This window comes from uncultured Aquitalea sp., from assembly GCF_945957525.1.
GTDB lineage: Bacteria > Pseudomonadota > Gammaproteobacteria > Burkholderiales > Chromobacteriaceae > Aquitalea.
The window spans coordinates 168,960-222,172 of the sequence record NZ_CAMFLA010000003.1 but is presented as its reverse complement, the minus strand read 5'-3'; the positions used below and the strand labels follow the sequence as shown (position 1 = coordinate 222,172).

General features: G+C 60.1%; 67 protein-coding genes and 1 other RNA gene (2 of these 68 cut by a window edge). 8 read left to right on the top strand and 60 right to left on the bottom strand.

Features of this window, described 5'->3' with window-relative positions; genetic code table 11:
- The 3 genes from Q0P52_RS04445 to Q0P52_RS04435 all read left to right on the top strand — a co-directional run.
- Positions 1-843: the 3' portion of a SpoIIE family protein phosphatase gene (locus Q0P52_RS04445; RefSeq protein ID WP_293765026.1), read on the top strand. 306 nt of this gene lie to the left of the window's left edge; the window shows 843 of its 1,149 coding nt (coding positions 307-1,149); the start codon falls outside the window, past its left edge; it ends in the stop codon at positions 841-843.
- 131 nt (positions 844-974) lie between these two features.
- Positions 975-2,195 carry a DUF3142 domain-containing protein gene (locus tag Q0P52_RS04440; RefSeq protein ID WP_293765028.1) on the top strand — a complete coding sequence of 407 codons (1,221 nt, stop codon included), beginning with the start codon at positions 975-977 and terminating at the stop codon, positions 2,193-2,195.
- Positions 2,182-4,449 carry a hypothetical protein gene (locus tag Q0P52_RS04435; protein ID WP_293765030.1) on the top strand — a complete coding sequence of 756 codons (2,268 nt, stop codon included), beginning with the start codon at positions 2,182-2,184 and terminating at the stop codon, positions 4,447-4,449. Before Q0P52_RS04440 ends, Q0P52_RS04435 begins: the two co-directional genes overlap by 14 nt.
- Before the next feature lie 116 nt (positions 4,450-4,565).
- On the opposite strand, the gene aguB is transcribed toward Q0P52_RS04435, so the two are convergent.
- Entirely contained in the window at positions 4,566-5,468 is a 903-nt protein-coding gene (gene aguB, locus Q0P52_RS04430; RefSeq protein WP_366061818.1) for an N-carbamoylputrescine amidase, read from the bottom strand.
- Positions 5,469-5,533: 65 nt separating this feature from the next.
- Positions 5,534-6,625 carry a polyamine ABC transporter substrate-binding protein gene (locus Q0P52_RS04425; protein WP_293765032.1) on the bottom strand — a complete coding sequence of 364 codons (1,092 nt, stop codon included), beginning with the start codon at positions 6,623-6,625 and terminating at the stop codon, positions 5,534-5,536.
- Positions 6,626-6,773: 148 nt separating this feature from the next.
- Here Q0P52_RS04425 and Q0P52_RS04420 point away from each other — a divergent pair, with 148 nt between their 5' ends.
- Positions 6,774-7,703: a LysR family transcriptional regulator gene (locus Q0P52_RS04420; RefSeq protein WP_293765033.1), complete on the top strand. Its 930-nt coding sequence runs from the start codon at positions 6,774-6,776 to the stop codon at positions 7,701-7,703.
- An 89-nt stretch (positions 7,704-7,792) separates the two neighbouring features.
- Here the strand turns inward: Q0P52_RS04420 and Q0P52_RS04415 are convergent, their stop codons facing one another.
- Positions 7,793-8,488: a DsbA family protein gene (locus Q0P52_RS04415; protein ID WP_293813667.1), complete on the bottom strand. Its 696-nt coding sequence runs from the start codon at positions 8,486-8,488 to the stop codon at positions 7,793-7,795.
- Positions 8,482-9,342: an MBL fold metallo-hydrolase gene (locus Q0P52_RS04410; RefSeq protein ID WP_293766876.1), complete on the bottom strand. Its 861-nt coding sequence runs from the start codon at positions 9,340-9,342 to the stop codon at positions 8,482-8,484. Before Q0P52_RS04410 ends, Q0P52_RS04415 begins: the two co-directional genes overlap by 7 nt.
- Positions 9,343-9,465: 123 nt before the next feature.
- Here Q0P52_RS04410 and Q0P52_RS04405 point away from each other — a divergent pair, with 123 nt between their 5' ends.
- A complete protein-coding gene (locus tag Q0P52_RS04405; RefSeq protein ID WP_293766878.1) occupies positions 9,466-10,368 on the top strand; it encodes a LysR family transcriptional regulator in 903 nt (300 codons plus the stop codon).
- 150 nt (positions 10,369-10,518) lie between these two features.
- On the opposite strand, the gene Q0P52_RS04400 is transcribed toward Q0P52_RS04405, so the two are convergent.
- The 52 genes from Q0P52_RS04400 to Q0P52_RS04145 all read right to left on the bottom strand — a co-directional run bounded on the left by Q0P52_RS04400 (position 10,519) and on the right by Q0P52_RS04145 (position 45,673).
- On the bottom strand, positions 10,519-11,313 hold the full coding sequence (locus Q0P52_RS04400; RefSeq protein ID WP_293766880.1) for a DNA adenine methylase: 795 nt from the start codon (positions 11,311-11,313) through the stop codon (positions 10,519-10,521).
- Positions 11,261-11,476 (bottom strand): Com family DNA-binding transcriptional regulator, encoded by a 216-nt coding sequence (locus tag Q0P52_RS04395; protein ID WP_293766882.1) that lies wholly within the window; start codon positions 11,474-11,476, stop codon positions 11,261-11,263. Before Q0P52_RS04395 ends, Q0P52_RS04400 begins: the two co-directional genes overlap by 53 nt.
- A 152-nt stretch (positions 11,477-11,628) precedes the next feature.
- Complete coding sequence (locus tag Q0P52_RS04390) at positions 11,629-12,165, bottom strand: hypothetical protein (RefSeq protein WP_293766884.1); 537 nt, start codon at positions 12,163-12,165, stop codon at positions 11,629-11,631.
- Between the two features lie 11 nt (positions 12,166-12,176).
- A complete protein-coding gene (locus tag Q0P52_RS04385; RefSeq protein WP_293766886.1) occupies positions 12,177-12,692 on the bottom strand; it encodes a hypothetical protein in 516 nt (171 codons plus the stop codon).
- A 22-nt stretch (positions 12,693-12,714) separates the two neighbouring features.
- Positions 12,715-14,169 (bottom strand): hypothetical protein, encoded by a 1,455-nt coding sequence (locus tag Q0P52_RS04380; RefSeq protein WP_293766888.1) that lies wholly within the window; start codon positions 14,167-14,169, stop codon positions 12,715-12,717.
- Positions 14,170-14,171: 2 nt separating this feature from the next.
- On the bottom strand, positions 14,172-14,738 hold the full coding sequence (locus Q0P52_RS04375) for a putative phage tail protein (RefSeq protein WP_293766892.1): 567 nt from the start codon (positions 14,736-14,738) through the stop codon (positions 14,172-14,174).
- Entirely contained in the window at positions 14,738-15,802 is a 1,065-nt protein-coding gene (locus Q0P52_RS04370) for a baseplate J/gp47 family protein (RefSeq protein ID WP_293813666.1), read from the bottom strand. The genes Q0P52_RS04375 and Q0P52_RS04370 overlap by 1 nt, the downstream gene beginning before the upstream one ends.
- Positions 15,802-16,152 carry a phage GP46 family protein gene (locus tag Q0P52_RS04365; protein WP_293766570.1) on the bottom strand — a complete coding sequence of 117 codons (351 nt, stop codon included), beginning with the start codon at positions 16,150-16,152 and terminating at the stop codon, positions 15,802-15,804. The genes Q0P52_RS04370 and Q0P52_RS04365 overlap by 1 nt, the downstream gene beginning before the upstream one ends.
- 368 nt (positions 16,153-16,520) lie before the next feature.
- Positions 16,521-17,147 carry a phage baseplate assembly protein V gene (locus tag Q0P52_RS04360; RefSeq protein WP_293766572.1) on the bottom strand — a complete coding sequence of 209 codons (627 nt, stop codon included), beginning with the start codon at positions 17,145-17,147 and terminating at the stop codon, positions 16,521-16,523.
- The gene (locus Q0P52_RS04355; protein ID WP_293766574.1) at positions 17,144-18,244 is read right to left on the bottom strand and encodes a phage baseplate assembly protein; all 1,101 of its coding nucleotides are present in this window, start codon (positions 18,242-18,244) and stop codon (positions 17,144-17,146) included. The genes Q0P52_RS04360 and Q0P52_RS04355 overlap by 4 nt, the downstream gene beginning before the upstream one ends.
- Positions 18,228-19,511 (bottom strand): DNA circularization N-terminal domain-containing protein, encoded by a 1,284-nt coding sequence (locus Q0P52_RS04350; protein WP_293766576.1) that lies wholly within the window; start codon positions 19,509-19,511, stop codon positions 18,228-18,230. Before Q0P52_RS04350 ends, Q0P52_RS04355 begins: the two co-directional genes overlap by 17 nt.
- Positions 19,511-21,589 (bottom strand): phage tail tape measure protein, encoded by a 2,079-nt coding sequence (locus Q0P52_RS04345; RefSeq protein ID WP_293766578.1) that lies wholly within the window; start codon positions 21,587-21,589, stop codon positions 19,511-19,513. Before Q0P52_RS04345 ends, Q0P52_RS04350 begins: the two co-directional genes overlap by 1 nt.
- A gap of 124 nt (positions 21,590-21,713) precedes the next feature.
- Positions 21,714-22,100 carry a hypothetical protein gene (locus Q0P52_RS04340; protein WP_293766580.1) on the bottom strand — a complete coding sequence of 129 codons (387 nt, stop codon included), beginning with the start codon at positions 22,098-22,100 and terminating at the stop codon, positions 21,714-21,716.
- A gap of 3 nt (positions 22,101-22,103) precedes the next feature.
- Positions 22,104-22,478 carry a phage tail protein gene (locus tag Q0P52_RS04335; protein ID WP_293766582.1) on the bottom strand — a complete coding sequence of 125 codons (375 nt, stop codon included), beginning with the start codon at positions 22,476-22,478 and terminating at the stop codon, positions 22,104-22,106.
- A 65-nt stretch (positions 22,479-22,543) separates the two neighbouring features.
- On the bottom strand, positions 22,544-23,962 hold the full coding sequence (locus Q0P52_RS04330) for a phage tail sheath subtilisin-like domain-containing protein (RefSeq protein ID WP_293766584.1): 1,419 nt from the start codon (positions 23,960-23,962) through the stop codon (positions 22,544-22,546).
- Positions 23,962-24,162 (bottom strand): DUF2635 domain-containing protein, encoded by a 201-nt coding sequence (locus Q0P52_RS04325; protein ID WP_293766586.1) that lies wholly within the window; start codon positions 24,160-24,162, stop codon positions 23,962-23,964. The genes Q0P52_RS04330 and Q0P52_RS04325 overlap by 1 nt, the downstream gene beginning before the upstream one ends.
- On the bottom strand, positions 24,159-24,824 hold the full coding sequence (locus Q0P52_RS04320; protein ID WP_293766588.1) for a DUF1834 family protein: 666 nt from the start codon (positions 24,822-24,824) through the stop codon (positions 24,159-24,161). Before Q0P52_RS04320 ends, Q0P52_RS04325 begins: the two co-directional genes overlap by 4 nt.
- Entirely contained in the window at positions 24,824-25,249 is a 426-nt protein-coding gene (locus Q0P52_RS04315) for a DUF1320 domain-containing protein (RefSeq protein WP_293766591.1), read from the bottom strand. Before Q0P52_RS04315 ends, Q0P52_RS04320 begins: the two co-directional genes overlap by 1 nt.
- Positions 25,246-25,665 carry a hypothetical protein gene (locus tag Q0P52_RS04310; protein WP_293766593.1) on the bottom strand — a complete coding sequence of 140 codons (420 nt, stop codon included), beginning with the start codon at positions 25,663-25,665 and terminating at the stop codon, positions 25,246-25,248. Before Q0P52_RS04310 ends, Q0P52_RS04315 begins: the two co-directional genes overlap by 4 nt.
- 14 nt (positions 25,666-25,679) lie before the next feature.
- The gene (locus Q0P52_RS04305; RefSeq protein WP_293766595.1) at positions 25,680-26,588 is read right to left on the bottom strand and encodes a Mu-like prophage major head subunit gpT family protein; all 909 of its coding nucleotides are present in this window, start codon (positions 26,586-26,588) and stop codon (positions 25,680-25,682) included.
- 18 nt (positions 26,589-26,606) lie between these two features.
- A complete protein-coding gene (locus Q0P52_RS04300) occupies positions 26,607-27,011 on the bottom strand; it encodes a hypothetical protein (RefSeq protein WP_293766597.1) in 405 nt (134 codons plus the stop codon).
- A 3-nt stretch (positions 27,012-27,014) separates the two neighbouring features.
- Positions 27,015-28,109, bottom strand: a complete 1,095-nt coding sequence (locus tag Q0P52_RS04295) for a phage protease (protein WP_293766599.1) — start codon at positions 28,107-28,109, stop codon at positions 27,015-27,017.
- A gap of 79 nt (positions 28,110-28,188) precedes the next feature.
- The gene (locus Q0P52_RS04290; protein WP_293766601.1) at positions 28,189-29,109 is read right to left on the bottom strand and encodes a hypothetical protein; all 921 of its coding nucleotides are present in this window, start codon (positions 29,107-29,109) and stop codon (positions 28,189-28,191) included.
- Between the two features lie 214 nt (positions 29,110-29,323).
- On the bottom strand, positions 29,324-29,818 hold the full coding sequence (locus Q0P52_RS04285) for a phage virion morphogenesis protein (RefSeq protein ID WP_293766603.1): 495 nt from the start codon (positions 29,816-29,818) through the stop codon (positions 29,324-29,326).
- A complete protein-coding gene (locus tag Q0P52_RS04280; RefSeq protein ID WP_293766605.1) occupies positions 29,815-30,651 on the bottom strand; it encodes a phage minor head protein in 837 nt (278 codons plus the stop codon). The genes Q0P52_RS04285 and Q0P52_RS04280 overlap by 4 nt, the downstream gene beginning before the upstream one ends.
- Positions 30,638-32,239: a DUF935 domain-containing protein gene (locus Q0P52_RS04275; RefSeq protein WP_293766607.1), complete on the bottom strand. Its 1,602-nt coding sequence runs from the start codon at positions 32,237-32,239 to the stop codon at positions 30,638-30,640. The genes Q0P52_RS04280 and Q0P52_RS04275 overlap by 14 nt, the downstream gene beginning before the upstream one ends.
- Before the next feature lie 5 nt (positions 32,240-32,244).
- Positions 32,245-32,460, bottom strand: coding sequence for a hypothetical protein (locus Q0P52_RS04270; RefSeq protein ID WP_293766609.1), 216 nt, complete (start codon positions 32,458-32,460; stop codon positions 32,245-32,247).
- 9 nt (positions 32,461-32,469) lie between these two features.
- Positions 32,470-34,098 carry a phage terminase large subunit gene (gene terL / locus Q0P52_RS04265; protein WP_293766633.1) on the bottom strand — a complete coding sequence of 543 codons (1,629 nt, stop codon included), beginning with the start codon at positions 34,096-34,098 and terminating at the stop codon, positions 32,470-32,472.
- 14 nt (positions 34,099-34,112) lie between these two features.
- Complete coding sequence (locus Q0P52_RS04260; protein WP_293766611.1) at positions 34,113-34,295, bottom strand: hypothetical protein; 183 nt, start codon at positions 34,293-34,295, stop codon at positions 34,113-34,115.
- Positions 34,296-34,301: 6 nt separating this feature from the next.
- A complete protein-coding gene (locus Q0P52_RS04255; RefSeq protein ID WP_293766614.1) occupies positions 34,302-34,802 on the bottom strand; it encodes a DUF1804 family protein in 501 nt (166 codons plus the stop codon).
- On the bottom strand, positions 34,802-35,026 hold the full coding sequence (locus Q0P52_RS04250) for a hypothetical protein (protein WP_293766616.1): 225 nt from the start codon (positions 35,024-35,026) through the stop codon (positions 34,802-34,804). Before Q0P52_RS04250 ends, Q0P52_RS04255 begins: the two co-directional genes overlap by 1 nt.
- Complete coding sequence (locus tag Q0P52_RS04245) at positions 35,023-35,235, bottom strand: TraR/DksA family transcriptional regulator (RefSeq protein WP_293766618.1); 213 nt, start codon at positions 35,233-35,235, stop codon at positions 35,023-35,025. Before Q0P52_RS04245 ends, Q0P52_RS04250 begins: the two co-directional genes overlap by 4 nt.
- Positions 35,232-35,825: a hypothetical protein gene (locus Q0P52_RS04240; protein WP_293766620.1), complete on the bottom strand. Its 594-nt coding sequence runs from the start codon at positions 35,823-35,825 to the stop codon at positions 35,232-35,234. Before Q0P52_RS04240 ends, Q0P52_RS04245 begins: the two co-directional genes overlap by 4 nt.
- Positions 35,826-36,029: 204 nt before the next feature.
- Positions 36,030-36,257, bottom strand: a complete 228-nt coding sequence (locus tag Q0P52_RS04235; RefSeq protein ID WP_293766622.1) for a hypothetical protein — start codon at positions 36,255-36,257, stop codon at positions 36,030-36,032.
- Positions 36,257-36,664, bottom strand: coding sequence for a M15 family metallopeptidase (locus Q0P52_RS04230; protein WP_293766624.1), 408 nt, complete (start codon positions 36,662-36,664; stop codon positions 36,257-36,259). Before Q0P52_RS04230 ends, Q0P52_RS04235 begins: the two co-directional genes overlap by 1 nt.
- Before the next feature lie 80 nt (positions 36,665-36,744).
- Positions 36,745-37,104, bottom strand: a complete 360-nt coding sequence (locus tag Q0P52_RS04225) for a hypothetical protein (RefSeq protein ID WP_293813665.1) — start codon at positions 37,102-37,104, stop codon at positions 36,745-36,747.
- Between the two features lie 33 nt (positions 37,105-37,137).
- Entirely contained in the window at positions 37,138-37,569 is a 432-nt protein-coding gene (locus tag Q0P52_RS04220) for a Mor transcription activator family protein (RefSeq protein WP_293766629.1), read from the bottom strand.
- The gene (locus Q0P52_RS04215) at positions 37,566-37,976 is read right to left on the bottom strand and encodes a regulatory protein GemA (RefSeq protein ID WP_293766631.1); all 411 of its coding nucleotides are present in this window, start codon (positions 37,974-37,976) and stop codon (positions 37,566-37,568) included. Before Q0P52_RS04215 ends, Q0P52_RS04220 begins: the two co-directional genes overlap by 4 nt.
- A 67-nt stretch (positions 37,977-38,043) precedes the next feature.
- Positions 38,044-38,490, bottom strand: coding sequence for a hypothetical protein (locus tag Q0P52_RS04210; RefSeq protein WP_293813664.1), 447 nt, complete (start codon positions 38,488-38,490; stop codon positions 38,044-38,046).
- Positions 38,490-38,738 (bottom strand): hypothetical protein, encoded by a 249-nt coding sequence (locus Q0P52_RS04205; protein WP_293813663.1) that lies wholly within the window; start codon positions 38,736-38,738, stop codon positions 38,490-38,492. The genes Q0P52_RS04210 and Q0P52_RS04205 overlap by 1 nt, the downstream gene beginning before the upstream one ends.
- Before the next feature lie 10 nt (positions 38,739-38,748).
- An RNA gene (locus Q0P52_RS04200) (hammerhead ribozyme type II) lies at positions 38,749-38,811 on the bottom strand.
- Between the two features lie 3 nt (positions 38,812-38,814).
- On the bottom strand, positions 38,815-39,207 hold the full coding sequence (locus tag Q0P52_RS04195) for an HU family DNA-binding protein (protein ID WP_293813662.1): 393 nt from the start codon (positions 39,205-39,207) through the stop codon (positions 38,815-38,817).
- 1 nt (position 39,208) lies between these two features.
- Positions 39,209-39,655, bottom strand: coding sequence for a hypothetical protein (locus Q0P52_RS04190; RefSeq protein ID WP_293813661.1), 447 nt, complete (start codon positions 39,653-39,655; stop codon positions 39,209-39,211).
- Position 39,656: 1 nt separating this feature from the next.
- Positions 39,657-40,268 carry a DUF3164 family protein gene (locus tag Q0P52_RS04185; RefSeq protein ID WP_293766805.1) on the bottom strand — a complete coding sequence of 204 codons (612 nt, stop codon included), beginning with the start codon at positions 40,266-40,268 and terminating at the stop codon, positions 39,657-39,659.
- A 2-nt stretch (positions 40,269-40,270) separates the two neighbouring features.
- A complete protein-coding gene (locus Q0P52_RS04180; RefSeq protein ID WP_293813660.1) occupies positions 40,271-40,633 on the bottom strand; it encodes a hypothetical protein in 363 nt (120 codons plus the stop codon).
- Between the two features lie 6 nt (positions 40,634-40,639).
- Positions 40,640-40,948, bottom strand: coding sequence for a hypothetical protein (locus tag Q0P52_RS04175; RefSeq protein ID WP_293766801.1), 309 nt, complete (start codon positions 40,946-40,948; stop codon positions 40,640-40,642).
- 1 nt (position 40,949) lies between these two features.
- Positions 40,950-41,273: an XRE family transcriptional regulator gene (locus tag Q0P52_RS04170; protein ID WP_293766799.1), complete on the bottom strand. Its 324-nt coding sequence runs from the start codon at positions 41,271-41,273 to the stop codon at positions 40,950-40,952.
- On the bottom strand, positions 41,260-41,880 hold the full coding sequence (locus Q0P52_RS04165) for a hypothetical protein (protein WP_293766797.1): 621 nt from the start codon (positions 41,878-41,880) through the stop codon (positions 41,260-41,262). Before Q0P52_RS04165 ends, Q0P52_RS04170 begins: the two co-directional genes overlap by 14 nt.
- Positions 41,880-42,617 (bottom strand): ATP-binding protein, encoded by a 738-nt coding sequence (locus Q0P52_RS04160; protein WP_293766795.1) that lies wholly within the window; start codon positions 42,615-42,617, stop codon positions 41,880-41,882. The genes Q0P52_RS04165 and Q0P52_RS04160 overlap by 1 nt, the downstream gene beginning before the upstream one ends.
- A gap of 32 nt (positions 42,618-42,649) precedes the next feature.
- On the bottom strand, positions 42,650-44,821 hold the full coding sequence (locus tag Q0P52_RS04155; protein WP_293766793.1) for a DNA-binding protein: 2,172 nt from the start codon (positions 44,819-44,821) through the stop codon (positions 42,650-42,652).
- On the bottom strand, positions 44,818-45,294 hold the full coding sequence (locus tag Q0P52_RS04150; protein WP_293766791.1) for a hypothetical protein: 477 nt from the start codon (positions 45,292-45,294) through the stop codon (positions 44,818-44,820). Before Q0P52_RS04150 ends, Q0P52_RS04155 begins: the two co-directional genes overlap by 4 nt.
- Positions 45,295-45,355: 61 nt before the next feature.
- Entirely contained in the window at positions 45,356-45,673 is a 318-nt protein-coding gene (locus Q0P52_RS04145) for a helix-turn-helix domain-containing protein (protein WP_293766789.1), read from the bottom strand.
- 67 nt (positions 45,674-45,740) lie between these two features.
- Here Q0P52_RS04145 and Q0P52_RS04140 point away from each other — a divergent pair, with 67 nt between their 5' ends.
- Together Q0P52_RS04140 and Q0P52_RS04135 are read left to right on the top strand one after the other, a co-directional pair.
- The gene (locus Q0P52_RS04140) at positions 45,741-46,589 is read left to right on the top strand and encodes a helix-turn-helix transcriptional regulator (protein ID WP_293766787.1); all 849 of its coding nucleotides are present in this window, start codon (positions 45,741-45,743) and stop codon (positions 46,587-46,589) included.
- A gap of 291 nt (positions 46,590-46,880) precedes the next feature.
- Entirely contained in the window at positions 46,881-47,165 is a 285-nt protein-coding gene (locus tag Q0P52_RS04135; RefSeq protein WP_293766785.1) for an HU family DNA-binding protein, read from the top strand.
- Between the two features lie 91 nt (positions 47,166-47,256).
- Here Q0P52_RS04135 and Q0P52_RS04130 read toward each other — a convergent pair whose 3' ends face one another.
- Positions 47,257-48,210 (bottom strand): helix-turn-helix domain-containing protein, encoded by a 954-nt coding sequence (locus Q0P52_RS04130; RefSeq protein WP_293766783.1) that lies wholly within the window; start codon positions 48,208-48,210, stop codon positions 47,257-47,259.
- A gap of 119 nt (positions 48,211-48,329) precedes the next feature.
- Here Q0P52_RS04130 and Q0P52_RS04125 point away from each other — a divergent pair, with 119 nt between their 5' ends.
- Positions 48,330-48,848 (top strand): cysteine hydrolase family protein, encoded by a 519-nt coding sequence (locus Q0P52_RS04125; protein WP_293766781.1) that lies wholly within the window; start codon positions 48,330-48,332, stop codon positions 48,846-48,848.
- Between the two features lie 288 nt (positions 48,849-49,136).
- Here Q0P52_RS04125 and Q0P52_RS04120 read toward each other — a convergent pair whose 3' ends face one another.
- From Q0P52_RS04120 to Q0P52_RS04110, 3 genes are all read right to left on the bottom strand, one after another.
- Positions 49,137-50,663: a fumarate hydratase gene (locus Q0P52_RS04120; RefSeq protein WP_293766779.1), complete on the bottom strand. Its 1,527-nt coding sequence runs from the start codon at positions 50,661-50,663 to the stop codon at positions 49,137-49,139.
- Positions 50,664-50,807: 144 nt separating this feature from the next.
- Entirely contained in the window at positions 50,808-52,748 is a 1,941-nt protein-coding gene (locus Q0P52_RS04115) for a GGDEF domain-containing phosphodiesterase (protein WP_293813659.1), read from the bottom strand.
- A 25-nt stretch (positions 52,749-52,773) separates the two neighbouring features.
- Positions 52,774-53,213 carry the final stretch of a hypothetical protein gene (locus Q0P52_RS04110; protein ID WP_293765165.1) on the bottom strand. Its footprint extends 757 nt past the window's final position, so the window shows 440 of its 1,197 coding nt (coding positions 758-1,197); its start codon lies off the right edge, out of view; its stop codon occupies positions 52,774-52,776.

Here is a 53,213-nt window from a genome sequence, read left to right as displayed (position 1 = left end):
GACTACCTCATCAAGCCGGTGGACATGGAGCTGCTCACCGCCAAGCTCAATGTGCTGTTGCGCATCGCCGACATGCAGCAACGCATCGCAGCCGACGCCGAACGGCTGGAAGCCTATTACCGCGCCAATGAGCAGGAGCAGGCTTTTGCCCGCATGATTCTCGACCGCTTTACCCGCCGCGCCGACCACACGCCGCCCAATATCCAGCAATGGCAGCTGCCGGCCATGAACTTCAGCGGCGACACCATCTGCATTCGCCGCAGCAAGGCCGGATTGGATCGCCTCATGCTGGCCGACAGCACCGGCCACGGCTTGACGGCGGCCATCTGCGGCCTGCCGGCGGTGGACACCTTCTTTGCCATGACCGACCGGCAGCTGCCGATGCAGGATGTCATCCGCACCATCAACCGCAAGCTGCACGGCATTCTGCCGGTTGGCCGTTTTGTGGCGGCCGCGCTGATTGAGGTGGATTACCAGCAACGCCGCATCGCCGTGTGGAACGGCGGCATACCCTGCGCGCTGTATGTGAATCAGCAAGGCGTGCTGGAACGCGAGTTCGTGTCGCGCTGCCCGCCGCTGGGGATTCTGCCCGACGAGGCATTTGACGCCAGCCTCGATCTCTATCAATGGCAGGACGCAGGCTCGGTCATTGTGTGCTCTGACGGCATTACCGAGGCACGCAACCCCGCAGGCCAGGCGTTCGGCAACGACGGCGTGGTGCGAGCGGCCCAAGGCGCACGCACGCGCGACATTCAGGGCGCCATCACCCACGCCGTGTCGGCTCATCTGGGCCGCGTGGAAACCCAGGATGACATTTCGCTGGTGGTGGTGCGCTGCCCCTGAACGGCCATACTGCCCAGCGACCAGTACCGCCGCGCCAGCTACCCCATTGTCATTTCCTGTGCTTTAATCAAGCCCAGCCGACCCGGGCTTGAGCCTGGCCTCTTTCACTTCCGCCCTTCCCGTATCGCACAGTGTCCGCTTCGCATTCCGTTCCTGTCTGGCTGCTGCCGCTTGTCGCGCTGGGGCTGGCCGCTTGCAGCCCACCCGCGCCGCTGCCCAACGACGCTTACATCTGGCAGCGCAAGTGGACGCCTGCGCTGACTGACGCCCTGCGCGATCAGCAGCAGCTGGTGCAACGCTGGCGGGTGCTGGCGGCGGAACTGGAGACCGGCCCCACGACGGGCCAATGGCGGGTGATGCAGCCGGATTGGCAGAGCCTGCGCGCCAGCCAGCCCGGCGTGGTAGCTGTATTCCGCCTGAACGGTCAGACCGCCCGCTGGGATGAGGCGCAAGCCCTGGCGCTGATCCGGAGTACGCTGGATCAATGGCAAGCCCGAGGCCTGCGGCTGGCCGGCGTGGAAGTAGATTACGACTGCGGCACGGCCAGGCTGGACAACTACCGGGCTTTCCTTGGCCGTCTGCGCGCGCAATTGCCGCCCGCTTTGCCCTTGTCCATCACCGCCTTGCCGGCCTGGCTGGACAACCCTGCGGCGCTGACTGCGCTGCTGGCGGTGCCGGATGAAGCCGTACTGCAAGTACATGCGGTACGCAATCCGGCACAAGGGTTGTTTGACGGGCCCATCGCGCTGGACTGGGCTGAAAGGTTTGCCGAACGCACCGGTCGCCCTTGGCGGATCGCCCTGCCCACCTATGGCACCCGCGTCGTGTGGGACCGCGCCGGCAGGTTGGCCGGGGCCGAAAGCGAAACGCCCCTGCTGGCCTCCGCCGGCGGCGCAAGCCGGGAGTTGCTGGTGACACCGGCTGAGATGGCCGATTTCGTGCAGCAGTTGGAAAAACGCCGGCCCGCAGGCCTGGCCGGCCTGGTGTGGTTCCGCCTACCCACCCGCGACGACCGGCGGGCCTGGAGCCTGACCAGCTGGCGCGCCGTACTCAGCCGCCAGCCCTTGCGCAGCACGATCGAACTGACGCAACGCCAGCCCGCGCCCGGCCTGTACGAACTCTGGCTCGCCAACCGGGGCAACGCCGACGCTCTGCTGCCCTCCGCCATTCGCTGGCCATCCCGCTGCATGGCGGCGGACGGCAGCGGTGGCTACGCGCTGGACTACGGCAAGGACGGACCGTTCCTGCACCTGAAACAACCGGCCTTGCTGCGCGCCGGCGAACGGCGGCAAGCCGGCTGGCTGCGCTGTGAACAACTGGACGCCGCAAAGGATATTCATGTCCAAGACTGACACCACCGGGAAAAACTTGCGGCAAGCCCGCGCCACCATGCGTCGCGCCCTGCTCTGGCTGGCTGGCGACAAACGGCGCTGGCTGACGCTGGCCGGCGTTCTTGCCGGCGGCGTGGCGGTATACGCCTGTGGTCCCATGTTTCCCAATCAGTTGCTGGATGACCGGCAAGGCACGCTGCTGGGCACGCCCGCCAACAGTTTCCATTACGAAGCTGCTCGCTTGGCAACGCCGCAGCCGGCGCGATGCCCTGGCCTCGCTCCCGGCCAACGCGCCGAGCCCGCGTTGCTGGCGCACGCCATGGCCGACGCGGAAAGCGCCCGCGACGCAGCCGCAGATTGCAAACCCGGCAAAGCTTGCGATGCCCGCCTTGCCGCCGCTCGCGAGGCCTACCGCCGCGTGCGGGGGCTGGCCGCCTGCGGCGTGCCGGACCCGGATGAACTGTCGCTGCTTAGCCTTGGTGAGCAGGCCCTGCTGGAATTGCGCAACACCAATAGCGGCCAGCAATGCAGCTATGTCAGTTTCCTCAACCGCACGCCCTGCGCCGCCGGCATTGCCCCGGCGGGCCTGAAAGCGGCAATCCGGCTTTATGCGGAGCAAACAGCGCAAGGGGATCAACCCGCACTGACGGGCCAGTTGTCGCAAGCCATCGCCAATAACGGAGAAAACTCCCTCGCCATCATCGCCGACTGGGCTTTGCAGGATACGCAGCGTATCGATGCGCTGGTGGACGATGTCACCAGCCGGCGCTTGCTGGTCAGTTACGGCCTTGCGCGCATTGGCGACACGGCGATAGACAAGTCTCAATCCGACACTTACTACAGCATTGCGCCCTCCCTGACCGGCTTGCCGGATGCGGCTCGCGGCGAGCCGAACCTGGAGCCCAACAAGGTCTTGGCATACCTGCTGGACAACATACAGCGGCGCGGCCTCGCCGACCGCGCCAGCACAAACCGGCTGGCCGCGCTGGCCTACCGCATGGGTCGGTATCCTTTGGCCCGGCAACTTGCCCTGCAAAGCGACAATGCGCTTTCCCACTGGCTGCTAGCCAAACTGGCCCTGCGCGACGGTGACGGCGCCGCCGCTGTGCGTCATTACGCGCTGGCAGCCAAGGCGTTTCCGCTGGCGGATAAAAGTCTGGAGCCTGCCGGCGCGATGATGATCAAAGGCGAGCAAGGCGTACTTGCCTTGTCGCGCGGGCAGTATGTGGAAGCGCTGGATTATCTCTATCAGGGCAGCCGCCAGCGTCAGGAAGGTCCGGCCACAGCCGGCCATCTGGGCGCGCTCACCGATTACAGCAACGACATGGCTTATGTTGCTGAACGCGTACTCACCAGCAGCGAGCTCAAAGCCTATATCGACCACCAGCCCGTCCCGCCCGCACAGGCTGACGGTTCGCCCAACCCCGCCTGGCGGCAGCTGCGCTATCTGCTGGCGCGACGTCTGGTGCGCGAGCATCGCATTGATGAAGCCCTGCCCTATTTCCCCGAGGATGCCAATGCGCCAGCCATTGGAAGCGACGGCATCCCCTCCAACGACAACGAGCGGCTTGCCACCCTGGCCCGGCAGTACCGTGACGCTTTGCGACAGGCTGAAAACGGTTTGGGCTCCGCGCGCAAGGCGCAGGGATGGTTCCGCGCCGCCAGTCTGGCCCATTACGACGGCATGGAGTTGATGGGCTACGAACAAGATCCTGACTACACCGATATGGGCGGCAACTATGCAGAAGGCTCCGGCCGGCGCGAGCTGCCGGACATCTCCCACTCGCCGCTGTCACCGCAGGGAAGGGAGAAGCGGCTGCTGCAAGGGGTGGGCGTTACCGGAGGCGAAAGCGGGCGCTTCGCCGCCAGCGAAAGCCAGCCACTGAAACGCTTCCATTATCGCTATGTGGCCGCCGGGTATCTGAGCAAGGCCGGAGACTTGCTGCCGCCCCGCTCCCAGGCCTTCTCCGCCGTGCTGTGCGCCGGCGCGCAGCGCATGCACAACACCGATAACAGCCTGGCGATGGCGTTTTATCACCGCTATGTCAAACAGGGCGCTTATCTCGCCAGCGATGCGCTCTTCGGCCAACAGTGTCCTGAGCCGCGGTTTGTCGAAGCGGCGCTGTTCCCTTACCCGCAACAGGCCAGAACCGTCTGGCGCAAGGCACAGGGCTGGTGGCACGGCCACCGCGGCTGGGCGGCAGGCGCTGCGGTCTTTTCGGGCTTGGCCGGCCTGCTGTTTTACCGCTGGCGCAGGCTTGCCCGGCTCCGATAACGCCAACCAGCAACATCCCGCCCTGCAAGCGCAGGGTAGGCGTAGCGCGAAGCAGTCGGCAGGAAACGCAAGGCCCGGTCTGTACAGACCGGGCCTTGTCGCCAGCGAGGGATGGCTCAGAAATGCGCGGCGGCATCCACGTTAACGCCGTCCATGGTCAGCAGCGCACGGTACAGCGACGGGCGGCGGTCGCGGAATACGAACCAGCCTTCGCGGTCGGTGGCGATGGCGTCCAGATCAAAGGTGTGCAGCAGGATCTCCTCCTGATCGCGACTAGCCTGCGCCACGATCTGCCCATGGTGATCCGCAATCAGCGAGGAACCGTAGAAGGTCATTTCCAGCCCCGGCTCATAGCGGCTGCGCTCTGTGCCGATGCGGTTGGAGGCAATCACCGGCAGCAGGTTCATGCCGGCATGGCCCTGATGCACCACCGTCCAGTGCGGCTGGCTGTCCTGCTCGGGGAACGCCGGCTCGCTGCCGATGGCGGTGGGAAACAGCAGCATCTCCGCGCCTTGCAGCGCCATGCAGCGGGCGGTTTCCGGAAACCACTGATCCCAGCAGATGCCCACGCCAATCTTGCCGTAACGGGTTGGCCACACCTTGAAGCCGGTATCGCCGGGAGTGAAATATTGCTTTTCCTGATAGGCAGGCCCGTTGGGAATATGCGTCTTGCGATAAAGGCCCATTACCGCGCCGTCGGCATCCACCATGGCCACGGTATTGAAATAGGCGTTGTTGGCCTTCTCGAAGAAACTGCAGGGCAACACCACCTGCAGCTCGGCCGCCAGTCGGCGGAACAGGGCAATGGTGTCGGCGCTGCCCACGCTTTCGGCCAACTTGCGATGCTCCGGGCTTTGATCAATGCAGAAATACGGCGCCTTGAACAACTCCTGGATGAGGATTACCTGCGCGCCCTGCGCGGCGGCGCGGCGGATCAGGGCCTCGGCGCGGGCGAGATTGGCTTGCAGGTCCCAGTCGCAAGCAAACTGGACGGCGGCGACGGTAACGTTGCGCATGATGTTGTCTCCATATTATTGCCGCGCCGACGAAGCGATGGCCGGCAGCACGGCGGGGTTGTCCGGTTTTACAGCCCGGTCTTGAACTGCGTCCACAGGCGGGTCTGCATGCGCAGGGTTTCCGGGGCGAAAGGACGCTGTACCCACAAGGTCTGCATGGCGCGAGCGTCCGGGTAGATATTGGGGTTGCCGGTCAGCCGCTTGTCCACCAGCGGCGTGGCCGCCAGATTCGGGTTCGGGTACATCACCGTATTGCTGATGCGGGCCGCCACGTCCGGACGCAGCAGATAGTTGATGAAGCGATGGGCGTTCTCCACATTGGGCGCGCCCTTGGGAATGGCCATGCTGTCGAACCAGAAGGTGGCGCCGGTCTTCGGCAAACTGTAAACCACCTTCTGACCGTTCTTTGCCTCTTGCGCTCGCTGCGAAGCCACCAGCACGGCGCCGGAATAGCCGGTGACGAGGCAGACTTCGCCGGTGGCCAGATCATTCATCACGGGCGTGGACACAAAGTGACGGATATACGGGCGCACCTGTTTGAGCATGGTCATTGCCGCCTGATAATCCTGCGCGCTCACGCTGTTGGGGTCGCGCCCTATATAGCGCAGCGCCATGGGAAACACCTCGCTGCCGGCATCGTTCACCGCGATGCCGCACTGCTTCAGCTTGGCGGCGTAGGCCGGCTTGAACAGCAAGTCCAGCGTATTGGCCGGCAGCGGCCCGCCGATGGCCGCCTCCACCTTGGCCACATTGATGCCCAAGCCGGTGGTGCCCTGCATGTACGGCAAGCTGTACTGGTTGCCCGGGTCTACCTCCTGCGCGCGCTTGAGTACCTGCGGGTCCAGGTTCTTCAGATTGCCCAGCTTGCTCTTGTCCAGCTTTTGATACAGCCCCGCCTGGATTTGCCGGGCGAGAAAATTATTGGACGGAAACACCAGGTCATAGCCGGCGTGGCCGGTGGTGAGCTTGGCCTGCAGCGTCTCGTTGCTGTCGTACACATCCAGCCGCACCTTGATGCCGGTTTCCTTTTCGAAAGCGCTGATGGTGTCCGGCGCGAAATACTCGCCCCAGTTGTAGATGTTGAGCGTTTGCTGCGCCGCATGAGCGGAGGCATGGCCAAACAGCAGGCCGGCCAGCAAGGCGGAGGTGAAACGTTTCATATCCTGATCCTTTGTGACTACGGTGTGTTATTGGCGTTTCTGTCCGTGCAGTGGGCTGCATCGTCTTTTTTGTGATACTAATTCAAAAACCTTCACGCATTTTTGCCCTGGATCGCACAGCTGTTTTTCCATACAGGAAATAATCATCATGGATCGACTCGGCGCACTGGAAACCTTCATTGCCGTGGTAGAGGAAGGCAGCCTCAGTCAGGCCGCGCGCCGACTGGATCGCACGCCCTCGGCGGTCACCAAAAACCTGGCCGCGCTGGAAGACGCGATGGGCGCGCGGCTGCTGGAGCGCACCACCCGCCAGCTCCGGCTGACCGAGGCCGGCCAGTTGTGTCTGGCCACCGCATATGAAGTGACGCAAAAGTTCGCCGAAGGCCGCCGCCGCTTACTGGAGCGCGACGGCGCGCCGCACGGCCTGCTCAAGGTTACCTGTGCCCATTCTTTCGGCCGCGCCGTGCTGGGGCCGCTCAGCGCCGGCATCGCCGCCGCCCACCCCGGCTTGCAGCTGGATATCCAGCTGTCCGACCGCTATGTCGACATCGTCGGCGAGGGCTACGACCTGGCCTTCCGCATGGGCAACTACGAACTACCCAACCAGATCGTGCGCGCCATCGGCAACAACCGCACCCTGTTGTGCGCCAGCCCGGCCTATCTGGCCGCGCGCGGCCAGCCGGCCACGCCGGAGGCGCTGACGCAGCACGACTGTCTGGTCTATCGCCACCCCATGCTCAGTACACTGTGGCACTTTTCCCGCCAGCAAGAACAGCACGCCGTGGAGCCCAAAGGCGCCATCACCACCGACAGCTACAATCTGGCGCTACAGGCCGCGCTGGACGGCGCAGGCATCCTCCCCTGCCCGCAATGGAGCGTGACCGCGTATCTGGAGCGCGGCGAACTGGTCCCGCTGCTGACCAACTGGCGCTTCAGCAGCGCCAGCTTTGGCGATGCGCAATTGTGCGCCGTCTACCCGGCCAGCCGGCGCGGCTCGCCCAAGGTCAAAGTGCTGGTGGAGGCGGTGGAAGCTCGCCTGGCCGAAACCGAAACGCGCATCGAGCGCTTGCTGCGCTGATGCGCAACCCGCAGTCGGGGCTGGCGCGCAAAAGAAAAAGCCGCGCCTGTCTGACAGGCGCGGCTTTTCATGCGAACAATACGAGAAGATCAGCCGCCGGGCTGGCAACCCTCCGGCGTGCAGAATGCGCCATCGGCGGCGTCCGCTTGCGGCAGGCTATCGCGCAAGGCGGCGGCAAAGGCCTCCGGCTGGCCCAGCCAGGACGACAAATCGATGCGCTGCCACTGACCATCGCGCTCCATCAGCAAAGCAGGGAAACCGCGTACGCCAGTCTGGCTCATCAGCTGGCGGGTGGCGGCAATATGCGCCTCCGCTTCGGCCTTCACCGACTGCAGGGCTTGACTGAAAGCCTCCGCAGACTGCCCCAACTCTTGCGCCAGCTCCAGCAGCACCGCCTCATCGGCAATGCGGCGGCCCTGCTGGTAATGCGCCTGCTGCAGGCGGGCCAGCATGGTTTGCGGCTGGCCGCCCAGTTTGCCGAAGGCCAGCACCGCCTCAATGGGCGGCGTGGAATCGAACACCGCGGTGTTGTCGCGCAGCAGCCCTTCGAAATACGCCTCGCCAAAAGACAAGCCGGTCATGGCGGCGATGCGGTGATCATGCGGCATCACGTAGTCGCGCAAAGCCGGGGACACCATCTGGCGCGCCGGACCGCTCATCATGCCGCCGGCGTGCAGCTCCAGCCTGAGGCCCTCCAGCCCGGCGGCGGCGCGCATCAGCGGGGAGGCTGCGTAGCACCAGCCGCAAAACGGATCGTAAATGTAGTGCAGCGTTGCGTTTACCATTTCATCTCGCCCTTGTTGACCTTGGCGCCGATTTCCAGCGACATCGCTTCACCAGCCTTGGGGAAAGCCCGCTGCATACGGGAAATCAGTTCGGCGCTGTTGGCCGAAGACGCCAGGCTGGTTTCAAACTGTTGCAGATAATCACGAGTGAAACGGATGGCGGATACATCCATCGCCTGACCAGCCAGCATGTGGCCCGGTACCACGACGGCCGGGCGCAACGCTTCCATTTCGTCCAGTTGCTTGATCCAGGCCTGGCGCTCGGCCTTGCTCTGGGTATCAGCCGTCCACACATGCAAACCCGCCACCACCCCCACATTGCCGACGATGGCCTTGATGGACGGAATCCAGGCATAACCGCGATGCGCCAGCGGGCCTTGCGTGCCGCGCACTTCGATCGCCTGGCCTTCCAGCATGATGCGGTCGCCCTTCAGCGCTTGCGGCAAGGTAACGGTCAGCGGTGCGTTATTGCCCATCTTGGGGCCCCAGAACGCCATCTTGCCCTGAATATTGGCCTGGATTTTGGCCAGCGTCGGCGCGGCGGCCACCAGCTCGGCCTGCGGGAAAATCTTCTTCAGCTCCGCCGCGCCGAAATAGTAGTCCGGATCAGCCTGGCTGACATAAATGGTTTTCAGTTGCTTGCCGCTGTCCAGCACTCTGGCGGCAATGCGGTAGGCGTCGGCGCGGGTGAAGCCGGTGTCGATCAGCACCGCGTCCTTGTCGCCGCTTACCAGCACGGAAGTGACATTGAAGCTGTTCTCGTCGGCGTTGTAGACAGACAGTTGCAGCGGCGCGGCCTCGGCAGCCAGGGAAGCCAGCGCCAGGGAGACGGTCAGAACGGTTTTGCGCAGCATGATGAGATCCTTTTTCTCGGTGGCGGAGCAGCCCGCCGTTGAACATGGCGCTACTGTAGCAATGGAAACCGAGCAGATAAATCCGCTAAAATGCACATCATTGTTGCAAAAATAGAGCAAATAATGGACAGACTCACAGCCATGCAGGTTTTTACCGAAGTGGCCCGACTGGGCAGCTTCACCGCCGCAGGCGATGAACTGGACATGTCGCGCGCCATGGTGACGCGCTACATCGCGGCGCTGGAAAGCTGGCTGGGCGCGCGCTTGCTGCAACGCTCCACCCGTTCTGTCACCCTCACCGACGCCGGGGCGGACTGTCTGACGCGCTGCCAGGAAATGCTGAGGTTGGCCGAAGGCGCGCGTGAAGAAGCGGGCCTGCGCGACGGCCAACTGCGCGGGCAGATCCGCCTGACCACCAGCATGTCCTTCGGCATGGCGCAGCTTGCTCCGCTGATCGGCCGCTTCCTGGCCCTGTATCCGCAAGTGCGCATCGACCTGCAGATGAGCGACCGCGCCGTCAATCTGATCGAAGAACGCATTGATCTGGCGCTGCGCATCACCAATGAGCCCGACCCGGGGCTGGTGGGACGACGGCTGGGCGACTGCGCCTCGATGATCGTGGCCTCGCCCGCCTATCTTGCGGCGCACGGCACGCCGCTGGAGCCAAGCGATCTGGCTCGTCATCACTGTTTGAGCTACAGCCATTTCGGCCGCAGCGAATGGACATTGACGCGGGGAGAGGAACGGGTGACGGCACGCGTCAATGGCCGGCTCAGCGCCAATGAAGCAGTGGCGCTGCTGCAGGCGGCGCGCCACGGCGCAGGCATTGCCCTGCAACCTACCTATCTGGTGGAGCCGCTGGTGGCCAGCGGCGAACTGACCGCGCTGCTGCCGGACTGGACGCCGGTCAGCATGGGCATTTACGCGCTCTATCCTTCGCGCCGCCAATTGCCGCTAACCTTGCGCACCCTGCTCGATTTTCTGCAGACGCATCTGCAAGCGCAGCCCTGGCCAGCCTGGACGTGATCAAAAAACCATAAGTCCTGTAACGCGGCGCGCTATTTGGCACCCATTTGCACGAATTTTGACACCTAGAATTAGCCCGGCCGCGCCTCATAATTTGCACGACATTTGGCACAGAATCGGGCCATAAGCAGCACCTTTCGTAGTAGCGGATTAGAACAGCCCCCCGAGTGCTTCCGGCTCCCAGTTGGTAATCACCAACTCGCGGCTGGTTTCAGGTGCGCCGTGAGCATTGGCCGTGCTGTACTTGATATCCAGTCCCTCCATCCAAAAGCCATCAAAGGCGGCTCGAATATCCGGGTGGTCATTGATGCTCACCATCACCTTGCCCTTGCACGTCCGCATCACCTCGGCCAGTTGCTCGTACTGGTCGAACTCGAACGGCACGCCATAGCCTTCGGTCTGCCAGTACGGCGGATCGGCATAGAAGAAGGTATGCGGCCGGTCGTAGCGCTTCAGGCAGTCCTGCCACGATAGGTGCTCGACGTAGGTGCCAGCCAGGCGTAGGTGCGCCGCGCTGAGGTTCTCCTCGATCCGACACAGATTGATTGCCGGGCCGGTGGTTGCGGTGCCGAAGGTCTGCCCGGTCACCTTGCCTGCGAACGCATGGTGCTGCAGATAATAGAAGCGCGCCGCGCGCTGGATATCAGTCAGTGTCTCCGGGCGAGTCATCTGCTGCCACTTGAACACCTCGCGGCTGCTGATTGCCCACTTGAACTGGCGTACAAACTCTTCCATATGGTTTTGCACCACCCTATACAGGTTCACCAGCTCCCCATTCACGTCGTTCAGTACTTCGGCGGGAGCCGGGACATGGCGCAGAAAGTACAACGCAGCGCCACCGCAAAACAGCTCTACATAGCACTCATGCTTCGGGAACAGAGGCATGAGTCTGTCAGCCAGGCGTCGTTTGCCGCCCAGCCAAGGGATGATCGGACTGGTGTCCATCGTCTTCTCCTGGTTGCGGCACTCCTGGGTGCTCTGAGGGGAGGCTCTCGGCCTTCAGGTGATTTAAAGCCCGGCAGCGCGGGCACTTAATGGTCAGTTCAAGATAACGGCCAGAGGCCAATTTACGGCCACATTGGCCGCAACGGATTTCATGGTTAATCATCTGCAAGCCCCTTATCGGGTGACAAATATTCCGCTAGACTTGCCGAGCTTTTGACGTCGAAAGTGGCAGTCTTGGGTTGACTTGCAGGCTGGATCTGCGGGTCAGCTGGCCGGGTAGGTGTTCCACCACCTGCCCGGTCGCTGTCTTTCTCTCTAGAGCGTATAGCCCTTAAAGGGATTCACGTGAGTCTTAAGCATGGCGGTCTCTGCAGGCTGATCAATCGTCAGTGGTATCGCCCAGCCTATCCTGATGCGCAGCCCGCGTCGCAGGATTGAGAGCCACGGGTAAAAGGCATACAGCTCCCATGCCCGGCCATTAATGGCGATGCACCAGCCAGCGTGCATCGGATTGTCTGACACCTTGCGATCACCCCAGAACCTTGTTGCCCCGCTCAACTGGACACCAGTGATCCTGGTCGAAAACCCATAGCCACGGTTCCGCCATAGCCACGCCACCCGCCTGGAGTAAACGCGCCACCGCGTACCATTGTCCGGCCAGCGTTCCAGATGCCCGGCGTCTCCATCAATCGGATTGTCATCGGTCAACCACGGCCAGCACCACAATGGCGACACGCCCGCTTGTGTCGTCAGCAATACGATGACGGGGGCCAGCGGGAACGCCAACAGGTTTACAAGAAGGTCGAAGGGGGCCAGCAGCAGCCACATGAGAATGCAGAGTATTGTTTTCATACCAGTTACCTCTAGGCTGATGGCCAGTTGATGGCATCCATCTGTTCAGCGGCATCCTTAGCCGTCAGATCAATTGACATCAATGCGTCTTCCAGTGCCTGCCGCTTACCAATAATCTGGCCGCTAGCGCACGAGTACGCGACGGTATTTGCTCGCACCTTTTCTGCCAAGTCAGCAACGTTCATCCCTCGCTCACTGGCAATGGCGGACAGTAACGGGGTTGCCGCGCCGGAGTCTGCCAAAAGAGCGTCGGCCTCCTTTGCCTGTTGGCTCCAGCTCAACACTTCTGAGTCTGGGTAGCTGGCACGTAGCTGCGCCATCGCCGTCTCGCAGCTCGCATTGATTCTGGAGAGCACAGCAGCACGCTTATCTTCAAGCGAGCTGCCATCTGCGGGGGCTGGCCGATTGCCCTTCTCAAGCCATACCTGGTAGTCATCCCACCACCGATGGCCGCGCGGGATCGTCGCGCCAGTTTCGGTGTCGATTACCGTGTCTGGTGACGCGGTCAATTTATAACGAGTGCCCATATACGCTCCTTAATACGGATGATTACAGCTCGGCATCGGCAGTCCAGAGACAACCCGCCGCAGTGTTCGTGTTCGTTATGCTGTACTGGTTTGTGGTAATTGACGCAAAGATAGAACCCGCTTCATTGGCAGAGATAAATTGGCCCGTTCGAACCATTGCCGGAATGGTTCGCTTTGTGGCCTTGAACGTCCCACCGATTCCATTTGACGAACCAGAAGTGACAGAAAGGGAGAGCCCGCCAGTTTCGAAATACCGCTGGCACAGCACCAGCTCCTGAGAAACCGGGCGGCGGTCAAAATCGGTCGCCACCGGCCAAGGTTCAAGCTGCACGCCAGTGATGTAGACATTGTCATCAGCACCAGCTATGCCGGACGGCGTGTAGTTGAAAATCAGCGCCAGTTGCGTGGCAAGGTCGGGTATGGCTACCTGATAGGTAAAGCGCTGCCATGCCGCCGTCAGTCCCGGATTTGTAACGCCCGCAGAGGCTCCATTCGTCCACGAGGCATAGTTACCAGCCGCCTGATCTGTTCCCTGCCCAGTCCAGATAGTTGCGCCGAATGTCGCGCCACCGGAGTAATTCGCTCCGGCTTTTGCGTAGAAGGAAAGGGTGCAGGTTTTGCCCTGAAGGGGAATGCTGTCTACGCTCTCAAGCGCCTGCAGCATGCCGACAAACCCTGTTGAGTTGGCACCGTTATTGCGGCCCAGCTTTGCGCAGTACGAAAAGTTTTTCAGCCCTGCGCTCACTTGTGCGAGAACCCCTTGCGCCGTGTTTGCCTGAATCGCGGCCCAGCGATCAAGCGACCCGTATTTCCATGCAGTTTGCAGTGCGAAACTGGTACCTCGCTGAGCGATGTCCATGCCACCATTGAGGATGGGATTCTTGTTTCGCATTTTACCAATGGCCATGGCATGCAGGCTTTTGGTGCCAGTAGCAACTTGTTGCGCCCCACCTGTACATTCCAACAATACCCATGCCCCATTGCCACCGTTCACCCCAGCCGTAACCAGGTACATCAGCACCGCCATGCCGCCAGTTACCAGCTCCCCCCCCTGGAGAGCCGCCAAGCCCAGCCCATAAATTGGTTTGGCCGCCAGCCCATCCGGCGAATAGGTGGAAGCAGCAGTGTTCGCATTGGCAATACTCACTTGCTGCACAAGCCCGGAGACCAGATCACCTGCCACGAGGGCCGGACTATTGGCTGCTGCGTAGGCGTTGGCCGCGCCGGTGTCCGCCAGCACGACACCCTTGCTCATCACCCTCCTGATTGCCAGATAGAGCTGATTGTTCTTTTTCGCATCCAGTGTGATACCCGTAGCGGTCAATACGGATTTCAGTTCTGTTTGCGTGTCTATCGTGGCGCTTTGGATAGCGTTCAGCCAAAGTGCTGAAACAATGGTCCCCAGTTCACCACTGGCCGGGTTCCCATCGTGGAACTTAGAGTCCGGCGTCCCGATGGGAGACATGACGTCTTGCATGGTTACGACTCCTGGTAAGCAAAATAAACAAAGGTATGGGCGGGTTTCAGATCCTCGATCACCGACTCGATCACTGGATCGCCGAATGAAGTAAGTCGCTCCCCGGCAGCTGACAGGCCCGCGCGAAGCAGATAAACGCGCGTCTGGCTACCAACAATGACCTGCCATACCCACTGAATGTCCTCGATATACAGAGTGTCACCTGCCCGATTGATGCCAGCGCGAAATGGCTGAGGTTCGACGATGGTGATGTCGTAACCAAGGCTGCGGGCCAAGCGAGTGAAGTACTCGATACTCAGTCCACCGGTTTCGGCCAACTTGGCCAGCACTGCCTGCAGTCGTTGCTGGTAAGCCGCGTCAGCCAACGGAGTGATCCCACAGACGCGCTCCCAGTCCGGCAGCAACTGCTCGGCGAAAAACGGAGTTACTGCGCCTGAAATCCGATCAGTACTGGAAAGCGCGGTATCAAGTGACATACCCTCAGCCTGCAACTCGGCATGCAGGCTTTCTCCCATCGGTGCGTAGCTGACGGGAGGGAGCAGCAAAGCCAAGAGCTGGGCATGGTCAATCATTGCAGCGGCACCACGGTAACGGTGCCGAGGCGAACCCACTCGACCACACCGGCATCAACGGTTGGGATGACATTGGCCACCGGCAGCGTTACCGCACGGTCAGCCACTCCTGAGACGTTGGTTATCAGTGCCTCTATGCGGCTCTTGATCGCGGTCTCGCCTGGGGCGAGCTGACTGAAGTAAGTGCCGAGGGTGGCCTCGATTTGCGGCTTGGCTGTTGCCAGCGTGATACCAGACAGCTGCACTGCCACAGTGACATCGACCACCTTCAGCGTCGGCGCCAGCACCAGGCTGTTTTTGGCTGTTACCGGTCGCATGTCGTCGATGTAGTTCTGAACTGCGGCGATGGTGGCGGCAGACGGCAACCCTCCAGCCGAGGTGATGACGATATCGACAGTGCCGAGCCCACGCCGTAACGGATAGACAAAAGCCGCAGTCACGCCAGCCACAGCCATGGCCCAGCGGCGGTAGTCGTACTTGTTGCCGCCGGCTGGTGGACGGCGGATCAGCTCCAGCAGGCGAGCCAATAGTTCGCTGTCCGACTCTTCTTCAACCCCGCCGCGCATGTTGACGATGGCCGCTTGGCTGGTGACGCCGGGCGGCGCGGCCATCAGCTCTCCAGCAACACTCCCTTCTACATTCCCCGCAATGCCGGCGACGCCAGCAGTCGCTGCTACCGATGCTGTGCCGTTGGCATCAATAACTCCCGCGTGGGTGGTCACATAACTCATGCTACCCAGCTTGGCAGTGAGACCGGTCGGCACCGCCGCACCGGGTGTACCAGTAACCGCGATAAAGCCCTGGGCGGCAACAGCAGCCTTGCGGGAGAGTCCGCGCGTGCGGGCATGCAGCTCCAGGTATTCGCGGTCAGCGGTGTCCGGGAATATCTGGCGCACGATCCACGCCTGGTGCTGATACAGCCCCTCGACCGCGCTGGCCACAGAGGTGGCTCGAATGAAGAAATCACTGTCCGGGCCAACGTCAGCGTCAGGCAGTTGGTTCTTCAGGTCGCGCAGAAGGTCGTCGCGGATTTTGGCGAAGGAAGGGACAATGAACGGCATTAGGCAACCCTCACCGGGTGCTGGAAGCGTTGAATGCGCCCAGTGCCGTCATCGACTTCAATAAGGAGAAAAAGCCAGCCCGGTTGCTGGCGAGAGGTGGTGACGGTAACGCTCGTGGCCCGGCCGTCTTTTACCAGCGGTGCCAGTGCCTGCTCGGCGTACTGGCGAGCCAGTTTTGCCACGCGGCTGACATCCTTCTCGCGCTGCAGCTCATGCAGGCGAGAGCCCAGGGTGGGATCTGCCCACCAGCTGCCCAGCGGTGTGGTCAGCCGCAGGTAAACTACGTTGGCCAGGGTGTCAGTGCGGGTACCAACGTAGTCGCCGGTTTGGGGGTCGATTAAAGCGTCCATGCCCCGAATTGTCGGGGCATGGTGGTGTGGGCGATTAACCGATAGGCTTCAGTAGGATTAGCTTACTCGCAGATTCTTGATTCGCGACTGTCTTTAACCTCTGTGGTGAACACCAAGAGTTTATGGGTGTTTGTATCCCCGATTGTCCAAAGTAAATGTTCCAGCCCTACAACTTTGAACAGACTACCGGTTGGGATACTAAGATTCCACGTCCTTGTGTTTAACAGATCCCCACGAGCAATGGACATAAAAGGCTGATCAGACTCAAAGTGCGCCAATGGATCATGAGTACTGTCAGGTTCGTAAATTTCCAAAATGAATTTTGTTTGCACGACTCCGCTCCTAATGACATGGGAGAGGCTAGTTTATCATGCAGGTTCACCAGTGATTCCTCCAGAATCACCCGGATGCTTGTGATGCGCACCGCTCTTGCCGGCAGCGATTACATCCACCGTCGCCTCCAGCGTGCCGTCTACATGCGCACCTGCTCCCCCCTTGATGGCCATCCCGCCGTTGCCGTTGAGCTGGCCACCCGCCGTCACCTGTTCACTGGCCGTGAGCATCGGCGTGTTGAAGTCAGCCTTGTCGCTGGCGTTAACTTCCCAAATCTTGCAGTTGACCTTAAACACATCGCAGTCGGTTTCGATTAGGCGGCCGCGCTTGAGCACGATCTTGGCCCCCTCGTCGGTGTAGAGCGCGACCTCGCCCGTCTTGAGTGCCTTCAGCCGGTAGCTGCCGTGCTCTGTGGCGATCACGATGCTGTGACTGGTTTTCCCGCCGACAGGCAGGGCGACAGCCATCGTCCCGGCCGGCGGGTTGCTGGTCAGCCCGTAATGCTGGAACAGCTCGGCATCCTGCATCGGCTCCCCAGCCAGTCCCTCGCCCTGTACGAGCTGAACGGCTGATGCGCTGCCAACCCTCGTCAGTACGCTGCGAAATGCCTGCCTGACGCCGGCCATGGCGCGCCGGATGCGCTTGTCGACATCGTTCATCATTGCGTTACGTCCACCGTTTCCAGACCCGCCGAACTGTTCTTGCCTCGACGGTGTTTGCGTTTGTGGGGATGAGCATCCAACACCCAGACACCATCTTCCTTCAGAGTCAGCATGGTGACCTGGCCAATGCCTCGGCCACCCTGAAATTTGCGTGCCATGAGGAAGAACACCCCATCAATTTCATGCGGCTCGCTCACAACGTGAATGCGTTGACCTGGCTGCCACAGCACGCCGTCGCTGGTACGGTGTCCGCTGACCTTGGCCATCAGGGTAAAGCCCTTGAGGCGTGAGTCTGATAGCAGCTTGCGCGCTTTGGCACGTGCTGCCTCGGCATTTTCGGCATCATGGTCGACCACAATACGGGGACGGTAGACGGTAATTCCGGCATCCTTCACCGTGCTTTTGAGTGCATGCTTCCCGCCTTCAAGTGCCGTGCCATGCGCCTGGCCGAGCACAGTGATCTCGGAATGGCGTTCCGCCATGCTGCGCGTCCGGCGCAAGCTGATCAGGTTATTGCCGCGCCCATCAATTTTCATAATGAGGCTGGCCACAGGTGGCTTGCTGTAGTCCGGCCCGCCAATCACCAAGGTGCCGTCGGGCTCAAACCACGGCCATAGACCGTTGGCTTCGGCTGCATGTACCAAGGTGTCCCACGCGGTATCGCCGGGCTCGACACTGATCTTGTCGGCAGTTCGCGCCTTGTCAGCGTCGATGCGGATCTTGCTGATGCCTAGCGGCTTGACGACGTTGGCCACCACTTCGGCCAGCGTGGCCTGCTTGGCCGTGAAGATCGGGGCCGAGCAATCAGTCAGGATGGCCGCACCGTCACGGCCATTGATAGACAAGCTATGGCTGCCTTTCTCGACAGACTCGTCGATATCGTCCACAAATCCATTCAGTACCGTTTCCGCGCCTATGCGTACCTGCACGGCTGCGCCTTCTGTGACGATGGGCGGAAACTTCCCTTCCGGCAGGCCCAGATCCACACGCCAGGCGTCAGCTGGGATCAACAAGTCCGAGTCGATCTCGTAACGGGTCCACTTGCTATGAACCCGGCCGCCGATCAGTAGGCTGACGGTGTTATCGGGCGTAGGCATACAACGCATCTCCAGCCTGCAGGGCGTTGGGATTGGTCAATTGGGGATTGAGACGTGCCAGCTCCTCTGCGCGGGTGTAATCGCCATACCAACGAAAGGCGACCAGGTGCAGATTGCCTGGAGCGTCGACCGTGCGTGTCACCAGTGGCGGCAGTGCTTCGATGATCGCAATGGCAGCATCCTGCACACCTAGTGCCGTGTCTTTCAGAGACTCCGTGACAGGGCGGGCCGCCTCAATCTGGAATTGATCCCGATGAGCATCAATAACGGTCTGCAACGTGTCGCGCACGTCATTAGTGATCAGCTCAACCTCTTGGGGCGACAACGTCGGCTGCTCTGCTTCTGCGGCAAAGATCTGACTAGCCGTATCGGCCATCGACGTGGCCACAGCGATCTGTACAACTGTCGTTACCAGGGCGACGTCCTCAGCGGAGGCCGGGATAGGCTTCGCATCACTGACAGTGCCCGATCCAGCTCCGCCAGCATTGGCACTGGCGTTCTCAGACACGGAGCCGGCAGAGACCTGGCTGGGCAGCTTGACGACGTTGTCGAATTGGCTGGTCAGGCTCTTCCAGTCAGACACGATCACACCCACATCAAAGCCGCGCAGATCCGCCATGCCATCCACCAGGCTCATGACGTCGCCGGCAAAGGCTCGCGGATAGTCAATCAGATCCAGCGTGGTGCCGATGATGCCTTGCACTTGGCTGCGTAGCGCGCCCAAGGTGCCCGTCATCACATCGCGCAGCGCATTCAGGCGTGACAGGTTGCCGCTTAACGCTTTCAGCCCATCTAGAGCCGAAGCAAAGGCTTCAATTCCATTGGTACGACCTGCGGCGGCAAGCAGTGCCACCACTTCTGCTTTTTGTGCCGGCAGCTGCTGCACGAAGAAGGGGTTGCCCGGCGTGGCTTCAACAAAATCCAGCTCAACCGTGCAGTAGTCCGGGCTGTCCGCCTCATGAATGATCTTGTAATCATTGAGCTGCGCCTTCTGGATGCTACCGAACACAGGGTGGATCAGCTCGCCGTGACCGGGCTTGTCCAGGACGGCGATGAACGCCTGCAGCCGGCTCTCGTAGTCATCGCCAAAGAACACCGCCGACATGGCGATGCGACGCGCCTTACGGCCAAGGTCTTCTATGTCCGCGCCATCAAGGTACGGGTATTCATGGCTGGCGGTATCGCGCTGGGCGCTGTCCTGCGTTTGCAGACAGTCGAAAGTAACGCCCCGGAAGGCGGCATCCAGCAAGGTATCAGACCACGCCATCATCCTCTCCTGAATGCCATCGTGTTCGCCTGGTTGACGGCGGCGACGATATTGCCGTTCTGCACATCAACGGTCACTTGCACGGGGATGGGAGTACTGGTGGCCTGCTGCATTTTCATGGCGGCCATATCCAGCTTGGTGGAGACATTCAAGGTGGACTGCAGCATATCCAGCTGCGGGATAGGGGCAGCGCCGCTTGGCGCGTTACGTTTGGCAAACGTCGTAGGCTCAAGCAGCTTGGCATCTTTGTCTCCGTTGAACATGTCGTAGAGCCAAGTACCAAGGGTGCGTTCTTTGCCACCATTCGTGGCGGTCAACACGCCGGTGATGCCCTCATTGATCAGGGAGCCCACGCCATAACCAACAGCACCAGCAGCCAGTACACCACCGCCCGCCCTGAGAGCGGCCCCCGCTCCCCCCAACGCTCGACCGGCTATGCCACCCGCACCGGCACCAGCACCAGCACCGCCACCCATCATCATCATCGGTATGGCTGCAGCGCCAGCTGCAGCCGCAAGAGCCGTCACAGCTGTGGTCGCGCCGACCAAGGCCGTCGATAGCCCCGGATAGGCTTGCGCATAATCTGCGAGTTTCCCGGAAACAGAACCTATCGTATTGCTGAGCCCATCAAACGCTTGCTGTTCGGCAATGGCCTTTTCGTTTTTAGCCCGCTCGGTCTGAAATGATGCGGTGCCGGCGATCATGTCAAAGTTGATCTGGCCGGTGCCGCCAGCACCTGGTAGCTTGCCTTCGATATCTTTTACGTATTCGCGGTTACCCATGTAGCCGACCAACGCCATCAGCGCTTGGCGGTCCTGAATCAGAGTGCCCACGGCCGATCCCTGCAGGATATCGCCCTGTGACTCCAGCAGCGCCTTGCGGTCATCGCCTTTGGCAGTCTTCAGCTTGGCCTGGATTTCTTGGTAACGCTTGTCATGGCCGACCACCATGTCGACCAAGCCAACAAAAGCATCCAGCGAATTCACCCCCTTTTCACGGGCGGCCGCCAGCGTACCGGCCAGGTCGATGCCTTTCTCGCCTTTCTTCTTTTCTTGGAATGTCTTTGCGCTGATTTTGGCAGCGTCTCTGGCCGTATCCTGGCTATTGATCTTAGCCAGCAGGTTGACCAGGTTATTGCCAGCCTCGTCTTTGGTGCCGGCTGTGATCACTGCAGCTTGGTTGGCTGCAAGCAATTTGGCCAGTCCACCCATACCGGACATGCCCGCCTGTTTTGCAGCCGCCATCTGCTGGGGTAGCCACTTGGACATGTCTTTCAGCTCGAAGCCGCCTTCCTGGCCTGCCTTGATCGCCATGTCGAGCGCCAGCGGCAGCTCGCTTTCCTTGATTTTGAACGTCTGCATGGCCCGGATGGCGATATTGCCGAGTTCGTTCGGATCGGCACCTGTTGCCGTGGCATATTTCTGCAGCATTGGCAGCAGATTAACGGCACTTTTCTGGCTCATTGCCCCTGAAGCCAGCAAGCTATCCAGCGTCTCGGCCGCATTCTCGCGGGAGCCTCCGCCCTCGCGCACTGCATGCTTGATGGCCTCATCCAGTTCATGCACGCCTGCGCGGCGGCCGGCCACATCACGTTCTGCGAATGCGGTATTCGCCATCATGGCCAGACGGCGGTCATACTCCATTGTTCGCTTGATGGGCTGGCTGACCACATAGCCGCCAGCCGCTATGCTAGCAGCCGCAGCAGCCAACCCCTTGGCCCCGGCCACCATGCCACGTTGCAACTGGCTCACACCCGCCATCTCCCGGCGCAGCCCGGCTACCTTGTCGCGCATGGCGTCATAGGCCCGCGACTGCTCTTTGGCAGTCAACGTGCCACTGTTGGTCAGTCGCTTGTAAGCAGCTTCGGTCAGCTGGATCTCGCGTTGGATTGCCCGTTCGGCACGGACGCCAAGTTGCTCCCGCGCGCTGGACATCCGCTGGCTTTCACGCGACAGGCCGATAACCGCTCGTTCCGCGCGCTGGGTCTGCCGCTCAGCCTCCTGCATGACCCGCTGGACGGTACGGGAGGCTTCATCGCGCGCCTTGAGCGTCAGGGCTAATTCAGGGTTACGGGGCATAATCAGGCAGGTTTCTTTCTACGCTGTGAGGTGATGCGGCGAGACTCGCTGCCGTCTCCCTGCCGTAGCTTGCCGCCATACAGCCGGTTAACAGCAGCGAGATATCCTTCAAACTCAGCGGCAGTCAGCTCGCGGATTCGGGGCTCGGGGATACCGTGCTTGCCGAGGGCGACGACGGCGAGTCGGAAGCCGGCAAGCTGGGCTTCGGCCGCATCCGCTTTTTTTTAAGCCGATCCCGCGCCGTAGCCAGCACGTCGTAGTCATCGTCGACCAGTTCCTTGTCCAGCAGCTCGTAGGTAATCGCCTCCGACGGTATGTCGCCGAGTCGTACCAGGGCACGCGCGAGCATCGCGGTGTTCAGCCGTAGGTTGGAGCCCACGCCCAGCTCCTCGATGGCGACGATGTTGTCACCCACGGTCGGCAGGCGCAGTTCGAAGTCGTAGTGCATTTGGCCGGAGCCCGCCGGATACTCCACGCCGTAGAGCAGCGTGTCCTTTTCAGTCATGGCCATGCCTTACTCCTTCACCTTGCGCAGCGCCTGCACTTTGAGATCCCGGCGCGCTTCGTTGTCGACGCTGTATTTCTCGCCCACCTCGGTGGTAAAGCAGTCAAGGTAGCTTTCTCGCTTACCACCGGGGCTCAGTGGGTAGATCGTCAGCTTCGCGCCTTCAATCCCTTCCCAGTCCAGATCGCCCGAAAGCGGTATCGCTACCGTAACGGACATGTCGTACTCCGCGATGCCCTTGGCAAATCCCTTGGCCCGGCCAGTCTTGTTCATGGTCTTGACCAGCTTGCGACCAGTCTTGGTATTGATGTTGACGTCGATCACCTCGACCTCTTTGCCGTCAACCTCCAGCACGATGGCGCCAGCGTATTCCTGAAGTGCCATGCTTTTCTCCTGTGGTAGTCGGGCGACCTTCTCGGGTCTGGTGGCCTCCAGCCGCCCCTGGGTTGTTACAGCAGCAGATCGATGCGACCGGCGAACACGTGCAAGCCGTTAACAACATCGGCCGGAATCTTGGCATTCAGCCGGTTCACGTCCTGGCTATCGAACTCAACCAGCAGGCCATCCTTGTTGGCTTCGACGTTTTCGACGATCTCCAACTCTTCCAGCTTGAGCAGCACGTCATACAGCTCAGAGCGAACCTTTTCCGGGGTGCGCTCGGACAGTTTTTCGCGCGGGAAACGCAGGCTGATCCGTTCGCGGCATGCTTTGCGCACATAGTCCAGCGTGCGGATGGTGGTGATATCCAGCAGCGACACGTCGTTGGTGCCGTCTGCCGCCTTGGTGTAGGTGGAAATCGCCCGGACGATCTGCACCTTGTCACCGGGGCCGACTTCCAGCGGCGTCAGGCCATTGTTGAGCGCGTTTTCCTGCTCGGTACGGATGGGCCGCTGGTCGATGGTGGTGACGTCCAGGCCGGCCAGCTCAAGGGTATTGAGCGGGCGGGCCGGATCTTCTTCGCTGGCAATAACGGCAGCGTAGGCAGCGGCGATTTCGCACGGCAGCCGCAAAGAGCCGCGATACCAGGCACCCGTAACCCGACCGCCGTTGATCTGGCCGGCGAGCGTGGTGCCTGTGGCCAGCGAACCCGGCCAACCGAACACGCCGGTAGCTCCTCGCTGTTCCATCGGCCCGGACACAAAGTCCAGATGGGTGCGCAGTGCAGTAAGATGCGCCTGGCTGGACAGCGGAGCCACGATGATGTTGTGGCCAGCGCCAGCGACGGCTGCCAAGGCTGTGGTGTAATCCGGATCAAGCGTGCCACCAGTCAGTGTCGCTACCGTGGCTGTCAGGCCCGGCGCAGTGCAACTGGCGACAAGTTTGATATCGTTGCCTACCGTGCCCTTGTGATAGCAGGTATGCGTTACCACGCCGGCCGCCGCAACGCTGTTGACCGGGATGTCGGGTTTAGCGGTCACGGCCGCAGCCAGGGCCGTGGCAACAGCAGCGGCCGTATCACCACTATTGACTGCGATATCAACGCGATTGGCACCCACCCACAGCGACACCACGCCACTGCCCGTTGCGGTACCGGCCAGCGTAGTGGTCCCGCTTGCGGCACTGCCAGCGGGGTCCACAACACCAATGGTGGTCAGTTGCAGGTAGGGGTTGGCTTTGATCGCGGCCCGCACCATCAGGTGCAGTTGCGAACCACGGCCGAACAGCTGAGCGGCCTGCTCATCACTGAATACATCCACCGGCACCAGGGCGGCCTGACTGCCAGCAGCCAGCTTCTGGCCCAGTACCAATACCTTTTGCAGGTTGCCCGGCAAGGTACGCACCGCCAGCCGGGTATTGAACTCGAAGTACTTGCCGGGCTTGCGAATGCTCGACGGAATGCTGTCAAAGCTGATATTCGGGCTGGACATCATTCACCCCCTTTCTTCGCGGCTTTTTTGGCACCGTCAGTTTCAGCCGGTACGGCTTCAACGTCGATCAGGTCGCCGTCCGCCACAATGCGCAGGTAATAGGTGCTGTTGGGCACCTCAACCGCTTCGGCATCGGTGATGAACTCGCGCGGTTTGTCTTCCATCGGTACCTGAATACCGGGCGCGGCTTTCACTTTCATGAGTTGCTCCTGGAGAGAAGATCCTGGGCATCGGGCTGACCGTCATCCGGGATCAGGTGGTAATTGAGGCCAGTACGCAGCCAGTCCGGGTCGGGCTGGCCGAGCTTGCCCTGGTAGCGAGCAAATACCGCATCGGGGCTGGTTTCTGCTTCTGGTGTGCCAGCTGCTGGCGGGCTCGGCCAGTGCTCGTTCGGCAACACCTCTTCGATCCACGCTGTCTGGAATTCGCAGGCAAATACCGAGAACGCCTGTTTATCCATTCGCGAGTTGTAGAGAGTGCGAACCCGACCGGGCATCAGTTCAGCAATGGGCAGCCCGAGATCCTGCGAGGACAGCAGGCGTCGCACGGCATAGACCAGCGAGTAACTGCCCACTTCGCCAGCGGCGGGGCCGCCGATCCGGCTAGCGTCTTCTTTGCGCACACTGCGCTCGCCGACCATCACTACGAACTGCCCGGTGGCCTTGAATTTCTGCCGACTGGTGCCATACGGCTCGGTCTTGGTGACCCCGCCGAAAGTGACCCAGGCGGCCGGGAAGCGGCGAATGGCATCTCCGAGCCCGTCGTCCAGTTCGCCGCCATAGCTGCCGACCTCACGCACCATGCGGCCGAGACCCAGCCGCAGGCGGGCAATGATGGCGTTTTCGGTCTGAACCAGAATCATCAGAACGCTCCGCCATCGCGGGCAAAGACCCGCAGCCCAGGCGTGAACTGCACCGTGTTGTCTACCGGAGCTGGACCGCCACCCGGCATACCACCCAGGGTCACCCTGCCGGCCGCCACCAGTTCCAGGAACCGGATGGCATCCTTGTAACGATCCCGAATCAACTCCGTTTCCACCGCGTCAGCGCCACACATCCGATAACGAGCGATGTCGCAGGCGTAGCCGGTGAGGATTTTCGGGGGTGTCGCCATCGGCAGCGGGTAACGCCCGCCGAGGTAGCCATCAATCTCGGCGGTAGCGTTCACCAGAGCTTCAGTCAGCACCGTGTCGTTGATCTGGCCGGCATAGTCGCGGTCGGTCAGTGCAATGACCTCCCGCTCACCAAATCGGGTCACCATGTCGTCACGGGTGGCGTACACGATCATTCCTCCCCGGAGAGATAGGTCAGCTGCACGGCCAGCATCGGCTCTTCGTACAGCAGCTTGAACTCGGACTCGTTCAGCTCCTCGAGGCGGATGGTCGTCTTATCGCGGGTGAAGACACGGCCGGCCCGGCGGAAGCTCTCGCACTTGGCGACGACTTCAACGGCGTTGGGTTCAAACAAACCAGTCAGCGCTGCAGCAGCTTGTTCCTTGGCCGGCAGAGAGGGCTCCTGCTCGCCGGGCAGCTCAACATCCTGAGCTTGATCGTCCTGCTCTGCAGGGCCTTGTTGTAACGGCTTCTGCTGAGCTGCCTGATCGGCAATCTGATCGCCGGATTGCTGGCTGATCGGTTCCGAGTTGTCCTGCGGAGCGGCAATCTTGGCTTGAGTGGTCGGAGTAGTCTTGGGTTTGGCAGCCATGATCATTCCCTTGCTTAAGCGACGGAACCGTCGGAGCCGTAAGCCAGTTGCCAGAAACCGTAGCCACCTGCAGCACGAGCTTCTGCACCGAACTTGAATTTGCGTCGCATGAACACATCGTCGGCCTGGGGATCGGTCTGCTGCACAAACACCGGCTTCTTACGGTTCTGGTAGATGAACGGCTTGACCGGTTTGGTGGTATCCAGCAAGAACCAGGCGTCGTCCGAGGTCAGGCGAGCATCCACCACCAGCTCGGCCGTGCCCTTGTAGGGGTTGGCCTTGCCATCATCAAGCCGATCGTTGGTCAGCAGCGCACGGGCGGTATCTTCCAGCGCCGGCGGTACCAGCAGGACATTGGGAGTGATGTTGAGCGGGCGACCTTCGTCATCCTTGAATTTCTTCATGGCGGTGCGGGCTGCGCCATAGCTCGCCATGGCGGCGGCCTGCGAGGCGGCGGACAGTTTCTTGGTGCCCTTGTTCGAGACCGACTGCGTACCTACCGGGTGGTCGATATCAAAGAAGTACTGAGTGTCGTAGCACTGGTTGGTGAAGCCCTTGCTGACCAGGTCGAACACGATCTCGTCCGGCAGTTGCTTGGCGGAGTAACCCGCCATCTGCGCTTGTGGCGCATAGATGCCCAGGTTGTCGTCATCGATGTCGTTGCGGTCGACTTCGACGGTGGCTTCCCAGTCATCGTTGGTGATGGTGTAGCCGGAGGCTGCCAGCGCTTTGACGGCCTTCTCACCAATCCACTTCTGCATACGCGGAAAGGTGGACAGCCACTTGTAGTCATTCGAGCGCGCAGTGGACGGTACCTCCATGGCGATTTTTTGCCACTGACTCGGGGCCGCATCGAAAGCATTATTGAAGGTGGTCTTCAGGTTGACGAAGATCGCCTTCAAGGTGGAAGCGTTGATGATCATGTGTGCTTTCTCCTGTGATTAAAGGACCCACACGCCGTCTGCATCGAGGCCGACGACAATGCCGGCTTGCGAGCGGGTGTTGGCACCGTTGGTTTTAGCGACGGTCTGGTTGTCGACGATGAAGCAGGCTCGGCCAAGGCTGGCCTGTGTCACCGGGTCGCCACCATCGTTGGCCCACTTGAACGCCTTACCGCGTCGTACCGGCACGCTGACGGCACCGTCAGCACCAGCCGAGTTGTCGACGTTGGCGTCAGCCATGCCGAGATACGCCAGCGTCGTGGCCGTTGCGCCGGGAGTGGCGAAGCCGGTGGCGCTGGCCGCCACCAGAGTACCCGCCAGAATCTTCACGGCAGCTGCCACCGGTACGACGATCAGCTCGCCTTCCTTGAACGGGGTATTGCGGTCTTGGGTAGTCGCAGCCATGTCTTACTCCTTCAGGGCGCTGGCCACGGCAGCCGGGTCGTTGCCAAACATGCTGCAAATGGCCAGCGTGTCGGCGTCGAGTCCGGGAGCCGGCTCATCTACGGGCGGGTTGCCACGGGTCTGGGTGCCAGACAGCGCGGCAATCTTCGGGGCGGTGTCGAGGTAGCCCTTGAGTTGGGCCAGATTGGATTTGCCGAGATCGCGCGCCCAGCCTTCCTGGGCCGCCAACAAACGACCATCGGACAGCGCCGCCACGACCAACTCGTCAACCTCGCGGCCGGACAGTTGGGCGGTCAGTGCTGCAACCTGGCCTTGCAGATCGCGCATGGTGTCGACCGGCGCAAAGCGGGCCGGGTCCACCTGGTTGGCAGACAGGACGGCAATGCGCTGCTGCAAGGTGTTGACCAGGTTGACCAGGTCAACGCTGGCAGCAGCTGTGCCTTGACCATTGGAAAGCTGGTCAACCAGCTTTTGCAGCTGAGCCTTGATGTCGTCGGCAGTCGCGCCGACCGGCAGGTTGAGCAGCCAGCGCAGCTGCTCGATCAGTTCGTCCATTGCAGACTCCTCTTGGATAACGGACTGGGTGAGGGAAACCAGACGCGACAAGGCCGCTACCTGCAGTTCAGGCAGTTGGTCCAGAGCCGGGTTATTGGTCAGAGCGACATGCAGCAGGCCAGTGACGCGACCGTGCTTGTCGTAGGTAAAAACAGGGGAGAGATAGAGGTATTCCTTGGCCACGATCATGGCGGCTGCCGTCGCCGTCCATTCCACATCCGTGGCATAGAGGCCGTCTTCGCGCCACTCCAGCGCGCCGAACCACCCACTGGCGGGGGCGGGCTTGCCATTGGTTTCGCTGCGAAGGGTCTGGTGCTCGTAGTCGATTACATAGCGCGTCTCCCGTTGGTTGGCTTCGGCAATCAGGATGGCGGCCAACACCTCATCCAGCTGCCATGCCGGACATTCGGCCGGACGACCGTCACGTGCACGGAAGGTGCCAGCCGGAAGCAACTTGATGACGCGGGGAGCCTCGCCGTCGGCGGTGCCGAGCTGGGAGAGGTCAACCGTCAGAGCGGCGATGAGGGGTGTTAGATGTGCCATGCCCCGCATTGTGCGGGGCATGGTGGGGATGGGAATCTGTGAGGGGTTTCAGTGAGTTAGAATAAATAAATCTGAAACCCTACCACTTCATTTTTTGCATGTATCGTGCGATGCCAGCCGAAGCAATGCGTGCATTTTGATCATCGAGGTTCTTGGCAAGAACTTTGGCCAAGATAAAGTTGTTGCGCCTTCCCGCGAATGCTTTTGCTTGACTAGCAATGTCTGGCATCTTGTTAAGAATAGCCTCTGCCTCTGTAATGCTTCTGGATAGTTTTTTTAGGGCAGGTGTTGGCATTTCATCCAGCAAACTGCTCTTTAGACTGCGGATGGCAGGTGTAGCCTTCTCAAAAATCATGCCCCTAACGTCTTCAGCAAAAAAACTGATAAACTCAAGAGACCCGGCTTTGTACCGTTCTTGCGTATCAGTTTCTTTGGGTGCGTTTCCACTAGTCCCCCGCATAAAATCCCTTACTTCAATTTGCTTTTTGGTTAGCTCTCTATAGTCATAGACATCATATTCACTACGCTTGGCCATGGTTTTGATCAAATTAACCAATTTAACCCCAACTTCCTGCTCTAGCATTCGAATAAAATCTGTAATCTCTTTCGCTTGAGCTTTAGCAGCGGCCAGCCTGATTTCCAAGGATGGGGTGGCATCTCTTCTTGCTTTTAGCGAGGTTGCAACTTGCCTACGCTCTATATATTTGGTAGCCATCCTGCTTTGCGCTAAAAATTTTTCCGCACCAAAATCTTTTCCACACACATTGCCTACATTTGTCATTCTGCCGTCTTCCAGCCTGACAACAAAACCGAAGTTGTGAGCTCTATGACAACTTCCTTTCCCACAACGGATTGTGTTGGAAAATTTGTAATAATGAGTTATGACATCAATTTTTACGACTTTTGGATCAATATCTTTCGTATAGCCAGGTAGGCGTTCTAGATCTTCAGCCTTCTCAATAATCCCAACTTCCAGCTCATCCGGTAGGATTTTGCTCATGCGCCCTCCGTTGCCCAATTGGAGAGTACATTTTAGCACCGTCAGCACACCGTTAAAATCCTTTCACCCTGCCACACGGGTTGGACACGAACCCACACGCCCGCCACAGGGCGTTTAAACACCGTTTAATTTCGACGATCTAGGGTTCTGGCGTACAACCACCCACCCGACCTGCAAAAAACGCGCCAAAACGGCGCGTTTCGCCTTTCTGGTTTCAGTCACCAGCCACCTGTCTCAGGTAATCGTTCATCGTTGCTTCAATCTCGTCGATGTCCTGGTCGGTGAGCAGCAGGAATGGCCGAGCAGGGATTTTCGACCCTGGGTGGTTGACCTTCTTCACTAACCGTCCACCAAAGGCGAGCGCCTTCTTGTTGCGGGGACGGATTTCATGCGGGCGAGTCTGGCCGCCGAACTGGTGGATGGCCGCGTATTTGACATTGGTGCCGACCACGGCGTTGTCGTTGTCGCTGGCCGAGACGATAGAGGAAGCGAGTCGGCCAGTAGCCTGTAAGATTTTGCCACCGGCCCGGCGAGGGTTGGGCTTCAGCCCCTGCCATTTCGGCCGACCTTCTTGGGCGAAGTTTTCCTCGACCGCGTCGGCCATAATCCCGGAGATGGCACGCATAACCGGCGCTCTGTTGATCACGGCTCTTTCCAGCCGCTCCAGCGTCTGCATGAGGCCACTTTTGTCGATCTTGATAATGATCATCGGCTTGCTTGCTCCTGGACGAACTGCCGTGCCAACTCTGGCGGGTAACGGCTAAGGTCTGGCTGGTACGCTGCCACACCAGGATTGAAGCCAAAGCCGGCATCAGCCATAAAGCGCTTGCCAGTAAGCGGATCGTTGAATGCCACCGCCGGGCGAGTACTACCCTGGCGGTCGATAGGTTGCTCGACGGTTTCCAATCTCCCTTCGCTGCTCGAGGCAACCAGTTCCATCCGATCCATGTCGCGCTGGCTGCGGGTACGCACCCGGCAGCGACAGTTCCAGCCGTTTGGCGGGTAGAAGGTGCGCCAGAACGGATCGTCATAGCGGAACACCCGACCGTGCAGGCTGCGATGCGCTGGCCGGGTGCGGTTGTCCATTACCGCCACGTACTCCCAGTACGGACGGAATTCCGCATTGGCCAGCTGTTCCAGGAAACGACCGGCCTGATAGCTTGATTGCAAGTTGGTGCGAAAGATGGTTTCCAGCCGGCGTGGGTTGAGGCGCTTGCCGTGGATTTCGCCGGTCTCCTGGTCGACGATCCGGCCCTTTCCCCACCAGCCCTTGGCCTCCAGCAGCGGTTGCAACTGACTCTGGAAGCTGGCCAGCGTCTCGCCGCTCTTCAGTGCCGAGTCTAGCGCGCCTCGGATATCGGTCAGTACGTCGAGTTTGGTGACCCCGGCCACGGTGAATGCCTTGGCCTGCGCCTCAGCCCACACGTCCTGCCACTTGAAGCTGATGGCGAAGCCCTTGCTCTCGAAGTAGGCGATGGCCTCCTCGGGCGGCAAGCCGATAGCGAAAGCCAGATCCACCTGGCTGATATCAGGTGTGGGCATTTAGCCGTCCCCACACGTCGGCAACGAAGATGGCTCGCGCCAGCAGATCGGCAATGGCTTTATCGTCCATGTCCGGGTAGATCGCCACCAGTGCCTCAATTGCGTCGTCTGGCGTCGCGCCGTCACGGATTGCCTGAATGACGGGGGCGAGCAACTGCTCCATGCCGGCGTTGATCACATCGGCCGGCAAGTTGCTGGCAGCTGCGTCGAGTGCGGCCTGATCCGGGTAGACAACCTCGCCTTTGTCGTTGGTGAGCACTGCACGGTATTGCAGGCTAGCCGCTGCTTGCTCCTGTTTTGTCACCGGCCGCAGTTCTGGCGGCAGCGCCATTTCCGGGCGCGGCGCAGTAAGTACCGCCTCGCCATTCTGCGGCTCCGGGATGGCCAGCTTTTCCCGTACCCATGCCACAGGTACGTCCAGCCCCAAGCCGACCAGCTTGGGCAGGCTGTCGGCATACAGCTCAATGTCTTCAACCTGCCGCGTGTCGAACACCAGGCGCGGCATGCGGCGAGGGTCGACCTGGCCGAAGTTGAGTACCGCCAGTGGATACAGCAGATCCCGCGTGATGGTGCCCTCCAACTGACGGGCATCGCTCACCGTCAGGTCGTGGCGCACTTCATTGTGGATGTTGCCCAGCGCGTTGGTGCTGGTTTTGCCGTCAGCCTGGCTGGTCAGCGTCCCGCCCAGAATGCCCTTGGACTGGGTTCTCTCGCACCAGTCCATCATTGATTGGAACGGCTCCTGGCTCCCATTGGCCGCGTTCTGGAACTCAATGAACATGGTGTCCGGTATGATGCCGGCGGCGTTATGTCCGATCTCAGCCACTGCCCGCAGCAGCGTTGCCTTCTCTTGATTGGTTGCCCCTGCAGGATACTTGCCCAAACGTAGTGGCAGGCCATAGATCTCCAAGAACTCTGCCAAGTCGCGCACTGAGTAATTCTTGAACAGGTAAGGCCACGCCAGTACGCGATGCAATCCCGATCGGGTCAGGTAACCGGATTTCGCCTTGTGCTTGTGGATGACCCAGCCAAACTTCCACGGCTCTGCGCCATCTACGCTGCCATCGCGCAGGCGCAGTGCGTTGCCATCATGCGGCACGGTCTGAAACCAGCGCTGGGGTCGGTGCGTCAGGCTCTTGGTCAGCCAGTCGGTACCCAGCCGCTGCCACTCGATTTCCATCGCCGAAAATCCGTGACCTATCCCGTCCAGGCAATCCAGCAGGAAATCATCCCAGTCCGGCATGTCTTTGAGCCATTCCAGCAACTGGGCGGCCTGCTTCTTCTCGGTAGCGCTGGCATTCCTCGGTGGCTCAATGCTCCAGTCAAGCGTCAGGAGCGCACGCTTGCGCTTGCTCATCTCTGCAAAGATGTGGCCATCCTTCTCTTCCATATCAGTGAAGAGGTCCGCTTGGGCAGCAAGATGGCCTTGTTCGGCGTCTTCCAGAATATGATGCAGCTTCTGCGGCGTCAGGCCGCGCGACGGATGCTCGGCAAACTCGCGCGTCACCCAGCCAACGCGGGCAGTTTGGGGCTCCTCCAACACCTCGCGCTGGATCGGCTTGCCGTATTGATCAAGAATTTGCGCCATGTTTGTCACTCAGCCTGTCCGTTGCGTTTCTTCATTGCCGCCCACTTCTCAGGGTGATTGGCCTTCCATTCCTTGATGGCCTCTCTCAAGCATTGAGCGTTGAGCCTGGCCGTATCCTTCTCCAGCATCCACTCATGGATGAAATAACAGAGGAGTGCGAAAACGGTCGCGCCACCAATCGCCATGATGGAGAAACCTAAGACCATTGCAAAATTATCCATAATCCATCCTTACCAGCCGCCGGATTCGAAGCGGCCGACGTGATCATCATCAGCACCTGCAGCATGACGCGGCACCGGGGTGTATTCGATCTGGCCGCCACCAGACAGCGCGGCAGCCCAAAGCATTTGCAGGGCATCTGGGCCGTCGTCGTGGTCGGCCTTGGGGAAGTGGCGTAGCTGTTCGATCAGCGTGTGCAGGCTCGGGTGCAGCCGGATAAGGCCATTGGCCATGTGTGGTTGCAGGGTCTCGATGCGCAGCAGCTTGTCGCCATGCGGGGTCACGGCACGGGCCGGCACAGGGATGCCGCGCGCTGCCGAGCGTTTCACCAGCTCGGTGCGCATGAACTCCTGGAACTGCACCGCCTCCACCAACCACAGCACACAACGGTATTCAGCCTGGAAGGCAATCACGTCTTCGATGATGCGGTCAGGCAGGCGCTTGCGGATGCTCGCCTCTACTACGTCCAGGATGCCTGTTGCCCGGTTATAACCGCCCACCAGCAGCGCGGAAGGGTCGCGCCGGTTGCCGGCCTTGCCAAGAGAGGGGTCGCAGGAGCCGTAAAACACCCACTCAGCAAGCCGATTCACCCAGAAGTTGATGCACTCGGCGAACGGGGCATCATCACCCGACAGCGGATCGTTTTGCTGTTCCGAGTCAAAGGCGGACTTGCCGTCGCGTGCCCGCTTGGTCATTAGCTTGTAGAAGGTGGTGCCGCCTGGCCAACAGATCTTCACCCCAGCATCCATATCCGGCTGGTGCGCCTGGTAGTACGCCAGAGCCTCGTCTTTGCCCTCGCCAAGCAGGATCTCCGTCCAGCGATCCCACAGGTCCATCCGATCTGGCCAGCGCTCTACAGCGCGAAACTTGGCACTAGTCCAGAGCGGGTTCTGAATCAGCCTGGCCAACACCGAGTCGTAGTGCAGGATGGTGCCGATGATGAACACGTCGAGGCTGTCGTCAGCCGGGCCAAGGGAGAGCAGGCTCTTGGTAATCCAGCTCATCAGCTTGTCGCGCTGCTCCGGGCTACGCACGTTCTCGTCGTTCTCCAGGTCATCGCCGATAACAAGGTCAGGACGATGTGGGCCGTGGCGTCGGCCCCGGATTTTTTTGCCGGAGCCGAACACTTCCACCTTCACGTCGTTGGTGGTCAGGATGGTGCCCACCTGCCATACCCGTCCACGTCCTGTCGCTTCGGGGAAGTCCAGTAACAGGCGCGGGTTAAACTCCAGTTCCGCCTTGATCGCTTCCAGCATCGGCCATGCCTGTTCGATGGCATCCATCACAATCAGCGGGTAGTGCTTGCGACCGGTAACGATGCACCACAACGTACCGATCTGGGTGACGATGGTGGACTTTGCATGGCCACGCGGAGCAGCCACGGCATAGTGGTCGCCGACACCGTTATCGACGACATCCTGAAACTTGTCGAACAGGTACTCATGCACTGTCGCCGGGCTGCATTTGACGTAGTGCGGGAAGTAGGTCTGCGCAAAGAAACGGAAGCTGGCGAACGCCTGTAGCCGGCGTTGATCTCGCGCCGCCGGGTCGGGGTCGAAGTTGTCACACTCAGTATCGATCTGGCGACGGTACTCTGCCGCAAGCAGCGCAACATCCTGCAGGAAGTCCTTTTTAGTGATCTTCTTGCTCATGCCTACGCCTTTGCCGCCAGTTCAGTAGTCAGCAAGGTCAGTGCCAACGCGGCATGATCCTCTGGATAGGCCGCCATTGCTTCTCGTATCTGCTCGATGGCCAAGTAGACTTGCTGCTTATCCTCATCTGGGAGATCCGCGATAGCTCCCTTGATCAGCAGTAAAGTGAGTTCGTCTTGTGTCATCGCGTCTCAACCATAGGTTTTGGCCAGCTCTTCGCCGAAAGGCTCCAGCACCTCGACGAACGCCTGCGCATGCTTCGGATACTTCTCGCGGATGAAGGTGGCCATCTTCTGCACTACCTCCATCGCAGTGGCAAGCTGGCTGGTTTCCGGCAACACCTTGCGGCTGGCGGCAACGGTTTTGTTGAACGAGTCGGCCAGGCTGGCCAGCATCTGTACCTTCTTCTCCGCCGGTATATCCGGGTTTGCGTTGAGCGAGTCCATGGTTGCCTGGTACTGAGTCAAAAAGCCGGCTAGCGCTGCTCGTGCCACGCTTTCTATCCCATCGCCGGCCAAGATGGCTGCGGCACGCAACTTGTCCCAGTCGTCCCCATCATCCATCGCTTCTCGCTTCCAGCGACTGGCGGTGGACATGGACACGCCACACTGTAGTGCCGCCATTTCCAGGCCGATGCGATCGAACACGTACAAACGGCGGATCTTGTCGCGGGTCTCTGGGGCGTGAGCCATTACAGCAACGCCCGCTTGACCATCTCAACCGCCAATGCGGTACCGACGGCGACAATGCCACCGCTGATGGCCCCCGCTTTGGCCGCCTGCTGCTCGACATGGCGCAGTCGCGCGTCCATCGCATCCAGCCGCACGTTCTGCTTGGCCTGGCTGTCCACGATCATGTCCAGCTTGCCTTCGATGCGCCCCAGGGCGCGGGTCAGCTCGGTGTTGTCGCCGCTCATCGGGCGTTCCTTTCTTCGTGTTCGTTTTGGCAGTTGAAGCAGCGGGTACAGCTCGGTACAGCTTGGCGGCGCTTGGAGGGAATCGGCTCCCCGCAGTCTTCGCAATGGCTCAAACCACTGCCGGACTTTTGTCTGGCGCCCTGTCGCGCCAGAGCCTCTTCTCGCTGGCGCAGCTCCAGCTCCTGAGCCCGGTCAAATACATCGGTCACGGCTTTACCCCCGGCGTGACCTCGCTATGCAGCCGGATGTAGGCGCTCACCTGGGCGTCGAGCTGCTGGCACCACTGGCCGTAGTCGGCGGCGTGTTCGAGAAGGTCTGTTGGCGATAACCCGGCTTCGGTGCCGGCGGCCGTGGCGGCTTCACCAGCATGTCCGGGGTCGGCTTCGGACAAACCAGCTTCACCGCTGGCGGAGTAGCCGAGGAACTGCCGGTATAGGCGCAGGCTGTCAGGGCCAAGGCCAGTAAAGCTGGGGCCATCAGTGTGAGTCGCATCGGTAATCCTTTGCTTGAGTTGGCGTTGTGTTGCTTCCAGTTGCTGCTTGGTTTGCAGCAGCTCCCAGCCCACCTGGTGCGCCTGTTCATTCAGGCGTTGATAGGCTTCCTGGGCGGCAGCCTGCTCAGTCAGACGCTGCTCGGTAAGGTGCAGCAACTGGCGCGTGTGCTCGGTGTCTGCCGTCACCAGCTTGCCGGCGTACAGGCTGGCAGCACGCTGATATCCAAAGTGTTCTGCGCCATACAGCGTCGCGCCGGCCAGCGCGGTGATAAGAAGGGGCTTTACCCACCACGGCAAGACGTTCATCGGCTGCTCCTTTGGCGGTTACGGCGCTTGCGGGCTGCACGCTTGCTAGCGGCTACACCAGAGTGACGGTGATGCGGGGCTGGCCAGCTCTGGTGGCATGAAACCCTGGGCTGTACAGCGAGAGGTTTGATATGACGCTTGGACACTGTAGGCGGCGACAGAACAAACAGCGCACGCAGCCAGCCAAGCAGACGTTTGAGACGGTTAAGCATTGCCCGCCCCCTTGCCACGCCAGGCGGCGATCAGGCGCAGGGCGGCGGCGTAGCCACCGACCAGGCCGAGGTAGATCAGCCAAGTGTCGGTTGTGAGAGTGTTTTTCACGCCCTGATACACAAACATGCCGGTCGCCGTGGCGCAGGCCACATTGGCCCACAGCTTGGTGTGGCTCATGCGCCCGGTGTCAGGGTTGGAGATCAGATCGGCCAGGCGCATTACTGATACCCCTTGGCCAGTTCGAAGTGCGGGAACTCACGGAATGGTGCATTGGGGCGGCCATACCAGTTCAACCCCAGCTCCATGCCGATCTTGCCCATGGTTTGCCAATGAGGGTGGCTGACATCCCACTGCGGCTTACCACCCACCATCGGTACCACATCGAAGGCACGGGCGGCCGGTTTGCCCTGAATGGTGACGTTGTGTGCCGACAGCCCAGCACGGGCATTGGTCACACGGGGGCCGGGCTTGGTGCGCCCTTGCGCGTACAGTTCGTCTTGCTCCTGTCCGGAGCGATATGTGCAGGTGATAAGCGGGTCAACCCCGGCATCCTGGCATCGCCGCATGAAGGCGGTGGCCAGCGGTTGCAGGTCGGGGTGAAGGTCTTCGATTCGGCGACTGGCCATGGCGGCATCCTGTTGATTGGAACACCGCCAGAATAAGAAAACGCCCCTTGCGGGGCGCTGTGATGGGCTTCAGTTAGTTACTACTTTGCCGGAATTTGTTTAATAAGACGTTTTGCCAAGATCCAAGCTGATTCACTTTGATCGGGGCTAAGTTTGCTGCAGTACGTCCACTCATTCGAATAATCTGCGGACTGCACCTTGGGGTTAGTCGAAGTCGCAATAACGCGATACCACGCACAGGCATCCACGGGCTTTTTAGGAACATAATTTGGCGACTGAGGAGTCCCCCAGCCTGTTGCATAGCTATAGGCTAAATTTCGTTGTGATTGGTAGTCGCCTCGCATTGCTTCTTGTTTCATTACAGCTTCAGTTGCAGCGCTAGCCGTAGTTGAAACTACCGCGATAAGTGTAAAGGCCGCAATCTGCATAAATTTCCTCATTTTCATTCCTCGCAATTTATTCAATGCCGGATGTTAAAACAGGACCTCTTGGCGTGTCTCGCTAACTTGGTCAGCCTTCTTCAGTACCATCCACACATTTCGCTCTGTCATCTGATACCGTCTGGCCAGCAGATTGACAGCGTGGCTAGCAGGGTGTTCACGAGTTTCCTTGTCAAACTCTGAGCGCATCATGCGGTCACGCACCTCTCGCATCGCCACCGCACAGCGGGGAATCGACAAAACCTCCCCGCCGAAGTGACGGGTCAGGACATTTGCCGCATCAACGCCTACCACCTCCGCTAGCGCCTCATAGCGGATCTGCCCGTCGCGGCGCTTGTTTTTTGAAATCGGGAACGTCGTGCCGCCCCAAGCCTCAATCAGTTTCAGTGCTTTGGGGAGGCCGATCAGGTCAGCAATCAGTTGCGCCATCTCCGGCAACAGGTGCTGCACGTCTTCCAGTTTCATCCCAGGTCCCTCCCGTGTCGTTTTGCGTCATAGGTCAGTGCCGCCACCAGCTTCACCAGTTGCTCAGCCTCCAGCCAATCCGTCTTGTCCACACCGAACATGCGCTTGGCCATCGCATCGGCGTAGTTCCATGGGCGCTTGGCCTCGGCGAGCAGTGCCTCAACCTTGCCGACCAGTGCCTTGCGGCCTCTGCCTACACTGGGTTTCTTTCCGGCCTTAGTGGTGATTTTCGGCTTCCATCCGCAACGCTGCAGGTGTGCTAGCAGCTTGGCCACACCGGCATCGGTCAAGTCTTTGCTCGTCGACACACCGGCAATGCTCTGCAGCATGGCGCGATAGGTATCGTCGTCCATTGCCAGCTCTTTCTTTGCGATGTGAATCTTGGCTAGGGCAGGATTGCGGCTCATTTGTCACTCCGTTAAAACGCGTTGCGGAACCGGCTGCTTTAAACAGTGGCCGGTTTGACACCGGGTTCTAGGCGGTGGCTTCTTCGGGTTTGATCTGGATGGAGTCGCAGACCTTGCACAGGTGGTTGATGGCGGATCGGCCGCTTGCCCACGAGATGTCGTAAACCGTGATGGTCTTGGTCCAGTAAGGCTCTTCAGCACACATTTTTTTGAAGTAGCGCTTGCCGACCGCCTTCTCCATGGCCTCCTTATCTTTCTTTTTGCAAGCTGGGCGTACTTGCTTGTTCAAGAATTTCTGTTCGGGATATGCCTCACTACCCAGCATCCACTTACCCTCCCAGCGACCATCCACATACGTGGCCACGCGATAGCGCATGCCTTTGCAAAGCTTCACGACCAGGTCCACTTTGTGGCCATCACACAGGAGGCTTACCCGACCCCACGGTATAGACAGCTTGTTGATCAGTTCCTGCTTTTGCTCTTTTGTCAGCTTCATCGTGGTTTTCTGATCCATCACTCGTCTTCCTCTTCCTCGGTGCAGGGCGTAACGCTGAAAGGGAGCTTCCCCAGTTGGTCCAGCGCCAGGCTTACGCCGATACGGAGGCCTTTTGCGAGATCACTATCACTTTCAACGGTCACGCTGCCGATCTTCAGTTCCGCAGTCGGGTTGTCCAGGAGCAGCTTCAAGTTGGCAACGCGTGACTCGTGCCAGCGCTGAAGCTGCGCGGTAAATTCAATGACTTCGGGATCGAAGGTTTGCATGTGTTGTGTCCTTTGGCTGCTCATCAGTACCAGGCAACCACGCCTGGCAGACCGCCTCTCGGCGGTTTCGCACTGGTTACTCCAGCGCGTCTTTCAGCGCCTTGGTAGGGCTGAATGCAGCCACCCGTTTAGCTGCGATCTGGATCGTTTCGCCGGTCTGCGGGTTACGGCCAGCACGCGCTGCCTTTTCCTTCACTACCAATTTGCCGAGACCTGGTAGCATTACGTCCTCTCCGGCCTTTAGGCTCACGGTGGCTACATCGCTCAAAGAGTCTAGGAATGCAGAGACGTCTGCCTTGCTTACTGCGCGGTCGTAGCGGATTTTCATGGCTTCAGTGATGCTGTCGATCAGTTCTTGCTTGGTCATGCTTTGCTCCTTGAGCAGGTAAAAAATCGAATGCTTTGGAATGTTTCTGGTTCTGAGGTTGCGGATTAGAAGTTTCCAGTTGCCAACGATTGGCTGACCCATGTCAGCAATCCATCGGCTTGCCTGGCTGGCTATAAATCACGCCATTGCTCCCGCGCCGGCCATTGCTCTTGCCACGCCATGCCAGAAACTTGTCCAGCGCTTCAGCGGCCTCACGCTGATTTGCCGCCTCGGGTACACCTGGCACCAGCAACTGGTCGCGCTCCCAGCCATGCCGGGCAGCAACTAACAACTCGCCCTTCAGGAAGGCCTTGGGGCCGCGCACGATGATGATCCCACCCTCGGGCACCTGCTCCTCGGTGCCCATCTCAATCAGCCCAGAGGCCCAGCACCAGGCGACTTGCGGCGTCATGTCGTAGTAGTTTCTGCAGCCACAACGCGGACAAACCAACTTGTGGCCAAGCTCTGACGGCAGTGCAATGCGCTCTGATTCTTGGTGCTTGTTCCGGCACCGGGTGCACTGCACGAGAATGTCGTTACGGTCGGCCATCTCACACTCCAGCGATATCAAGAGGAATTGCGATGTACTGGTCGGTATCACCGACACGCTCGTACACGCGGATGTAGCTCTTGGAGCACTGCACACGAACCGAGTCGCTCAGTGCAGCCATCGCGCGTTGCCACTTCTCGTCCTGGATATCAAGGCGGCGCAGGGACAGGATGCGGCCGGTGCTGATGTTGCCGGACTTGTCGACGTCGAATGCGTCATTAATCAGTGCGCGAATCTCGCTACGTGCGCCTTCTGTCCATTCATGTACGCACTCGTCGATCAGAGCCTTTGCCGCCTGCAACCCCTCGTCGAAGGTCAGCGTGTCCTGAATGGCGCGCTGTACCTTGTAACTGCCGTCGAAGCTCACCAGGGTGACGTTGCCCTTGGCCCCGCCAAGCTTGGCGTCGTAACGCTCTGCCGACAGTTCGATGAAGGCACCAATGTCGGCAAATACGGCCGTCTTGAAGTCGGCTAGCACCTTGTTGACGGCTTGGGCCTTCTTCACTATCTCGCCGACCAACTGGTCACGCGCCATGTCGATAGGCTTGATGGTTTCGACGGGAATCAGACGGCCCTTGGCGTCCTGCTTGTATCCTTGCGGTATGGCGTTCATGGTCATTTCCTCAGTCCTACTAGTTGTTTCACTTTGGCCAGTTCGGCCCGGTTTCTCTGCAGCTGCTCTGGTGTCATGACTACCTCGTCAGCTGCGCGCCAGAAGCGCTGTCGCGATAGCATTTGCGCCGGTTTTGTCACCGTAGGCGGCTCCGGCTTTGGCGTATCCAGCGGGACCGGCGCTGGCTGTGCCGGTTCCGGCTCGGCCGGTGATGCTGAGGTGGCGTAGGTAGCCAGTTCGTCCAGGTAGTCGTTCCACACGATGCGCCGGGCTTCCAACCGGTTCATCCCCATCAACATCAGCAATACCACCTCATCGGCCAGCTTTTTCTTGGTCGTGGCATCCAGCTCCATGTCTTGTGCCATGCAGCCTCAGCACCCGAACTCAACCCAGATCACACGGCATCCGCCGCACTGGAACTGGCCAACCTTGTACGGACCAAAGTAGTCGCGCTTGCCGAACGAGTAATAGACAGCATCACCAGACTCGACCATGGCGTGGCAGTGGGCATCATTGCGCACCGTGATGGTTGGTCGAGCCGGGGTGAAATCAACCTTGATGACGGTAAATCCCCGTTCAACCAGCTGCTCGATAGCGCTAGTCAAGCGCAACGCGCTTGCCAGCATGACCTCGTTAACAGCTTGGCGTTGGGCTGTGGAGTGGATCTGAACAGCAAGCATCTCAGTCTCCTTTCGGGCGGTTCGGACAGCGCTGGCAGGCACGCCAGTGGCTCAGTTTCATCGGGTGGTGGGTAGGTGCTGCACCACAAGCAAGGGATCGGCACTCAGCCTGTGTCATGGTTTTGCGGGCATGTGGGCACACAACTAAATCCAGCAGCGCCAGCGAAGCCTTGGCAATACGGTCCGTCTTGCCCGGATACTTTCCAGCCAATACAAGGCTGATGGTGGTGGCGCTGTATCCCAAGCGACTGGCTACGGCGCGCATGCTGGTCCGCTCGGCTTCGGTACGCAGCAGGGAGAGCCAGTGCGGTTCAAAGGTCGTCATGGTTCATCTCCTCTTGCCACACCACCTTGTCCAGGTTCGGGTCGTACACGTAGGTGTTGCGGCCGACGACCGGCGGACGCGGACCGGAATAACGCTGAGACTCGAAGCGATAGCGCGGGGGGGCTTTCTTTCCGGCGGCTTTGACCTTGACCACGTATCCCGCCTTGACCAGTTGCCCGATGTACACGCTCGCAGTGGTATGGGCGATGACACGTTCTGGCGTGCTGGCCTGTTCTGCCAGCTCACGTGTAGAGAACTCACCACCGACGATGCGCATCGTTCTCCATAGCGCTTCGGTACACAGATCTCGCTGAATGGGCTCGCCTTTGGAGTTAAGGCGCGGGTATTCGATGCCGCAGTCACGGATCAGACGGAAATGCTGCTGGTCGTTGCACTTGGTGCGGGTATTGATGCGCTCGACATAGCCTCCCTTTACCAGTGCATTGACGTAGTGCTGAATGGCCCCCAGCGTAGCCATCGAATCGCTATGGATCAGGAAAGCAGTGAAATCTTCACGACGAGTACGAATGGCTTCCCAGATGCGCTGGAATGTTCCGCGCCCACCAGCGCTCTCCATCGGTTTGGTACGACGTGCGGTGCGAGTCATCAGATCGTCCCCCGGCGCTTCGGTGCATCACCGGTATACAGCGGGCGATCGCCCCAAGCTGAGCGGTCCACCTGATCCCAGCCTTCAATCAGGGCTGCGTCGTAGACGTTGACCAGGTTGACCGATACCCGACGCACCGAGCCATGGCTCAGCGTGACCAGGTGCGACAACAGATCGTCGGCCAAAGTGATATCCGGGCAGTAGATCGCAGCCAATTTGCGCGCATCATCCAGGCAGACAGGGGCAGCAGGCAGCCAGGACAGCACTCGACCATGGAAGCGTTCGTGGCGTTTCAGCTTGTTCGGCAGCATTTCCTCACCCACCAGCAACAGGCTGGACTGACTGCCTTCATAGATGTCGCGCACCAGCTCAATCATCCCGTCTTTGGAGGCGGCATAATCGAACTCATCCAGAATCAGCGGGCGACGGCTGGCCGCCAGTTGTTCGGATATCTGGTCCAGCAAATCAGGGATAGTCCCGGTCGGCTTGATACCCATCTCGAACAGGATTTTTTCCAGCAGCGTCTTGCGGTTCCAGGCACTGCGCATCTGGACGTAGTAGGCGCGGCTGCGATTGGCCACGGCTACCGTCGCGGTCGTTTTGCCCCAGCCGGACGGACCGTAGTACACCGCAAAGCCGGGCAACCCGTCCTGGCGGTTAACCAGCTTTTCCATGACCACTGCGACCAGATCAAGATTGGCAATCGGTGCAATGCGATTGACGAATTGTTCGCTCATGTCTGAGAATCCCTTTCAGATAAGTGTTTTAGTTACGCCGATGCCTCGACCGCATCGGCGAATTTCTTTGTCATGACCTTGTACTCATGGCTCTTGGCATAGCTGGTAAGCCATTTCCCCTCTCGCTCGCTGAGTGTCACGCCAGCTTCTGCCTGTGCTCTCAATGCCCGGTGCAGCTCAATGCGCTGTTGAGGTTCTGTTGGCACCTGAAAGTCATCACCGTTAACGGTTCGTACTGCAGTGGGGGCCGTTAACGCGGCTTCGGCAACTTCCTGTACAACCGGCATCCGTTCGAAAGCCCCGGCGATATCTCTGCCGGTGATGCCCGGCAGGACTTCGCCCTCAGCCAGCGCCAGTGCGGGACGAAGCGTGGCCTCGGCTAGATCGATCTTGTTTTGCGCCCGTTTCACTTGGCCCTTCACGCGCTCTTGCAACAGCTTGTCGCGCATGGACACCGGGAAAGCTGCGCGCTTATTGCCGTCCACCTCGGCCAGGCAAACAAATCGACCTTCCAATGTGCGGATCACCACGTTTGCCGGATCATGGATATCCACGCCCACTTGCACTTCCTGCCCATCCACCAGCATTAGCTCCCGGCTGAAATACACGTTGTTCCACAGTTGCACCTCGCCACGGCGCGCGGTACGAATGAAGGTGGGGCGGAACAGGTCTTGCAGCTCCAAGGGCGACAGTACGGTGTCTTCCTTGCGGCATTTCTCGGCGTAGTACTCGCTCGGTGTCATATGCACACCACCGCGCTTAGGCAGCTCGCTATGTGGCCGGTCGTTGTACTCGGCAATCGCTGCCTCCAGATCTGCTACGAACTGGGCGAAACTAGGCACATGAGGGATGGCTACTGTGATCCCCTCTGGGGCATTCTTGGCAGCGTTCAATGCGCGTGTGACGTCGCGATTCACAAGACGCAGCGTGTCGCGATCAGCGCCATTTCCTCGGAATGTCGGATAATTACGGGCCAGCGGGATGGTGATCGTCTGCCAGGCCCGTTCAATCAGGCCGCGTCCCTGGGCATTGCCGGGGATACCGGTTTCGTGGTGAATGCCGATACGCGGCAGAATCCCGGTCAGCGGTGCATCCAATACCTTGCCGGTCTCGCCAGCGCCGTTGTCGCTGTAATAGATGAGCGGTGGCGGAAAGCGTGTCATCCCGTGACGCAACATGTCGGATACCGCAATGACGTTCTCGGACAGGGAAATACTCCAACCCACGGCCAGACGGCTTGCGCCATCCAGACCCAGCGAGACCTCCATTTGCTGGGGCTTGCCGGTCTCCGGATTGATCACGGTGCATTTCATGCCGTGGCCATCGCCAACCCAAACATCCCCAGGCTGCAACTGGCTCCAATCGCGCCGAATGAAAGGCAGTTTTGCTTTCAAGGCCGCACCTGTATGGCGACCTTGATAGAGCATTACCGGCGGCAGCTTTTTAAGGGAGCGGCGTACCGTGTGCTCGCTGGGAATGTCCTCATTAACGGGCAGGTTTTTCAGGAAATCCCGGTATGCCTCAGCCAGCGGCGGCTTACCCGGCCGGCGATAGGCGGCAAGAAACTCACCCATCCACCAGGGAAGGGTCATATCGGGTTGGCGCTGCTGGGGAGCCAAGCGGCGCAGGCGCTCAATCGGACTGCTGGTGGACTCGAACAGGCTGCACCAGCGGAACAGCGTGCGGCTGCTGACGGCACGGTCTTCATTGCTCTTGGCATTGGCCCGGTCCACCAGTTGCTGCAACAGCTCCGGTAAGGCTCGGTTCTTGGCGGCATCCGCGACATGAAGCGTGGCTTTTTTCTTGCCCAGTACCATGGCCACCTTCAACACTTCCGACACCAGGGCGCAGCGCGCTTCGGCGACAACGCGTTGACCGTCGGTTAGCTGATCAACGGTATGCAGCGTCAGGTTCAGTTGCTCTTCGCGGCGAGCAATGCGTTTTTCGCGTGTTGTTGCTACCGGAGTACTTGTTGCTCCGGCGAGTAGGGACTTGGCTTGGTGCTGTTTGAGTTCGTTTTGGGCTGGCAAGGGCAGGCTGCTAAGAGCGTATTCATTTCCTTTTCCCTTAGATTTTCTCCGAGCAGCCCACCCCTCTCTATCTGCTGCGAGCCGGATACCACGCTCAGTAGTTGGCAGCCCTGGAAGCTGCCTCGCGGCTAGTTCGGCAGCACTGTAATAAGTTTTTATCTCAACTTGACTCATACCCCGCCTCCAAACAATTCCAGCTCGGGCTGGCCAGCCTTCATCACGTTTTCGCGGTGATACGCGACCTGGGAGAGCACCTCATTCAGCGCGCCCAAGGTGTCTGGCAGGTCAGTTTTGTCCCTGTAGAACTGCTCCAGTAGCATTACCACCCGGCCAAAGTTGGCTTGCATCTCGCCCAAATCGACGACCTTGGCTTTTTTGCCAGTAGGGATGGTGATAACCACTCGATTGCCATGCGACATACACAGGTAGTCGCTAACGAAGGAAGCTTTGCTGAAGGCTTCCCATTGGCGTATACGGTTAAGCGGCATACTGTTTTCTGCCATCCAGCGATAGTAGGTTTTGATGTCCACTCCCATCAGGTCGGACATCCGCTTGGGAACGAGGCCGATTTTTTCAGCGGCGGCGAGCTGGCACTGTGTCGCATCGTCCAGGCTGGACGGGATGGGTTGTCCGCTGCGTTTTCTCATGGCGATTTACTCCTGCGCGAGAATCGTTGTGCTGGCGATTTACTACGGTCGCCGCTACGATTTACTCAACAGTTGCAACAGCCCGCTGCGATGCTGCGGGGTTATTTATTGAAGAAGGGGGAATGGACGGGAAATCTGGCTTAAAATGACGCTTTGCATAGCGGTCCGGCCAAATGGTTTCAGGGGCAACGCCGATGGCGGCAGCAATGATGCGCTCAGCCTTCGGCCAAGGACGGTCAAGCGCGTTGTTCAGTGCTCCAGCACACAAACCTGCCTCCAACGACAGTCGACGAAGAGACCACCCAGCTTTACGAACGGCCGCGACGATATCCGCCCGGTGCCAATCGGCGGAATTTTTTTGTAGTTCATATGTGTTCATCCCGTAATCCTTTGCATTGATTGGGTGATCACATACTACTGTCGCATCCGACTTTTTGCAATCGGAATTGATTCGTTCCGTTTCGCATCCGATTCTTTCTCGGCTTCGGGATGCATCAAATTTGAATCTTTATATTGATTATCAAAGACATGCGAGCAAATCGGAAATGACGCAAATTGACAACACGTCGCTTCCGATTCCTTTGACTGGAATCGGAAGTCGCATTGGTTTGGTGGCAGATAAGTACAGGTCTCGTACCGAGGCGGCGGCGGCGGCGGGGGTAAGTGTTATTTCTCTGCGGAGGTACATTGCAGAGGAACAGGCCCCTTCATTCCAAGTATTGGCACGACTTGCGATCCCTCAAGGAGTTTCACTAGAGTGGATTGCGACAGGTGAAGGGCCTATGAGCATGGGCGAACCCAGCAGTGAGGCGACGCCAACATCTGTCGCGCAGCCTGCTGTTTGCATGGACACGCTTGGAAATCCAGTCAATCTGGACGATTTCGTCTTCATTCCTTGGTACAAGGAGAAAGCCTCCGCAGGGCATGGCGCAGCAATATCAGACCAGAAACCTGCATTTTGCATGTCATTCCGTAGACCTTGGGTGAAAGACTACCTACGGATTGACGCCAAAAATCTGGCAGTACTGTCAGTAAAAGGAGATTCCATGGAGGGCGTTCTGAATAGCGGCGACGTCATTCTCGTCAACCGTGCGGATACGTCTCCTACGAGCGGTTTATACGTACTGAGGATTGATGGTGACTTGATTGTAAAGAGGGTTCAGAAGATGCTTGGTGGTCGATTGGAGATCATTAGTGCCAATGATGCTTATAAGTCCTTTGAGGTAGATCCAGGGCATCCCAATGGGGACTTCGCAGTCATCGGTCGTGTGGTCTGGTTTGGCCGTCAGCTCTGATGGATGTTAATTCTTACTAAGCTCACTGCATTTACTGCCACTTCGGTGCCAAAACGCTGCTAATTTTTTGCCATTTACGCGCAATCGCTGCCAAAAAATTTGCAAGCCGTTTTGGCCGCCAGCTTGGCTGGAAGCCCGACAGAATAAGGCTTTCCGCCTGCCGCTCTTCTCTTCTCCCTGGTGACAAACTAACTACCACCCCACAGTCCGCAGACAAGCAGGGGCAAAAAACGGGATAATATCGCGTCAGCAGGTTGTCACCGACAGACGCATAACAACACAGGAAAAAACATGACCAAAACCGAACTCATCCTCGCCCTGTCCGAAAAAACCGGTCAGAACAAAGCCGACACCCTGCGCTTTGTCGCTGCGCTGGAAGCGGTGATCCAGGAAGAACTGGTACAGGGCGGCGAAGTGCCGCTGGCCAGTACGGGCAAATTCAAGGTCAAGACCACCGCCGCGCGCACCGGTCGCAATCCGGCCACCGGTGAGAGCGTGGAAATCCCGGCCCGCCGCAAAGTGAGCTTCACCCCGGCCAAGGCACTGAAAGACGCCGTGGCCGCATCGCAAGAGTAAGCGCTTCTCCATCGCTCCCGCGCGCCGCATTGCCTTATTGCGCATGCGGCCGGGAGCGGCACCGCCCAAGGCGGCCCCCCTGCCCCTACCCTCAGTTATTCCCCCTGAACGTGCGCCGCCAGTCGCTGGGCGACACGCCAAAGGTTTGCCGAAAGTGATGCCGCAAGGACACCGGCGAACCAAAACCCGCTTGCGCGGCAATCTGCTCCACCGCCAGGTCCGTCCCTTCCAGCAAACGCTGGGTCAGCGCCAGCCTCTCGTTCAACAACCAGTGCGCCACCGTGGTGCCGGTCAGCTGGCGAAAGTGGCGGGTGAAGGTACGCCGGCTCATCAACACGCGCGCCGCCAGCGTGTCCAGCGTATGCGGCTGGTCCAGACAACCTCGCGCCCAGTCGATCAAGCCCGATAACCGGCTGTCTCTGGCGGTGTCCGGCAGCGGCTGCTCGATGAACTGCGCCTGCCCGCCTTGACGATGCGGCGGCACCACCAGGCGCCGCGCGGCATGGTTGGCCGCTTCCGCGCCATAACGCTGTCGCAGCATGTAAAGGCAGCAATCCAGCCCGGCCGCGGTGCCGGCCGAGGTCATGATGTTGCCGTCTTGCAGGTACAGCACATCGGCGTCCAACCTCACCGCCGGGTAGCGGCGCGAAAAATCCTCCGCATAAGCCCAGTGCGTGGTGGCGGCGCGACCGTCCAGCAAACCGGCTTCGGCCAACATATAAGCGCCTAGGCACAGTCCCACCAGCGTCGCGCCGCGCGCCGCCGCCGCGCGCAGGGCTGCCAGCGCGGTCTCCGGCGGGCGTTCCGCAGGGTCGCGCCAACTGGGTACGATGACGATGTCGGCAAGCTCCAGCGCCTCCAGCCCGTGAAGGGCGCTCACGGCGAACCCCGCAGTGGTGGTCAGCAGCCCGGGCTCCATCGCACACACGCGCAGATCGAAGGCCGGCACACCGGGGTGGCGATCGCCAAACACCACGCAGGGCACGGACAGGTGAAACGGGCTGATGCGATCAAACGCCAGCACGGCAACGATGGGAACAGTCATGCAGACAAGCCTCCGACACAATGGCCCGATATTATCGCAAATTGGCAATCGGGCCACTCGTTGCCGAACAACAGGGGCGGCACAATGCGCTCATACCCTCACCCCCCAAGGAGCGCAGCATGAGCCAACCGGCACTGATCGTCATCGACCTGCAAAACGACTACTTCCCCGGCGGCGCGTTTCCGCTGTGGAACACCGAAGAGGCCTTGGCCAACACACTGTCCGCCATCAGCCGAGCCCGCGCCAAGGGCGTGCCGGTGATTCATGTGCAACACGTGGCCGACCCGGCGCGCGGCATCTCTCCCTTCTTCAATGCCGGCACCGAGGGCGTAGCCATTCATGCCGAGGTGCTGGCCGCTGCGCCCGACGCCCCGGTGGTGGTAAAGCATTTCGCCGACAGTTTCCTGGACACCGCGCTGGAAGCCACCCTGCGCCAATTGGGCGTGGACGAGCTGCTGGTGTGCGGCATGATGACGCAGAACTGCGTCACTCACACCGCCATTTCCCCCGCCGCCGCCGGCTACAAGGTGAGCATTCTCGCCGACTGCTGCACTACGGTCAGCCAGATGATCCACCTCATCGCCCTCAACGCCGTGGCGCCGCGCCTGCCCATCGTTCAAAGCGCCGACGCGCTCTGAGACCGGCCCCGGCTCGCTCTCCGGCCAGCCATCCGTCGCCAAAAGAAAACGCCCGGCATGCCGGGCGTTTTCAGCTTATTGACACCATCCTCTCGCTTTCTGATCGGAAAGCGAGGCTCCCTTGCAGAGCAAGGGCGGGGGGATTGGAAATCAACGGGAAGGCTGCCGAATCAATACGCAAGTTGGAAGGCCCGGTTTTGCCGGGTCCTGCAGAAACTCGCCCAATGATGTTGTCAGCAGCCTGCGCCCGGCATGCCGGGCGTTTGTCGTGTCATGTTGGCCGAAGCATCAGCCGGCGTTGACCGGAATCTTGCCGATCTTGACGCGCCACTCGGCCGGGCCGGTGGTGTGCACGGCGGTGCCACAGGCATCCACCGCCACGGTAACCGGCATGTCTTTCACCTCGAACTCGTAGATGGCTTCCATGCCCAGGTCGGCAAAACCCACTACGGTGGAGGCCTTGATGGCCTTGGACACCAGATAGGCGGAACCGCCCACGGCCATCAGGTACACCGCCTTGTTGTCCTTGATGGCTTCAATGGCTGCCGGGCCGCGCTCGGCCTTGCCGATCATGCCCAACAGACCGGTCTGTTCCAGCATCTGACGGGTGAACTTGTCCATGCGGGTAGCGGTGGTGGGGCCGGCCGGGCCGACCACTTCGTCGCGCACCGGATCCACCGGGCCGACGTAGTAGATGAAGCGGTTGGTGAAGTCCACCGGCAGCTTCTCGCCCTTGTTCAGCATGTCCACCATGCGCTTGTGCGCAGCGTCGCGACCGGTGAGGATCTTGCCGTTGAGCAGCAGTACTTCGCCCGGCTTCCAGCTGGCCACTTCTTCCTTGGTGATCTTGTCCAGATCCACGCGGCGACCGGAGGAGGCGTCGTAGGTGATGTCCGGCCAGTCTTCCAGGCGCGGGGCTTCCAGCTTGGCCGGGCCGCTGCCGTCCAGATGGAAGTGAATGTGACGCGTGGCGGCGCAGTTGGGGATCATGGCGACCGGCAGGCTGGCTGCGTGCGTCGGATAGTCCATGATCTTCACGTCCAGCACGGTGGTGAGGCCGCCCAGGCCCTGTGCGCCAATGCCCAGCGCGTTCACCTTCTCGTAGATTTCCAGACGCAACTGCTCCACACGGCTGAGTTCGGCGCCGCTGTCGGCCTTGGCCTTCAGTTCGTGGATGTCCACGTGATCCATCAGGCTTTCCTTGGCCAGCAACATGGCCTTTTCCGGCGTGCCGCCGATGCCGATGCCCAGAATGCCCGGCGGACACCAGCCCGCGCCCATGGTGGGCACGGTTTTCAGCACCCAGTCGACGATGCTGTCGGACGGGTTGAGCGCATAGAACTTGGATTTGTTTTCCGAACCGCCACCCTTGGCCGCGCAGATCACTTCCACGCCGTCGCCCTCGACGATTTCAAAATGCACCACGGCCGGCGTGTTGTCCTTGCTGTTCTGGCGCTTGCCGGCCGGGTCCAGCAGCACGGAGGCGCGCAGCTTGTTGTCAGGATTGTTGTAGGCGCGACGCACGCCTTCGTTCACCATTTCCTGCACGGACAGCGCGGCGTCCCACTGCACGTTCATGCCCACTTTCAGGAACACCACGGCGATGCCGGTATCCTGGCAGATGGGACGACGGCCTTCGGCGCACATGCGGCTGTTCACCAGAATCTGCGCCATGGCGTCCTTGGCGGCAACGCTCTCTTCTTTGAGATACGCCTGGTAAAGCGCGTCGATGTAGTCCTTGGGGTGGTAGCAACTGATGTACTGGAAAGCATCGGCGATGCTTTGAATGAAATCATCCTGACGGATAACGGCCATGAGCGGTTTCTCCAGCTGTAGGGGGGCTTTAGGAATTGTCCGGCCATTTTAGGCGCTTGCGCTGCATTGCGCCATCGCCACGCCCGCCGCCGACAAACAAAAACCGGCCGCCCGAGGCCGGTTTTGCATGCGCCTGAGCCCGACTCAGAGATTGACGCGGGTGGCGGCGAAAGCCCGAAACTGCTCGGGCGACAGGGGCTTGCTGAACACATAGCCCTGACCCACATCGCAACCGTAACGCGCCAGCAAGCGCGCCACATCCTCAGACTCGATGCCCTCCGCCACCACTTTCAGGCCCAGATTGTGCGCCAGCTGGATAGTGGTCTTGACGATGGCGGAGCAGCTTGGCTCTTCCAGCAGATTGGTGACGAAGCTCTGGTCGATCTTGAGTTCGTTCACGCGCAGGTCTTTCAGATAGGACAACGAGGAATAGCCGGTTCCAAAGTCGTCGATGGATTGCTGGAAACCCATGCGGTGCAGCTTGTCCACGGTTTGCATGAACTGGTCGGGCGAGTCGGAAAACGAGCACTCGGTAATTTCCAGCACTACCTTGTTGGCAGGCACCGCGTAACGCGACATGGCGTTGCGCAGGTCGCTGATCAGCTCGGGGTCGGCCAGGTTGCGAGCGGACAAATTGACCGAGCAATGGATATCCAGGCCATCGCGCTGCCATTCGGCCAACTGCTGGAAAAACTCGATGATCAGCCACTTGGTGAACGGCCGGATCAAGCCGGAGTTCTCGGCCACCGGGATGAAGTCGCCCGGCGGGACGTATTCGCCATTGGGCTTGCGCCAACGCGCCAGCGCTTCCGCACCGACAATCTTGCCTGAGCGCAGGTCGATCTGCGGCTGGTAAACGAGGCTGAGTTCCTTGTTGCTGAGCGCCTGACGCAGTTGGCCGAACAGCAAGTTGCGCCGCACGAAGGACGCGTTCAGCTCCTCGTTGTAGATGGACACATCCTCCTTGTCGGCGCGCGCCTGCAGCATGGCCTGTTCCGCCATGCGCAACAGGTCGGAACCGCGCGTGGAATGCCGTGGATAGATGGCGATGCCCATGGTGTGTTCGATATGGATGGGGTAGCTGTCCACGTGATAGGTCAGCTGGATGCCGCCCACCATTTCCATGATGTGGCGAGGCGACACGTGCTGCAGATCGGTCTTGTAGAAGAAACCGAACTCATCGCGCCGCAAGCGCGCCAGCCTACCCTTCTCGCCGTAGCGTTCCAGCAGGGAGAAAGAGATGGACTGCATCAGCTGGTCGCCGCCGCGATCGCCCAGAATATTGGAGATCTCGAACAGACGCTCCAGCCGCAAGTCGATCAGTACAATGGCCTCGTTCTCGCCCTGGCACTCGCCGATGGCCTCGTCCAGCAGGCTGATCAGATGGGTGCGGTTGGGCAGACCGGTGGTTTCGTCATGCAGCGCCAGATACTGCAGTTGGTCCAGATAGGCGCGCGCACGGGCGGTATTGGCCTCCACCCTGTCGTGCAAATCAGCCTCGAAACGCGAACGCACCAGGTTGAAGGCCGCCGCCATCGCCGAATAGAACAGCAGCGCCGACACCAGCTGCTGCAGGTAGACATCGCTGTAACGGCGCGAATCCGGTATGGCGAAGGACAGCTTCACCATCACCCAGACAAAAGCCACCCAGCCCAGACAGTACAGCCAGCCAGCGCGTTGGCCCTTGATGAAAAAAGCCAGGAAGGCGTAGGTGAACACCCAGATCACCCCGGTGCCCTCCACCCCGCCATAGATGATCAGCGCGGTGGACACCAGCGTGCCGTAGGCGAGGATGAGAAACTCGGCGGTCAGCAGATAACGCTCATCGCGCAACAGCGCCAGCGCCGGCAGCAGCAGGAACAGGCTGACCGCGGCCTCCACCGCCGCCAGCGCGGCAAAATCAAAGACAAAATAATTGACCAGCGAGAACGCCAGCGTCACCGGCAGCGCCAGCGCGATGGCGGTCAGCGCGTGCTTGCGGCGCTCCGGCTGCGAAGAAACGTAAGTCTGGTTGAAGCCCAGCAAGGTGATGAGCGCGTTGCCCAGCACGTTTTTCAACGAAGTCATCGTATTGATGAAGCTCATGTTCGATCCCGGATCGGCCGATCGCTCAGCCGCGCCAGATGATCCTGATGGACCGGCCATCGCGCGCCGCTGTGTAGATATCCGGCGGCGTAATGGACTCTCTGGCAAAGAACCACTTCAGGATGGCGTGGCGCTGCAGTTGCAGGCCCACCGCCCGGTGGACGCTCTTATAGCAAAAATAGACGAACTCGGAGCAACTGAAACGGTGAAAACTCCGCACATCGTCAAACTGGAAATCGTAACCGCTGCCGATGCGGCTGATGGCGACGGCGCGCGCCGCCCGGATAATGTCCGCGCGACTGACCGCTTCCCCCGCGTTCAGCCGCCGGTCGATGTCTTCCTCTTCCGTTGTCAGCCCGCCCTCGCCTTTCAGGCGAGCGGCGCCGTGGCTGCCGGCGGGCAGCTTCACCATCTCGTCAAGGCGAATGACGGCGAGATAATCACATCGGGTGAACGTAAGGATAT

Bases quoted from the DNA above. Each gene is read 5' to 3' on its own strand.
- Q0P52_RS04435 (WP_293765030.1), top strand. From the start codon at position 2,182: ATGTCCAAGACTGACACCACCGGGAAAAACTTGCGGCAAGCCCGCGCC.
- Q0P52_RS04425 (WP_293765032.1), bottom strand. From the start codon at position 6,625: ATGAAACGTTTCACCTCCGCCTTGCTGGCCGGCCTGCTGTTTGGCCAT.
- Q0P52_RS04420 (WP_293765033.1), top strand. From the start codon at position 6,774: ATGGATCGACTCGGCGCACTGGAAACCTTCATTGCCGTGGTAGAGGAA.
- Q0P52_RS04415 (WP_293813667.1), bottom strand. From the start codon at position 8,488: ATGGTAAACGCAACGCTGCACTACATTTACGATCCGTTTTGCGGCTGG.
- Q0P52_RS04410 (WP_293766876.1), bottom strand. From the start codon at position 9,342: ATGCTGCGCAAAACCGTTCTGACCGTCTCCCTGGCGCTGGCTTCCCTG.
- Q0P52_RS04405 (WP_293766878.1), top strand. From the start codon at position 9,466: ATGGACAGACTCACAGCCATGCAGGTTTTTACCGAAGTGGCCCGACTG.
- Q0P52_RS04400 (WP_293766880.1), bottom strand. From the start codon at position 11,313: ATGGACACCAGTCCGATCATCCCTTGGCTGGGCGGCAAACGACGCCTG.
- Q0P52_RS04395 (WP_293766882.1), bottom strand. From the start codon at position 11,476: ATGATTAACCATGAAATCCGTTGCGGCCAATGTGGCCGTAAATTGGCC.
- Q0P52_RS04390 (WP_293766884.1), bottom strand. From the start codon at position 12,165: ATGAAAACAATACTCTGCATTCTCATGTGGCTGCTGCTGGCCCCCTTC.
- Q0P52_RS04385 (WP_293766886.1), bottom strand. From the start codon at position 12,692: ATGGGCACTCGTTATAAATTGACCGCGTCACCAGACACGGTAATCGAC.
- Q0P52_RS04380 (WP_293766888.1), bottom strand. From the start codon at position 14,169: ATGCAAGACGTCATGTCTCCCATCGGGACGCCGGACTCTAAGTTCCAC.
- Q0P52_RS04370 (WP_293813666.1), bottom strand. From the start codon at position 15,802: ATGCCGTTCATTGTCCCTTCCTTCGCCAAAATCCGCGACGACCTTCTG.
- Q0P52_RS04365 (WP_293766570.1), bottom strand. From the start codon at position 16,152: ATGGACGCTTTAATCGACCCCCAAACCGGCGACTACGTTGGTACCCGC.
- Q0P52_RS04360 (WP_293766572.1), bottom strand. From the start codon at position 17,147: ATGATGAACGATGTCGACAAGCGCATCCGGCGCGCCATGGCCGGCGTC.
- Q0P52_RS04355 (WP_293766574.1), bottom strand. From the start codon at position 18,244: ATGCCTACGCCCGATAACACCGTCAGCCTACTGATCGGCGGCCGGGTT.
- Q0P52_RS04350 (WP_293766576.1), bottom strand. From the start codon at position 19,511: ATGGCGTGGTCTGATACCTTGCTGGATGCCGCCTTCCGGGGCGTTACT.
- Q0P52_RS04345 (WP_293766578.1), bottom strand. From the start codon at position 21,589: ATGCCCCGTAACCCTGAATTAGCCCTGACGCTCAAGGCGCGCGATGAA.
- Q0P52_RS04340 (WP_293766580.1), bottom strand. From the start codon at position 22,100: ATGGCCATGACTGAAAAGGACACGCTGCTCTACGGCGTGGAGTATCCG.
- Q0P52_RS04335 (WP_293766582.1), bottom strand. From the start codon at position 22,478: ATGGCACTTCAGGAATACGCTGGCGCCATCGTGCTGGAGGTTGACGGC.
- Q0P52_RS04330 (WP_293766584.1), bottom strand. From the start codon at position 23,962: ATGTCCAGCCCGAATATCAGCTTTGACAGCATTCCGTCGAGCATTCGC.
- Q0P52_RS04325 (WP_293766586.1), bottom strand. From the start codon at position 24,162: ATGAAAGTGAAAGCCGCGCCCGGTATTCAGGTACCGATGGAAGACAAA.
- Q0P52_RS04320 (WP_293766588.1), bottom strand. From the start codon at position 24,824: ATGATTCTGGTTCAGACCGAAAACGCCATCATTGCCCGCCTGCGGCTG.
- Q0P52_RS04315 (WP_293766591.1), bottom strand. From the start codon at position 25,249: ATGATCGTGTACGCCACCCGTGACGACATGGTGACCCGATTTGGTGAG.
- Q0P52_RS04310 (WP_293766593.1), bottom strand. From the start codon at position 25,665: ATGGCTGCCAAACCCAAGACTACTCCGACCACTCAAGCCAAGATTGCC.
- Q0P52_RS04305 (WP_293766595.1), bottom strand. From the start codon at position 26,588: ATGATCATCAACGCTTCCACCTTGAAGGCGATCTTCGTCAACCTGAAG.
- Q0P52_RS04300 (WP_293766597.1), bottom strand. From the start codon at position 27,011: ATGGCTGCGACTACCCAAGACCGCAATACCCCGTTCAAGGAAGGCGAG.
- Q0P52_RS04295 (WP_293766599.1), bottom strand. From the start codon at position 28,109: ATGGCACATCTAACACCCCTCATCGCCGCTCTGACGGTTGACCTCTCC.
- Q0P52_RS04290 (WP_293766601.1), bottom strand. From the start codon at position 29,109: ATGAGCAAAATCCTACCGGATGAGCTGGAAGTTGGGATTATTGAGAAG.
- Q0P52_RS04285 (WP_293766603.1), bottom strand. From the start codon at position 29,818: ATGATCATTATCAAGATCGACAAAAGTGGCCTCATGCAGACGCTGGAG.
- Q0P52_RS04280 (WP_293766605.1), bottom strand. From the start codon at position 30,651: ATGCCCACACCTGATATCAGCCAGGTGGATCTGGCTTTCGCTATCGGC.
- Q0P52_RS04275 (WP_293766607.1), bottom strand. From the start codon at position 32,239: ATGGCGCAAATTCTTGATCAATACGGCAAGCCGATCCAGCGCGAGGTG.
- Q0P52_RS04270 (WP_293766609.1), bottom strand. From the start codon at position 32,460: ATGGATAATTTTGCAATGGTCTTAGGTTTCTCCATCATGGCGATTGGT.
- Q0P52_RS04260 (WP_293766611.1), bottom strand. From the start codon at position 34,295: ATGACACAAGACGAACTCACTTTACTGCTGATCAAGGGAGCTATCGCG.
- Q0P52_RS04255 (WP_293766614.1), bottom strand. From the start codon at position 34,802: ATGGCTCACGCCCCAGAGACCCGCGACAAGATCCGCCGTTTGTACGTG.
- Q0P52_RS04250 (WP_293766616.1), bottom strand. From the start codon at position 35,026: ATGAGCGGCGACAACACCGAGCTGACCCGCGCCCTGGGGCGCATCGAA.
- Q0P52_RS04240 (WP_293766620.1), bottom strand. From the start codon at position 35,825: ATGAACGTCTTGCCGTGGTGGGTAAAGCCCCTTCTTATCACCGCGCTG.
- Q0P52_RS04235 (WP_293766622.1), bottom strand. From the start codon at position 36,257: ATGCGCCTGGCCGATCTGATCTCCAACCCTGACACCGGGCGCATGAGC.
- Q0P52_RS04230 (WP_293766624.1), bottom strand. From the start codon at position 36,664: ATGGCCAGTCGCCGAATCGAAGACCTTCACCCCGACCTGCAACCGCTG.
- Q0P52_RS04225 (WP_293813665.1), bottom strand. From the start codon at position 37,104: ATGAGGAAATTTATGCAGATTGCGGCCTTTACACTTATCGCGGTAGTT.
- Q0P52_RS04220 (WP_293766629.1), bottom strand. From the start codon at position 37,569: ATGAAACTGGAAGACGTGCAGCACCTGTTGCCGGAGATGGCGCAACTG.
- Q0P52_RS04215 (WP_293766631.1), bottom strand. From the start codon at position 37,976: ATGAGCCGCAATCCTGCCCTAGCCAAGATTCACATCGCAAAGAAAGAG.
- Q0P52_RS04210 (WP_293813664.1), bottom strand. From the start codon at position 38,490: ATGGATCAGAAAACCACGATGAAGCTGACAAAAGAGCAAAAGCAGGAA.
- Q0P52_RS04205 (WP_293813663.1), bottom strand. From the start codon at position 38,738: ATGCAAACCTTCGATCCCGAAGTCATTGAATTTACCGCGCAGCTTCAG.
- Q0P52_RS04195 (WP_293813662.1), bottom strand. From the start codon at position 39,207: ATGGGTCAGCCAATCGTTGGCAACTGGAAACTTCTAATCCGCAACCTC.
- Q0P52_RS04190 (WP_293813661.1), bottom strand. From the start codon at position 39,655: ATGGCCGACCGTAACGACATTCTCGTGCAGTGCACCCGGTGCCGGAAC.
- Q0P52_RS04185 (WP_293766805.1), bottom strand. From the start codon at position 40,268: ATGAACGCCATACCGCAAGGATACAAGCAGGACGCCAAGGGCCGTCTG.
- Q0P52_RS04180 (WP_293813660.1), bottom strand. From the start codon at position 40,633: ATGGCACAAGACATGGAGCTGGATGCCACGACCAAGAAAAAGCTGGCC.
- Q0P52_RS04175 (WP_293766801.1), bottom strand. From the start codon at position 40,948: ATGCTTGCTGTTCAGATCCACTCCACAGCCCAACGCCAAGCTGTTAAC.
- Q0P52_RS04170 (WP_293766799.1), bottom strand. From the start codon at position 41,273: ATGACGACCTTTGAACCGCACTGGCTCTCCCTGCTGCGTACCGAAGCC.
- Q0P52_RS04165 (WP_293766797.1), bottom strand. From the start codon at position 41,880: ATGACTCGCACCGCACGTCGTACCAAACCGATGGAGAGCGCTGGTGGG.
- Q0P52_RS04160 (WP_293766795.1), bottom strand. From the start codon at position 42,617: ATGAGCGAACAATTCGTCAATCGCATTGCACCGATTGCCAATCTTGAT.
- Q0P52_RS04155 (WP_293766793.1), bottom strand. From the start codon at position 44,821: ATGAGTCAAGTTGAGATAAAAACTTATTACAGTGCTGCCGAACTAGCC.
- Q0P52_RS04150 (WP_293766791.1), bottom strand. From the start codon at position 45,294: ATGAGAAAACGCAGCGGACAACCCATCCCGTCCAGCCTGGACGATGCG.
- Q0P52_RS04145 (WP_293766789.1), bottom strand. From the start codon at position 45,673: ATGAACACATATGAACTACAAAAAAATTCCGCCGATTGGCACCGGGCG.
- Q0P52_RS04135 (WP_293766785.1), top strand. From the start codon at position 46,881: ATGACCAAAACCGAACTCATCCTCGCCCTGTCCGAAAAAACCGGTCAG.
- Q0P52_RS04130 (WP_293766783.1), bottom strand. From the start codon at position 48,210: ATGACTGTTCCCATCGTTGCCGTGCTGGCGTTTGATCGCATCAGCCCG.
- Q0P52_RS04125 (WP_293766781.1), top strand. From the start codon at position 48,330: ATGAGCCAACCGGCACTGATCGTCATCGACCTGCAAAACGACTACTTC.
- Q0P52_RS04120 (WP_293766779.1), bottom strand. From the start codon at position 50,663: ATGGCCGTTATCCGTCAGGATGATTTCATTCAAAGCATCGCCGATGCT.
- Q0P52_RS04115 (WP_293813659.1), bottom strand. From the start codon at position 52,748: ATGAGCTTCATCAATACGATGACTTCGTTGAAAAACGTGCTGGGCAAC.